This is a genomic window from Clostridium gasigenes (genome assembly GCF_900104115.1).
Classification (GTDB): domain Bacteria; phylum Bacillota; class Clostridia; order Clostridiales; family Clostridiaceae; genus Clostridium; species Clostridium gasigenes.
The window spans coordinates 1-57,671 of record NZ_FNJM01000017.1 but is presented as its reverse complement, the minus strand read 5'-3'; the positions used below and the strand labels follow the sequence as shown (position 1 = coordinate 57,671).

At 27.5% G+C, this 57,671-nt stretch carries 61 protein-coding genes and 3 pseudogenes (1 of these 64 running past the window's edge); 3 read left to right on the top strand and 61 right to left on the bottom strand.

What is annotated here, in order from left to right; genetic code table 11:
• From BLS77_RS17440 to BLS77_RS17375, 20 genes and pseudogenes are all read right to left on the bottom strand, one after another.
• A protein-coding gene (locus BLS77_RS17440) for a DEAD/DEAH box helicase family protein (RefSeq protein WP_089972855.1) crosses the window boundary here: on the bottom strand, positions 1-879 show its beginning. It extends 1,668 nt beyond the left edge of the window; 879 of the gene's 2,547 nt are visible here — the first part of the coding sequence; its start codon is at positions 877-879; its stop codon lies beyond the left edge, outside the window.
• A 423-nt stretch (positions 880-1,302) separates the two neighbouring features.
• A complete protein-coding gene (locus BLS77_RS17435) occupies positions 1,303-1,494 on the bottom strand; it encodes a hypothetical protein (RefSeq protein ID WP_089972852.1) in 192 nt (63 codons plus the stop codon).
• Positions 1,495-1,718: 224 nt separating this feature from the next.
• A pseudogene (locus BLS77_RS20820) lies at positions 1,719-1,922 on the bottom strand (phospholipase D-like domain-containing protein); the annotation flags it as partial.
• Between the two features lie 320 nt (positions 1,923-2,242).
• Positions 2,243-2,614 (bottom strand): ATPase, encoded by a 372-nt coding sequence (locus tag BLS77_RS17430; RefSeq protein WP_242874015.1) that lies wholly within the window; start codon positions 2,612-2,614, stop codon positions 2,243-2,245.
• Positions 2,615-2,629: 15 nt separating this feature from the next.
• Positions 2,630-2,761 (bottom strand): hypothetical protein, encoded by a 132-nt coding sequence (locus tag BLS77_RS20615; protein ID WP_278336678.1) that lies wholly within the window; start codon positions 2,759-2,761, stop codon positions 2,630-2,632.
• Positions 2,762-2,763: 2 nt separating this feature from the next.
• Positions 2,764-2,928 carry a hypothetical protein gene (locus tag BLS77_RS20080; protein WP_089972849.1) on the bottom strand — a complete coding sequence of 55 codons (165 nt, stop codon included), beginning with the start codon at positions 2,926-2,928 and terminating at the stop codon, positions 2,764-2,766.
• A gap of 799 nt (positions 2,929-3,727) precedes the next feature.
• Positions 3,728-3,901 carry a hypothetical protein gene (locus tag BLS77_RS20075; protein ID WP_175490905.1) on the bottom strand — a complete coding sequence of 58 codons (174 nt, stop codon included), beginning with the start codon at positions 3,899-3,901 and terminating at the stop codon, positions 3,728-3,730.
• 458 nt (positions 3,902-4,359) lie between these two features.
• The gene (locus tag BLS77_RS17420; protein ID WP_089972846.1) at positions 4,360-5,916 is read right to left on the bottom strand and encodes an AAA family ATPase; all 1,557 of its coding nucleotides are present in this window, start codon (positions 5,914-5,916) and stop codon (positions 4,360-4,362) included.
• A 42-nt stretch (positions 5,917-5,958) separates the two neighbouring features.
• Positions 5,959-7,601 (bottom strand): annotated as a pseudogene (locus BLS77_RS17415) (AAA family ATPase).
• A gap of 181 nt (positions 7,602-7,782) precedes the next feature.
• Positions 7,783-7,953, bottom strand: a complete 171-nt coding sequence (locus BLS77_RS20070) for a hypothetical protein (RefSeq protein WP_175490904.1) — start codon at positions 7,951-7,953, stop codon at positions 7,783-7,785.
• Between the two features lie 22 nt (positions 7,954-7,975).
• The gene (locus BLS77_RS17410; RefSeq protein WP_089972843.1) at positions 7,976-8,239 is read right to left on the bottom strand and encodes a hypothetical protein; all 264 of its coding nucleotides are present in this window, start codon (positions 8,237-8,239) and stop codon (positions 7,976-7,978) included.
• A gap of 456 nt (positions 8,240-8,695) precedes the next feature.
• Positions 8,696-9,868, bottom strand: a complete 1,173-nt coding sequence (locus tag BLS77_RS17405) for a radical SAM protein (RefSeq protein WP_089972840.1) — start codon at positions 9,866-9,868, stop codon at positions 8,696-8,698.
• 20 nt (positions 9,869-9,888) lie between these two features.
• The gene (locus tag BLS77_RS17400; RefSeq protein WP_089972837.1) at positions 9,889-10,971 is read right to left on the bottom strand and encodes a hypothetical protein; all 1,083 of its coding nucleotides are present in this window, start codon (positions 10,969-10,971) and stop codon (positions 9,889-9,891) included.
• A 66-nt stretch (positions 10,972-11,037) separates the two neighbouring features.
• Positions 11,038-12,378, bottom strand: a complete 1,341-nt coding sequence (locus BLS77_RS17395) for a hypothetical protein (protein WP_089972834.1) — start codon at positions 12,376-12,378, stop codon at positions 11,038-11,040.
• Positions 12,379-12,394: 16 nt separating this feature from the next.
• The gene (locus tag BLS77_RS17390) at positions 12,395-12,628 is read right to left on the bottom strand and encodes an acyl carrier protein (protein WP_089972830.1); all 234 of its coding nucleotides are present in this window, start codon (positions 12,626-12,628) and stop codon (positions 12,395-12,397) included.
• Between the two features lie 88 nt (positions 12,629-12,716).
• Complete coding sequence (locus BLS77_RS17385) at positions 12,717-13,637, bottom strand: 3-oxoacyl-[acyl-carrier-protein] synthase III C-terminal domain-containing protein (RefSeq protein WP_089972826.1); 921 nt, start codon at positions 13,635-13,637, stop codon at positions 12,717-12,719.
• Positions 13,638-14,017: 380 nt separating this feature from the next.
• Entirely contained in the window at positions 14,018-14,308 is a 291-nt protein-coding gene (locus tag BLS77_RS17380) for a hypothetical protein (protein WP_089972823.1), read from the bottom strand.
• Positions 14,309-14,327: 19 nt separating this feature from the next.
• A complete protein-coding gene (locus BLS77_RS19575; RefSeq protein ID WP_139164871.1) occupies positions 14,328-14,510 on the bottom strand; it encodes a hypothetical protein in 183 nt (60 codons plus the stop codon).
• A gap of 14 nt (positions 14,511-14,524) precedes the next feature.
• Complete coding sequence (locus BLS77_RS20065) at positions 14,525-14,692, bottom strand: hypothetical protein (RefSeq protein WP_175490903.1); 168 nt, start codon at positions 14,690-14,692, stop codon at positions 14,525-14,527.
• Between the two features lie 325 nt (positions 14,693-15,017).
• Entirely contained in the window at positions 15,018-15,326 is a 309-nt protein-coding gene (locus BLS77_RS17375) for a hypothetical protein (RefSeq protein ID WP_089972820.1), read from the bottom strand.
• Between the two features lie 143 nt (positions 15,327-15,469).
• On the opposite strand from BLS77_RS17375, the gene BLS77_RS17370 reads away from it, so the two are divergent.
• Positions 15,470-15,709: a hypothetical protein gene (locus BLS77_RS17370; RefSeq protein ID WP_089972816.1), complete on the top strand. Its 240-nt coding sequence runs from the start codon at positions 15,470-15,472 to the stop codon at positions 15,707-15,709.
• Positions 15,710-15,725: 16 nt separating this feature from the next.
• On the opposite strand, the gene BLS77_RS17365 is transcribed toward BLS77_RS17370, so the two are convergent.
• The 36 genes and pseudogenes from BLS77_RS17365 to BLS77_RS20055 all read right to left on the bottom strand — a co-directional run bounded on the left by BLS77_RS17365 (position 15,726) and on the right by BLS77_RS20055 (position 52,241).
• Positions 15,726-17,522, bottom strand: coding sequence for a YcaO-like family protein (locus BLS77_RS17365; protein WP_175490902.1), 1,797 nt, complete (start codon positions 17,520-17,522; stop codon positions 15,726-15,728).
• A 101-nt stretch (positions 17,523-17,623) separates the two neighbouring features.
• Positions 17,624-18,271 (bottom strand): hypothetical protein, encoded by a 648-nt coding sequence (locus BLS77_RS17360; RefSeq protein ID WP_089972808.1) that lies wholly within the window; start codon positions 18,269-18,271, stop codon positions 17,624-17,626.
• Positions 18,272-18,355: 84 nt separating this feature from the next.
• On the bottom strand, positions 18,356-18,553 hold the full coding sequence (locus BLS77_RS17355) for a hypothetical protein (protein WP_089972805.1): 198 nt from the start codon (positions 18,551-18,553) through the stop codon (positions 18,356-18,358).
• Between the two features lie 720 nt (positions 18,554-19,273).
• A pseudogene (locus tag BLS77_RS17350) lies at positions 19,274-19,535 on the bottom strand (hypothetical protein).
• A gap of 18 nt (positions 19,536-19,553) precedes the next feature.
• A complete protein-coding gene (locus BLS77_RS20060) occupies positions 19,554-19,718 on the bottom strand; it encodes a hypothetical protein (protein WP_089972802.1) in 165 nt (54 codons plus the stop codon).
• Positions 19,719-20,109: 391 nt separating this feature from the next.
• Entirely contained in the window at positions 20,110-21,042 is a 933-nt protein-coding gene (locus BLS77_RS17340) for a glycyl-radical enzyme activating protein (RefSeq protein WP_089972800.1), read from the bottom strand.
• 62 nt (positions 21,043-21,104) lie between these two features.
• Entirely contained in the window at positions 21,105-23,534 is a 2,430-nt protein-coding gene (locus tag BLS77_RS17335) for a glycyl radical protein (protein WP_089972797.1), read from the bottom strand.
• Between the two features lie 207 nt (positions 23,535-23,741).
• Complete coding sequence (locus tag BLS77_RS17330) at positions 23,742-23,990, bottom strand: hypothetical protein (protein WP_089972794.1); 249 nt, start codon at positions 23,988-23,990, stop codon at positions 23,742-23,744.
• A 153-nt stretch (positions 23,991-24,143) separates the two neighbouring features.
• The gene (locus tag BLS77_RS17325; protein ID WP_089972792.1) at positions 24,144-26,237 is read right to left on the bottom strand and encodes a BglG family transcription antiterminator; all 2,094 of its coding nucleotides are present in this window, start codon (positions 26,235-26,237) and stop codon (positions 24,144-24,146) included.
• Positions 26,238-26,446: 209 nt separating this feature from the next.
• The gene (locus BLS77_RS17320) at positions 26,447-27,811 is read right to left on the bottom strand and encodes a PTS ascorbate transporter subunit IIC (protein ID WP_089972789.1); all 1,365 of its coding nucleotides are present in this window, start codon (positions 27,809-27,811) and stop codon (positions 26,447-26,449) included.
• Positions 27,812-27,846: 35 nt separating this feature from the next.
• Positions 27,847-28,131: a PTS sugar transporter subunit IIB gene (locus BLS77_RS17315; RefSeq protein ID WP_089972788.1), complete on the bottom strand. Its 285-nt coding sequence runs from the start codon at positions 28,129-28,131 to the stop codon at positions 27,847-27,849.
• Positions 28,132-28,145: 14 nt separating this feature from the next.
• Complete coding sequence (locus BLS77_RS17310; RefSeq protein ID WP_089972786.1) at positions 28,146-28,604, bottom strand: PTS sugar transporter subunit IIA; 459 nt, start codon at positions 28,602-28,604, stop codon at positions 28,146-28,148.
• Between the two features lie 18 nt (positions 28,605-28,622).
• The gene (locus BLS77_RS17305) at positions 28,623-29,336 is read right to left on the bottom strand and encodes a transaldolase (RefSeq protein WP_089972784.1); all 714 of its coding nucleotides are present in this window, start codon (positions 29,334-29,336) and stop codon (positions 28,623-28,625) included.
• Positions 29,337-29,440: 104 nt separating this feature from the next.
• Positions 29,441-30,166 (bottom strand): ATP-binding protein, encoded by a 726-nt coding sequence (locus BLS77_RS17300; protein ID WP_175490901.1) that lies wholly within the window; start codon positions 30,164-30,166, stop codon positions 29,441-29,443.
• Positions 30,138-31,202 (bottom strand): conserved phage C-terminal domain-containing protein, encoded by a 1,065-nt coding sequence (locus tag BLS77_RS17295; protein WP_207648706.1) that lies wholly within the window; start codon positions 31,200-31,202, stop codon positions 30,138-30,140. The genes BLS77_RS17300 and BLS77_RS17295 overlap by 29 nt, the downstream gene beginning before the upstream one ends.
• 422 nt (positions 31,203-31,624) lie before the next feature.
• On the bottom strand, positions 31,625-35,098 hold the full coding sequence (locus tag BLS77_RS17285; RefSeq protein ID WP_089972779.1) for an ATP-binding protein: 3,474 nt from the start codon (positions 35,096-35,098) through the stop codon (positions 31,625-31,627).
• Between the two features lie 342 nt (positions 35,099-35,440).
• Entirely contained in the window at positions 35,441-35,569 is a 129-nt protein-coding gene (locus BLS77_RS20610; RefSeq protein ID WP_278336677.1) for a hypothetical protein, read from the bottom strand.
• Positions 35,570-35,660: 91 nt separating this feature from the next.
• Positions 35,661-37,286: an N-acyl-D-amino-acid deacylase family protein gene (locus tag BLS77_RS17280; RefSeq protein WP_089972776.1), complete on the bottom strand. Its 1,626-nt coding sequence runs from the start codon at positions 37,284-37,286 to the stop codon at positions 35,661-35,663.
• Between the two features lie 102 nt (positions 37,287-37,388).
• Positions 37,389-38,402 carry a phosphotransferase gene (locus BLS77_RS17275; RefSeq protein ID WP_089972775.1) on the bottom strand — a complete coding sequence of 338 codons (1,014 nt, stop codon included), beginning with the start codon at positions 38,400-38,402 and terminating at the stop codon, positions 37,389-37,391.
• Between the two features lie 337 nt (positions 38,403-38,739).
• On the bottom strand, positions 38,740-39,420 hold the full coding sequence (locus tag BLS77_RS17270) for a hypothetical protein (protein WP_089972772.1): 681 nt from the start codon (positions 39,418-39,420) through the stop codon (positions 38,740-38,742).
• 144 nt (positions 39,421-39,564) lie between these two features.
• Positions 39,565-39,747: a hypothetical protein gene (locus tag BLS77_RS19570; RefSeq protein ID WP_139164870.1), complete on the bottom strand. Its 183-nt coding sequence runs from the start codon at positions 39,745-39,747 to the stop codon at positions 39,565-39,567.
• Between the two features lie 8 nt (positions 39,748-39,755).
• Positions 39,756-40,046, bottom strand: a complete 291-nt coding sequence (locus BLS77_RS17265) for a hypothetical protein (protein WP_089972769.1) — start codon at positions 40,044-40,046, stop codon at positions 39,756-39,758.
• A gap of 212 nt (positions 40,047-40,258) precedes the next feature.
• Complete coding sequence (locus BLS77_RS17260) at positions 40,259-41,314, bottom strand: sugar ABC transporter substrate-binding protein (protein ID WP_089972767.1); 1,056 nt, start codon at positions 41,312-41,314, stop codon at positions 40,259-40,261.
• A gap of 71 nt (positions 41,315-41,385) precedes the next feature.
• Positions 41,386-42,354, bottom strand: coding sequence for a hypothetical protein (locus BLS77_RS17255; protein WP_089972764.1), 969 nt, complete (start codon positions 42,352-42,354; stop codon positions 41,386-41,388).
• A 255-nt stretch (positions 42,355-42,609) separates the two neighbouring features.
• Positions 42,610-43,203: an FtsX-like permease family protein gene (locus BLS77_RS17250; protein WP_089972762.1), complete on the bottom strand. Its 594-nt coding sequence runs from the start codon at positions 43,201-43,203 to the stop codon at positions 42,610-42,612.
• Positions 43,204-43,546: 343 nt separating this feature from the next.
• Complete coding sequence (locus BLS77_RS17245; protein ID WP_089972759.1) at positions 43,547-43,798, bottom strand: kinase to dihydroxyacetone kinase; 252 nt, start codon at positions 43,796-43,798, stop codon at positions 43,547-43,549.
• A 736-nt stretch (positions 43,799-44,534) separates the two neighbouring features.
• Complete coding sequence (locus BLS77_RS17240; protein WP_242874014.1) at positions 44,535-44,978, bottom strand: hypothetical protein; 444 nt, start codon at positions 44,976-44,978, stop codon at positions 44,535-44,537.
• Between the two features lie 581 nt (positions 44,979-45,559).
• Positions 45,560-46,132: a GNAT family N-acetyltransferase gene (locus BLS77_RS17235; protein WP_089972753.1), complete on the bottom strand. Its 573-nt coding sequence runs from the start codon at positions 46,130-46,132 to the stop codon at positions 45,560-45,562.
• A 380-nt stretch (positions 46,133-46,512) separates the two neighbouring features.
• A complete protein-coding gene (locus tag BLS77_RS17230) occupies positions 46,513-47,046 on the bottom strand; it encodes a hypothetical protein (protein WP_139164868.1) in 534 nt (177 codons plus the stop codon).
• A gap of 186 nt (positions 47,047-47,232) precedes the next feature.
• The gene (locus tag BLS77_RS17225; protein WP_207648705.1) at positions 47,233-47,463 is read right to left on the bottom strand and encodes a hypothetical protein; all 231 of its coding nucleotides are present in this window, start codon (positions 47,461-47,463) and stop codon (positions 47,233-47,235) included.
• A 246-nt stretch (positions 47,464-47,709) separates the two neighbouring features.
• Positions 47,710-48,324 carry an L-2-amino-thiazoline-4-carboxylic acid hydrolase gene (locus BLS77_RS17220; RefSeq protein ID WP_089972743.1) on the bottom strand — a complete coding sequence of 205 codons (615 nt, stop codon included), beginning with the start codon at positions 48,322-48,324 and terminating at the stop codon, positions 47,710-47,712.
• Between the two features lie 977 nt (positions 48,325-49,301).
• Entirely contained in the window at positions 49,302-49,745 is a 444-nt protein-coding gene (locus BLS77_RS17210) for a ribosomal L7Ae/L30e/S12e/Gadd45 family protein (RefSeq protein WP_242874013.1), read from the bottom strand.
• A gap of 387 nt (positions 49,746-50,132) precedes the next feature.
• Positions 50,133-50,936 carry a lipid II flippase Amj family protein gene (locus BLS77_RS17205; protein WP_089972733.1) on the bottom strand — a complete coding sequence of 268 codons (804 nt, stop codon included), beginning with the start codon at positions 50,934-50,936 and terminating at the stop codon, positions 50,133-50,135.
• A 192-nt stretch (positions 50,937-51,128) separates the two neighbouring features.
• Positions 51,129-51,584 (bottom strand): hypothetical protein, encoded by a 456-nt coding sequence (locus tag BLS77_RS17200; RefSeq protein WP_089972730.1) that lies wholly within the window; start codon positions 51,582-51,584, stop codon positions 51,129-51,131.
• A 105-nt stretch (positions 51,585-51,689) separates the two neighbouring features.
• Entirely contained in the window at positions 51,690-52,016 is a 327-nt protein-coding gene (locus BLS77_RS17195; RefSeq protein ID WP_089972727.1) for a DUF6897 domain-containing protein, read from the bottom strand.
• 69 nt (positions 52,017-52,085) lie between these two features.
• The gene (locus tag BLS77_RS20055) at positions 52,086-52,241 is read right to left on the bottom strand and encodes a hypothetical protein (RefSeq protein WP_175490899.1); all 156 of its coding nucleotides are present in this window, start codon (positions 52,239-52,241) and stop codon (positions 52,086-52,088) included.
• Positions 52,242-52,387: 146 nt separating this feature from the next.
• Between BLS77_RS20055 and BLS77_RS17185 the strand changes: the two genes are divergently transcribed.
• Positions 52,388-53,752 carry an MATE family efflux transporter gene (locus BLS77_RS17185; RefSeq protein WP_089972721.1) on the top strand — a complete coding sequence of 455 codons (1,365 nt, stop codon included), beginning with the start codon at positions 52,388-52,390 and terminating at the stop codon, positions 53,750-53,752.
• A 121-nt stretch (positions 53,753-53,873) separates the two neighbouring features.
• Positions 53,874-54,317, top strand: a complete 444-nt coding sequence (locus BLS77_RS17180; RefSeq protein WP_089972716.1) for a magnetosome magnetite crystal formation protein family — start codon at positions 53,874-53,876, stop codon at positions 54,315-54,317.
• A gap of 62 nt (positions 54,318-54,379) precedes the next feature.
• Here BLS77_RS17180 and BLS77_RS17175 read toward each other — a convergent pair whose 3' ends face one another.
• From BLS77_RS17175 to BLS77_RS17155, 5 genes are all read right to left on the bottom strand, one after another.
• Complete coding sequence (locus BLS77_RS17175; protein WP_175490898.1) at positions 54,380-54,880, bottom strand: zf-HC2 domain-containing protein; 501 nt, start codon at positions 54,878-54,880, stop codon at positions 54,380-54,382.
• A gap of 80 nt (positions 54,881-54,960) precedes the next feature.
• On the bottom strand, positions 54,961-55,488 hold the full coding sequence (locus BLS77_RS17170; RefSeq protein ID WP_089972710.1) for a zf-HC2 domain-containing protein: 528 nt from the start codon (positions 55,486-55,488) through the stop codon (positions 54,961-54,963).
• Positions 55,478-55,966: an RNA polymerase sigma factor gene (locus BLS77_RS17165; RefSeq protein ID WP_242874012.1), complete on the bottom strand. Its 489-nt coding sequence runs from the start codon at positions 55,964-55,966 to the stop codon at positions 55,478-55,480. Before BLS77_RS17165 ends, BLS77_RS17170 begins: the two co-directional genes overlap by 11 nt.
• A 114-nt stretch (positions 55,967-56,080) precedes the next feature.
• Positions 56,081-56,692, bottom strand: a complete 612-nt coding sequence (locus BLS77_RS17160; protein ID WP_089972707.1) for a DUF4004 family protein — start codon at positions 56,690-56,692, stop codon at positions 56,081-56,083.
• Complete coding sequence (locus BLS77_RS17155; RefSeq protein WP_089972703.1) at positions 56,677-57,396, bottom strand: hypothetical protein; 720 nt, start codon at positions 57,394-57,396, stop codon at positions 56,677-56,679. Before BLS77_RS17155 ends, BLS77_RS17160 begins: the two co-directional genes overlap by 16 nt.
• Between the last annotated feature and the right edge of the window lie 275 nt (positions 57,397-57,671).

Below are 57,671 nucleotides of genomic sequence, written 5' to 3'. Positions count from 1 at the left end.
TATTTCTTCTCTATGAGCAATAAACAAAACTCTTTCATATTTAATAGAATCAAAAGCTGCTAAATAAGTTTTCCCTATACCTGTTGCTGCAACTACAAGCCCTTTATCATAACCTTCTTCTCTACATTGTTTAAGTGCATATAAGGCTTCTATTTGAGCACCTCTTGGCTCAAATAAATTGGATACATTACTTTCTTCAATTTCTTCTACATCACTTTTTTCAAAATCTTTATATACATTAGGTTTAGTCCAAGATTTTGAATAATCCTTTAAAACTTCATCTGTAATTTCTAAGGAATGATTATTAAACAAATCTTCAAAGTTATTATAAAATACATTAAAATCATTATTATGCTGAGATTTAGTAAACCTATAATTCCATTCTATTGAAGATGTTAAAGCTCCCCTTGATATGTTTGAAGATCCTATATATATTTCACTATCTACATCACCATGAAACATATAAGACTTAGGATGAAAAGATTTATTCTTAATATTATAAAACCTAAGATCAACCCTATCCTTTAGTTTATCTTTTAATAAATATAAAGCCTGAGGCTGAGTAATATTTAAATAGTTCCCAGTTAAAATTCTTATACTAACTCCCCTATCTAAAGCTTCCTCCAAATCATTTAAAATCATCTTAACTCCAGATTCCATTAAAAATGATACTATAATATCAATTCTTTTAGCATTTTTAAAACTTTCCTTTAATCTATAATATAAAAAATCAATTCCCCCAGTTATAGCATTAGAAGTATACATGCTATCTAATGCAATTTCCTTTTCAACTATATTATCTTCTTTAATACATATACCCTCTAATAACTCTGTCCCTTTTATTGAATATACACTTTCATTTTTAAACCCAATATCCATAATTAGCTCCAATCGTTTCCACAAGAATTCATTTTTCTTTATTTATACATGCATCAAATATTATTACACACATTTACCTATATTTTAACATAATAATTAAATTAAAACTTATATCTTGTCTAAGTAAAATAAAAATATCCAGTGTAATTTAATTAGGTTCTTACTCAACTATGGGTATTTCAAAGTTAGATAACTCAATTAATAAAGACGAATGCATTATATTAATACATTCGCCTTTATTAAAGTAGAGTTACTTACCCAAAGTTGAGTAAGAACCTTTAATTACTACACTGGATATCCTTTTTATGGAAGCGTTTTTCACGCACCCCTTTCAGTTTTTAGATATTTTATTATTTGTTTTTTAAAGTAGTTTTACCAATTCTCTAAAAAATGTTGAATGCTATATTGTTTTCTTATATATATTTAATGTAATAATTTACTTATTAACATACTACCTCTTTTCAACAAACCAATTTTTCTGCTTTTTAAATCTTCATTAGCTTTTCTTCTAATCTCAATTAAATTTAGTTTTTCATATTTACAATAACTTTCAAGATCTTTCCCATTATCCATATTTTGAATTATAGTGTTAAAAAAACCTCCGTTAATAACCATATAAAACCCCTCCATATTTGTTATTGTTTATACTTATATAGTATTCTTTTATCAATTGATTGTAAACGTTATATAGTTTCCCTGTTTTTTCATAATGATTATAAAATTTACTTTTTATAGTAAATTTTATAATTAAACTGCCCTTCTATTCATTGTTTACATTATACATTTATCCTTTTATATAATACTACTAAATTTAATATATAAAAATCATCCTTTTGCAATTTATTCGGAGCGTTATAAAACCTAAGATCAATCCGATCCTTTAGTTTATCTTTTAATAAATACAAAGCCTGAGGCTAGGTAATATTTAAGTAGTTCCCAGTTAAAATTCTTATATGAGCTCCCCTATCTAAAGCTTCTTCTAAATCATTTAAAATCATAGGTCCTCCAGATTCCATTAAAAATGATACTATAATATATATTCTTTTATAACTATTTCTTCTATTAAACCTATATATTCTTTGCTCTTTATACTCATACTAAACCCCTATATCTTAAAATAAATTCTTTTTTGGCCCTGCCAACCTTTGGCGTACAATCTTCTCTTATTTCACCATAAAAATTAATGTAAAGCTTACATATTAATTTATTAAACGCAAAAAAAGTTCAGTGTAACTTTGTAATTACACTGAACCTTTATTATTAGCAATTGATTATAACTTATTATATAAAGTTGCTTTAACCAATACTTTTAGCTTAGGCCTTATATGATATTATTAGCCCAGCTTGGTATATTTTTATCCTTCTAAATAATGTTACCATTTTTAAAATCAATTATTTCTCTAAACATATCTGTATTATCATATATATTTATCTCATCACATATTCCTATAACTTGATTTAAATTCTTCAATGACTCATAATACCGTCTTTCAATAGTATCATCAGGTATTCCATGACCACCTTTTTTCACCCTTACTCTAACTCTAGTCTTTGCAATTTCTGGATTTTCTACGCCTATATAATTCATTACAATATAAAATCCATTTTCCTTTGCTAGTTTTATATTTCTTATTATACTTCTACCTGATAATGTAGTCTCTTGATTAAAGGATATTCCATTTTTAATATAATATTTCATAAATTTTACGGCTTCTCTTGCACACTTTATTTGAATATTATTATCTTGCCATTACCCAATTATAGCTACCATTTCATCAGTATTTATTCTTTTTTCATATTTATTTTCATTATAATAAATAGACTTATATATCGATGTTTTTCCAGCTCCATTAACACCTGCAAAAATTGTGTAGGTTCTCATAATTATTTACCTATAACCTTTTGTTGTTCTTTTTGCAAAACAATATTAGATAGAATCATGTAAAAATTTTTTTCATCTTCTGTTTTTGCATTCTTAAACAAATTCTTTAATTGACTATATGAATAATTCACGAATATATCATATAATGTCTCATTATTATTCTCCATATCCAATACCTCCTATTTAAATCTATATACTATATATTATATATCAATAAACTAAATTAATAAACATTTTCAGATATACCAGCTTATTTTATTGTTATATCTTCTATTACACTTATGTATTCTTTATTTTCAATACTCCTATTAAACTCTTATTAAACTTCTTATTTTCTAAAATAAAATTAATTTTGTCCCTGCCCACCTTTGGGCTACATTCTTCTATTATTTCACCATATATACTCATGTAAAGCTTACACATTTACTTATTAAGACAAAAAAGTTCAGTGTAACTTTGTAATTACACTGAACTTTCACATATTATTACTCTTTGGTGCTTACATGACCTTAGGAGCCTTTGATACTATAATTAGTATCTGAAACCGTTCCTAGTTCCTTTAAGTTTTCTATTATTGCATCTCTTTTTGAAATAATTATACCTTCTTTCCTAGCCCCGTTAATTCTTTATATTTCATCTCTTAATGATTTTTTCCTAAGTTCTGTAAGTTCTTTTATTTCTTTATCGACACTCATCACTGATAATATATCTCTTGCGCTTTGTATATCTCTATCTCCCATTACCATACTATCTATCTCCTCCCCGTGAGCCTACAAATTTTATATTTGGTTAGGCAAACTTACTCCATAACCGAATGTGAGTGGAGTTTCCTTTATTATTAATAAATGTTATCCAATTATGTAACTTATCATTAATATTTTTTCTATTTTTTTGGCACTACCCGCCTTTGGTGTAATTTCTTCATTTCAATATCTAAATTTAATTTCTATAGCTGAATAGTTACTATTACTCTTTATTATTTTTAGCCCAGTCATATTCAAGAAGACTTGATTTAACTGATTCTTTCATACTATTTTCTAAATCTACACTGCTTTCCTTAATAGCATCTTTAACTGCTAATTTGATAATAAAATATAACACTAAAATCCCTATTCCTATAACTATCATAGCTAATCCCATATTAATCTCTCCCTATGTATTAAAATTCCTATATACACTATACATTATATACTATATATTATTTTACCATAATATTTATGTAAATATCATACATTAATTTATTTTATAAGATTAGGATTATCTATAAAGTCATTTATTTCATTTGATACTGTTTTTAAGCATACTTCCTCCTGATTTAAATAAATTAGATATATTACTATTTTCACTTTTATCTACATCACTTTTTTTCAAAATCTTTATACACATTATGTTTTGTCCAAGATTTTGAATAATCCTTTAAAACTTCATCTACAATTTCTTTAGATAGTTCCAACTATAGAAACTATAACTTCTACCCCCACAGCATAATAAAAAGTTCAGTGTAACTTATTAATTACACTGAACTTTTGCATGTATTTTTCTCTTATTATAAAGTTTTTTGGCACTGCCCGCCTTTGGTGTAATCTCTTTTATTTTTTCTAAATTTCTTCGATGATGCAGCTATGTTCTTTAGTCTCAGAATTGTAACAAATCCCTACGGCCAGCACTTTTTTATCTTTATATTCATCTCTAAATTTTTGCGCATATTCTTTTTCTTTTATTTGTTTTATTGCCACTTCTGGACTATTATCCTTCTTTAGCTCAACTATAAATGGAATATCATTTTTTCGTCTTGGATGAAATGAAAAATCAACATACCCTTTTCCACTCTTTTCTTCTCTCTCAACTCTATAAGTGTCACGAGCTGAAAGGTAGGCAAGTGTTAGAACACAAGACAAACTATTCTCATCACTATACTTAAGTATTGGGATTTCAGAATTATGAATATCATGAAGTATTTCTACAACTGTTTTTGTATCACCATTAACTGTAGCCTTTAACATCTTTCTTGAGTTTTCAATTATTTCTGACACATACCCAAATTCTTCATCTTCTAAAGCTTTTTCAAATTGCAACATAATTTCTTGATTAGGTATCTTTAAATATCCATCATAATATGATAAGAACCCAAGAACTATCATCGCAGAGTAAATTTCTTTTTTAGTTTTTGGGGGTTCTTGCCCTGCCCTAAACTCTTCCTTTATGGTTATATCAATTTCACCACCTGCAACCATTTCTATAACATCATCACGAATTTCTAAAGTATTATATTTAAGATACTCTGCTACTTCATCCATAGCACCAGTATTTGTCCAATAACTTTCACAGTTATCATTTTCAAGAGCCTTTACAACTGACCTTGGATTATATACTTTAATTCCCTTTGAAGTAGTATATCCGTTATACCAATATTCTAGTTCCTTAAAGTCCATTTCTCCATTTTCACATAAATTCGAAACCTCATCCTCTGTAAATCCAAAATACTGTCCAAATGTTCTATCTCTTAAAAAAGTGAATTCATCAAACATATTAAGCGCACTACCACTAGAATATTTTTTTATTGGAAGAACCCCTGTCATATAGCAAAGTGCTACATATGGCGCATCCTTTAACATATTTCTTAAGAATTCTAAAAATTCATTTTGATTTTCAATAAAAAGGTTGTTATTGAAAATATAATCCCATTCATCAAAAATAAATATAAATTTTTCATTTGTGGCAGATAACATATGACTTATGTTAAAATGTTTTTTAATTTCTAAATTAGGATACATGGTCTTTATATCATCTACTAATCCACTTTGGATTAAACCTATATAATCGTCATAGGTTTTATTTTTATCTGGAATTGTATTAAAACTTATATTTATAACATTGTATTTATTTAAATGTTTCTCATAGCTATTAGCTTTACTTATTTTTAATGTATCAAACATCACCTTTGAATCTACACCCTTTGAATAGTATGCTCCAAGCATATCTGCAACTGATGATTTACCAAACCTTCTTGGTCTTGTTATACAAACATATTTGCCCTTAGTAGATATTCTATCATTAAGTAAAGTTATTATTTTTGACTTATCAACAAAATACTTTTCATCAAATAACTCTCTATAATTTTCTAAAGGTTTATTTGTATTTAAATATATAGCCATGCTTTTCACCCCTCACACAATGATCTTGATTCTATCATTTCTTTAAATTTCTTCGATAATACAACTATGTTCTTTAGTCTCTGAATTGTAGCAAATGCCTACTGCCAGCACCTTTTTATCTTTATATTCATCTTTAAACTTTTGCGCATATTCTTTTTCTTTTATTTGTTTTATTGCCACTTCTGGGCTATGATCCTTCTTTAGCTCAACTATAAACGGAATATCATTTTTTCGTCTTGGATGAAATGAAAAATCAACATACCCTTTTCCACTCTTCTCTTCACGTTCTACTCTATAAGTGTCACGAGCTGAAAGATAGGCAAGTGTTAGACCACATGATAAACTATTCTCAAGTGAAGATCCAAATCTATGATTTGGTCCTCTGAACTTATCCAGCGAATGTAATGAGTCGGGCTTCCCGTACTTAAGTATTGGAATTTCAGAATTGTGAATATCATGAAGTATTTCTACAACTGTTTTTGTATCCCCATTAACTGTAGCCTTTAACATCTTCCTTGAGTTTTCAATTATTTCTGACACATACCCAAAGGATTCATCTCTTAAAGCTTTTTGAAACTCTTTCATAAGTTCTTTATTAGGTATCTTTAAATACCCATCATAATATGATAACAACCCAAGAACTATCATCGCAGAATATATTTCCTCTTTAGTTTTTGGGGTTCCTTGCCCGGCTCTAAACTCTTCGTCTATAGTTATATCAATTTCGCCACCTGCAACCATTTCTATAACATCATCACGAATTTCTAAAGTATTATATTTAAGATATTCTAATACTTCATCCATAGCACCAGTGTTAGTCCAGTAACTTTTACACTTTTTATTTTGCAATGCTTTAACAACTGAACGCGGATTATACATTCTTACTCCTTGCTCATTAACATAGCCATTATACCACTCACTTATTTCACTAAATGAAAGAACATTTTCTCTATTACAAAGATCAATCACTTCCTCTTCTGTAAATCCAAAATAATCTCCATATATCATATCATTAAGCATTGTATGTTCATCAAACATATTAAGCGCACTACCACTAGAATATTTTTTTATTGGTAGAACTCCTGTCATATAGCAAAGTGCTACGTAAGGTTGATCCTTCAACATATTTCTTCGCCAAAGGTGCGCAGAGCGAAGAACTCTAAAAAATCATTTTGATTTTCTACATAAAGGTTATTATTGAAAATGTAATCCCACTCATCAAAAATAAATATAAATTTTTCATTTGTGGCAGATAACATATTACTTATGTTAAAATAATTTTTAATTTCTAAAGTAGGATACATGTTCTTTATATCATCTACTAATCCACTTTGGATAAAACCTATATAATCGTCATAGGTTTTATTTTTATCTGGAATTGTATTAAAGCTTATGTTTATAACATTGTATTTATTTAAATGCTCTTCATACCCGTCAGCTTTACTTATTTTCAAACTTTCAAAAACTTCTTTTGAATCCACAGCTTTAGAATAATAACTACCTAACATATCAGCAACACTAGATTTACCAAATCTTCTAGGTCTAGTTACACATAAATAATTGTTTGTAGTATTTATTAATTCATTAGTTTTTTCTATTATCATATATTTATCCACAAAATATTTAGTATTTATTAGTCTTTTATAATTTTCTATTGGTTTTATTGTATTTAAATATATAGCCATACTATTCCTCCTATTTATAATACCCCGTCTTCAACTGTCCACTCTATCGGGTACATTATAATGTGTCATAGATCTTTTCATATACATATTATTATATCCAATTTAAATTTATTAAACAACCTTACTACATTTATAAGATTAGGATTATCTATAAAGTCATTTATTTCATTTGATACTGTTTTTAAGCACCTCTTGGTTCAAATAAATTAGATACATTACTATTTTCAATTTTATCTACATCACTTTTTCCAAAATCTTTATACACATTAGGCTTTACCCAAGAATTTGAATAATCATTTACAATCATAGGTATTAAATTAATAAAAAAGGTGGTATTTCGTGTATGCGACACGAAATACCACCTTTTTGTTATGTTATTTTACTGCTTTTAATTTAGTTATTTCACTCCAATTATTAGATGTAACCAGTTCAACTTGTAATAAATCTTTTTTAATAGATTCAACATCACCTTTAATATGAGCTATATCATTACCCCTTTTATCCTGCTCTGCTTTATTTACTTCTGCTGAATGTTCTAATGCTTTTAAAATTTGTGTGTTTTCATTAAGTTGATTTTTAATTGGTTCTAACTTCTCATCAAGTAAACTACTTAATGCTTTTAACATCTCTTTATCCATTTTTCACTCCTTATACTAACTATAGTATATATAAAATTAATTATTATTAATAATCTTAATATTTTCTAATTTAATTTTTATAGTATTATATTTTTCTTGTGTCAACTTCTTTCTTGGCGAATAAATTTATATTTATATTATATCATTTTTTTAAATGCTTTAATAGTTGATTTTAATATTTCCTCATTTTTTATAATTCTAAAGCTTGTTTTATAAGAACTTCCTTACCTTTAATGCAGCTGATAAGAAATTTCTCATAAATCCTATCATTTCAGAATAATATTCTTCGAAATGACCTTGGTGTATTGGAGTATCGTATTCATCTATAAATTCTTTAAAATCATTAGTGCCTCAACTTATCTTTTTCGAATTTAAACCTCACATTCTTCATTTGATTAAACAAAAAAACCTCCATCACCATATAAATGGGATGGAAGGAATCCGTGTTGCCATTATTTATACTCCGTGTAGATATAGAAGAATACATTTAGAGCATACAGGCGTTAGCTTTGAACCTAGTATTTCCCTACATTTTCTAATACTATCATTATGCCATAGATCTTCCACTGTCTCATTATTTAAATCTCCCACAGTAAATTCTGGGAAGTTTTTGCAAACAGTCACTTCACCAGATGGAAGTACATTCATACGATTGGACATTGAAAGGCAACAATTCCTATCTTGTGCTGCACTTTCTTCTCCAGCTATAAACTTTTCAATTTGTGGTATTTCTAAGGCTGGTTGAAATCTAATGCGTATATTCCAAACTCTACTATTTAACCTTTGTATTTCGGGAATTAAAATGTCTAAAACTTCTTTATTAAGATGATATTTATATGAATGCCAACTTGGAATATAGTTATCCTCTAAAGTTTTTAACCAATTAAATTTTTCTTTAAAGTATATATCCATATTACTTGCTGTCTCTTCAGGTAAATACCATGGATACCCAAAGTATACAGTATTAATACCTAGCTTTTCGAAAAACTCCATAAAACTATATAATTTTCCAGCCATAGCTTCACTTATAACACAGTTTATGGAAATTTCGCCCTTAAATATTCCTTTTTTCTTTAAATCTACAAATAGTTTTATATTATCAATTACTTTTTTAAATGTTCCTTTTCCACGCATATCATCATTTTCCACTTCAAATCCATCAACACTAATAAGAAGTACTATATTTTCTGATATTTTCAATAAGGAATCTAATTTTTTATCTAAAAGGATTCCATTTGTACATATTACAGTCCAACGTTTATCTTTCTCAAGTATTGAAACTACTTCATCCCAATGGGTATAACAAAGAGGCTCTCCTCCCCATAGATACATATTAGATTTAGCTTCTTTAGTTTGAAGAAATATTTGGTTTAATACAGATTTATCTAATTCACCTGATTTAGTCGAATCATCTCTGTTATTAAGATATCCATCCTCATTCCATTCAAAACAGTGTTTACAACGTAAATTGCATTTATTAGTTAGTTGAATTCCTATTTCAACTGGAAGGCTAGTAGCAAATAATTTATCATTATCTCTATTATGTTTTGTATGGGATATATTTTTAAGTGTATTTTTAAGTGTATTAAAACTATTTTTATCAAACTTTACATTAGTACTTGGTTGCATAAAAAAAACCTCCCTTTACTTTAATTTATTTTACTTATTAAATAAGAAATATAACTTTCTCTTTTTCCTACTTGATTTAAAATATTATTATGAAGTTTTTCTAAAAAGTCCATTTTATAATGTATATTTATGAAATCATCATAATATATACCAAATCCTAAGCTATGCCATAACTCTGCATTTTTCTTTTCATGTTCTCCAAAGGGCTCAAGCATTATTAAAGGAGTTGCAGCTGATAAAGAATCTATAAGTGTTGCACCACCTGGCTTACTAACAATTCCTTTAACTGTGCGAATTAAATTAAACACCTCTGGATAGTCATTATTACTTTTAAACTCAGTTACATTACTTTTAACTTCTGAAAATGGAGGAAATATATAATCTCCATCTTTATTTCTTATCCAAGGAGACCAACTTGGATCAATCATAAAATATTTATTAAGTTCATCATGAAATTTAACTTCAGAATAATCATAAGCTATAATATTAAGCTTAATTGAATTTCTATTTAGTTCCTCTATTTTACTGGTATAAGTTCCTAAACCCCATCCACCTCCATGGACCAAAAGCCTGTCCTCTCTATCTTTAAATGAAATAGGGTGTTCATCAGAAATAAGTAAATCCTTAAGGAGCTTGCGCTCATTGTAACTATATAAAAGTTCACTATGACAATAATCCGGTGTTATCTTTGCTTTTTTCCAAGAAGCTGATACATCAGCATCTATATGAACACACTCGCAATGTATATCTAACTGAGAATATCTTTTTTTATAAATATCTATTATTGGTAACCAAAATCCAGAAACAACAATAAAATAGCTTATCTTCTCCTTAACCCAGTAATCAATAATACTTTCCAGTTTTTCTTGGCATATTGAATCCATCATATTTTTAGATATTTTAAGTCCAATTAATGCTACTGAAAATTTTTTATGATAAGCATCCTTATTCATAGGTATCTTATTTTTTTTCTCTTCCTTAATGAGATTCTCAAGAATAAACACTTCGGAAGAAATATTATTTTTCTTTAAGTCTCTATTTATTATTAGACCTGGAACATAAACTCCAAGACCTACTCCAGAACATAAAACGGCAACTTTCATATTTCTTACCTCTTTTTTATAATTAGTATTTAAGTAACACATTAATTTATTATTTATTTAAATCCTTTAATTGTACACCTCAACAAATAAATCAGCTAATATTTTTCTTACTTCATTTAATACTTCTTCCCGCCCCTGGGTACTACTTGATATAATGCACATATAAAATCTTCCTTTATAGATTTTTTCTTCTTTTGGTAAAATATCCAAATCTCTATTTATGAATAGAGTATTTGAGGATACTGGGATTAAACCTGTAGGGGAACTTGGATAAAAAATAAGGTCTTCATTATCTAAGGCTTCAAATAACTTTTCAAATGTTAAATCTTTTTTATATCCTAGATTTAAGGAACATAAAGAACCCTTAAGGTCATATTTTTTTAAGTATTCATCTAAATAGTAGTTTATAAATCCCATAGATTTCCTACAATTTATTTCTATAATAGGAACAATGTCGCCATTAACTAAAATCATAGAATCAATACATACATCTCCAAAATATCCATCATCATATAACTTGTTTGCAATATTTTCTATAGTTGAAAAATAATTTTCCTTATATAAATAATCTATAAAGTCTTTATCTGCCGTAATTGATCCTAAATAAGAAAAATTAAAATTAACCATTTTCTGCACACTAATAATTGTGAATTTACCACCTTTTGAAATGTTAAAGCCACAAGAAAAATCAATTTCCTTTTGAAGAAATGGTTCAACTACAAAAAGTGTTTTTAATCCTTTATCTTCTTGGGATTTAAGATATTTTGAAATTCTGTTTACCAGTGCATTTGAGTTTAAAAGCATGTTTCCTTTTCCAGATACACCATATGGATCTTTAATTAATAATCCACTATTAAATCTAGGGTTACTAGCTAATAATTTAAGTTCTTCATGACTAGTTATAACCTCACCAAAATATTTAAGATTTAATGCCTCAGATAATTTTTGAGAATATACCTTTGAATTAACTTCCTTTACTGTTTTATAATCGCACCCATTAAACTGAAGATTTAAAGAATGAGCAAGCTCCTTGCAGTATCCAATTATAGAATAAGGTGATAGTTCCATATTTGTAACATCACATGGCAAACTAGCACTAAATAAATTTAAGTTGTCATAAATAGTTTTAAAAATACTATTATCCTTTGAAGTTTCAACGGTTTCTATATTTTTGTTAGTACATAAAAAGTCAAAGCCTATTTTCTCCAAATAATCTTTTAAAAACGAATTAAACTTATATCTCGTTATTAATAAATCCTTTGATTTAGCTAATGGGAATAAAAGCTCGTCCATAGAACGTATAATATTATAACTATTCTTATCTGGAATTTCTGGTAGCTTTGCATAGCCTTCCTCTTGCCAATACTTTTCTGAGTTAAACTCACCAATTAAAATAGTTTTATTCATTAATAATCTCCTTTAATTATATTGCTTTGAGAAAATTGCAAAATGAATTTATAGATTCTAAATAATCAAAGTCAAATTCTTCATAGTCAATCTCTATATTAAAAGCTTCTTCTACCATCAAAATAAAATTAATCATCTGAAGTGAATCAAGCCCCACTTTATCAATTATTTTTGAATCTGAAGACAATGAATTCTTTAAGGTTTCATCCTCCTTTATTTCTGATAGAATATTAATTATTTTTTGTTCCATAAATAAGTCCTCCTTTAATATTTTTAATAATTTTACTTATATAAAAGTCGACTTTGCCAACTTCTAGCCTTAAACAATAAAATATATCTTAAAGTTTTTCAATTAATATAGATGCATAATTTTCATTATTTGCAGTCAGCCCCATGGCTAATAAAACTACCTTATCGTTTTTTAACAATAATTTTTCATCAGTAATGTCTTTTAGATTTCTAATAACATCTACATCTCCAATATGACCTCCAAAAGGTATATTGCTTAGAAAAAATTTTTCAATAGATACTTTCAAAAGCTTAGCATGTAATTTATATAGAACTTTATTTACATTTTGTGGCACTATCATTTTGATATCATCACTTGTTAAATTATTGTTTTCAAGAAGCGTTAGTATTGTATTTTTAATATTTATAGAAATTTCTTTTTGAGAACGTTCAAAAGGAATATTCATATAAGTGTTATAACTACATTTACCATCTGATTTAGAAAAAGAATCTAAAATTTTTATATCTCCTTGATTTTCAATGACAACTAAGCTGGCTCCATCCCCTATTATGCAAGGAGGTTCATATCGCTCTTGTGAATTTTTAGCCATACAAACACTAGCTACCAATATTTTATTAGCTTTCTTGCTATTAATTAGACCGTTAGCAATCTCAATACCTTGAATTGTTGCTGAACATTCTTGATTCAAAGCAAAAACAGTTGCTTTATTCATATTATATTTTTCAATAATTACATACGGTATGCTCATTTCATTACAAATATTCTTATCAGCACCTTGAAAAATAATTGCATCAAAATCATTTGTTGAATTATTGCTGCTATACTTGTCCAATAATTTAAATAACATTTCATGTTCATTTAAATTATTTTCTACGGAAATATTTTTAATCTTCCCTTGATTTAGCAAATAGTTTACATTAATAGATTCAGCATTTACTTCTTTTAAAATTTCTTCTGCTTGTACATATGTTTCTGGGATGTAATAATCTAAATAACTTATATAACTCATACTTATAAACTCCTATTTTTTATTTTATAAATATTAAAATTTTTCTTTATTATTTAATTAAATGTATTAACATATAAACTTAAAGACACTAATTATTGTGAATATTTAACATTATTGTGTAAAATATTGTATTTTTATAACTATAACATATTTTTATATTTTTCTCAATATATGTTATATGTTTGCAACAATTTTATAATATATTTTATTTTTTATAATTAGATACACTTTAATAATTTCATAAAAGAAAGCCAAGGATAATTTAATATCGTTGGCTTTCCTTTTATAATATTTCTTACTACTACAAACTACGGCTGAATTGTATCCTAAGTCTTTTGCTATCTTTTATCATAATAATAAAATTTAATCAATAAATGCTTTTAAATTATTTGCTCTAAGCTAACAAAGTCATCATTTAATTCTGAAATAATCTTTAAATAATTATCTGCTGCAATTGCTACCTGTTGCAATTGATTATATTTCTTTAATTTATTGCTATGTTCCTTTAAATGAAAACCACCTGATATAATATTAATGTCCTTTTCCAATATGACTAGATTAGCAGTTAACGCTTGTAAATGTTTATTAAAATCGCTATACGTTTCTCCAAATATCCCCCTATATTTTATTAATGATTCCATATTTAATAATATATCTGTTGATATCTTCATCAACGACTTCTCTGCTACATCACCAGGATTTATAGGATACTGCTGGATATGAAACTAAAAGCAAAAAAACTGTAATAGTCATGGTAGATGCCCTGGAGTACCATAATACATTGCTGATATATACAGCTATTAAACCAGCTATGCAAACCTTACTTGCCTTTATTAATTCTTCATTTAATCTTTTGTTAGATTTAATTTGCAAATTTTCATCCGCTTTCAAATATTATACATATATTTTTTATAATATAACGAAAATCTTATCTCTTCTCTATTCTTAGCCTTAACATGAATTCTTTCAATGCAATAAGTATATTCATCATCAACTACACTTGCTTGACTTAAAATTTTACAGTACTTAGTTTCTTTAATTATCTTTTTAGACATTTTAACATATCCTCAATCACTCTAGTAGGCTCTTAGAAAGTTCTTGTGTCGTTACTACTACAATTGAAAAATCACTTGAAAGTAAAAACAAGGAAAAAGTATAATTAACTTCTTCCTCGCATTATATTAAATCAGTATATTCTGCTATTATATCTTTTAATCTATTTTGTTTAATCACTTCTATATCTACAATATTTTCAGCTATAAGTACATATCCTTCTAAGTCATAATCTACATTTCTAAATTCTCCATAGTTTTCATTATTAAATTCTCCCTTCTAACTTAAAAACTCTTACTTGCATATTTAATACAAGTAAGAGTTTCTCTAAATTAAACTTTTATAAAATTCTATTGTTGTATTTTCATTATTTATTAATGTAATTAATTTTTCATATGTTGCATTATAAAAATTATTATCTTTAGCATATTTGATTACTTCATCATAGGATGGTTCAAATATATTATCTGTAATGTTATAGTAAAAATCATCATTCATTACACCAAATAAATATTTTACGGAATCTTTATATGTCATTCTCGGAACTTCTTCTAAATCACAATTTTCATCTGTATAACACGCATTTCTATCGTTCCACTGAGGAAATTCTATTATTGCAATTCTTTCTCTTTCCATATCTCACATAACCTCCACTATATTAAAATATATATTCCTTATTATAATATATATTTATAATACTTTTGACTATATTTTGTAATAAATTGCTTAATCCTATTATGGCTTGTATAATTATATTATAAATATTTGGAAGATTACCTATGGATTACGAAAATAAAAAAGTTAATAATAATATATCTTTGCTTAAACAATTTAAAGTTCCTGCTATGGAAGATTATTTTTTAGAAGTACGTTTTAAATACCCTACTGGAACTTGGTCTGGTTGCATTCCTATAAGTTCAAGATATCAAGGTATACACATTCCACAAAATAAAGTTGATGTATTTCACTATGCTGAAATATGCTATTCTCATCTCTTGAAAAACCTATTGTGTTTTTAAATTCTGTACCTAATATCTACCCCATCTTATTTAAATCATATCTATCTTTTAAAATCATAAATATTCTATCATGTTCCTGGCTGAAGCACTTATTAGAATAAAGACATTTATTACAATTCCAACAGGAAATAGATTCAAAATTATCTATCACCTTATTATTGTCATGAAAATTATCAACAACATCATTTATTATTTCTGTTGAATAAAAATTCTCTAATAATTCTATATTTTCATCTAAATTAAAATTAGATGCCTTATTACCAATAAAGTCTCTAACACATCTATAATATGTGTAATTATAAATATCTAGAGTGGGATTTTTTAATTTTTTTATAAATTCATCTATATAGCTAAAGCTATTTTCAAATTCTCCATTTTTATAACATAAAACACACTTCAATAACTCTATATCAGAGTAATACCAATTGAAGTTATTTATCATATTTAAATTTAATATTTTTGGAACTGATAATTTATTTTTTATATTTAAACTATTTAAGGTATCTACTAAATATCTACATTCATTAGAATTTAAACTATTAATATTTCTTAAGTATTTTTTTATGCTAACAAATTTAATATAACTATCTAAAGCTTCAATATCGTCTATTGATTCAACTTCACTAAAACCTGGAACAATTACATGATAACTAGGAAATCCTAAGAATGAAACATCTCTTACAAAAACACTATATTCCTCTTTTTCTAAAATATCTAAAAGATATTTTAACATATCTGAATTTTTATCACTATATCCACTTAAAAATTCATTAAATTCATAACTATAATTACTTGAAAATAACTCCTTATGATAAACTCCTGAACCATTTACTAATATCCCAATCATATTATTATGAAGATTCTCAACTTTAGGAATAGAAGAAAACTCTGTAACTCCTTTAAGCATTTTTGCATGTTGCCCTTGTAATAATTCTGTAAGAGTTCTTTGCAAAGCTATTTCAAACTTAGGATGAGCTCCAAATTTTACAAAATATGTCTGATTTAATCTATTAATAACTATTACCCCTATTACTGGGTACCCTTTTCCTAATGAACAATCTTTAACTATAACTTTATAATCTCCCGACTCTTCTAGTTCATTTATCATCTTGTTAAGTAATGGATACTTAGCTATATAATTTTTAGGAATATCAGGTGGTATAATATTTTCCATTAATATTTTTTTATTTACATATCTTTCAAAAATTTCTGATAACCCTTGAACTAAAGCCTCTTCCCTTGTATTACCCGCACACATTCCATTAGACATATACATTTTAGAAACCATCTTTATTGGTATGTATGATTTCCTTTTACTATATAGATTATTATATGGAATACATATAATATCATCTTCAAAATCTTCATAGGCTATTTGCATCCACTTTTTCATTAATTTTTTTATATCAATCTCTTTTTTTATTAATTTGTCTTGAATTTTAAACCATTCATTATCAAATTTTAGTATCTGGTCTAATGACATATTCTTTTCATCTGGACAATAATAAAAACCCTTATATTTAAGAGCTCTTGGACTTACATCAACAGATAATTTGAAAAATGCTTGGTTTTGAAGTCGTTCCATTAACTCTCCATAAGCACTTGCTAGAGCATATGATGGACTTATTCCTTTACCATTAGTACTTAGATTAGTATTGTTAATCCTTATAGTCACTGAGTGGTAATTTTCGAGGGAATTATACCAATTGCTTTCAGATGTATTTATTCCAATTTCATTTAATATATTTTTTATATTAGATATAGTTGTATCTGGATTATTATCTTTTAAATTTATATCTTTGTATCTAATCATCATTTCACCTCCATATTTAATTTTCAAAATATTATCTATCCCTATAAATTAAGTTTATCTATTACAAGGGACTTATAGAATCCCTCGTAATGTGTATTACCTTAATATAATCTTTCTGTATCTTTTTTCTTTTTTTTGATCTCCTCTATCTCTGACATTCCTTTCATGCCTTGCATTCCTTGCATACCCTGCATGCCTTTCATTCCTTGCATTCCTTGCATACCATCCATTCCTTGCATGCCTTTCATACCCTGCATTCCTTGCATTCCTTGCATTCCTTGCATTCCTTGCATTCCTTGCATTCCTTGCATTCCATCCATGCCTTGCATTCCGCACATACCTTTCATTCCATCCATTCCTTGCATGCCTTGCATGCCTTGCATACCTTGCATACCTTGCATACCTTGCATTCCTTGCATTCCTTGCATTCCTTGCATTCCGCACATACCTTTCATTCCCTGCATTCCCTGCATTCCCTGCATTCCCTGCATACCATCCATTCCATCCATTCCTTGCATTCCTTGCATTCCTTGCATTCCTTGCATTCCTTGCATTCCTTGCATTCCTTGCATTCCTTGCATTCCTTGCATGCCTTGCATTCCTTGCATACTATCCATTCCGTGCATGCCTTTCATCCCCTGCATACCTTGCATTGCTTGCACCATAGAGTTGATACACATCATCTGCATCATTTCTTTCATTTCATCCTTATCTATGCTATTTTCCAGCATTTTTTTTTCATTTTCCACAATAAACCTCACATGTAATTATTCATATTATATACATATGCTAATTATTAGATTTTATTTACTACTAATATTAAAATTATATATCTATTTACATACGCAACAATCATTATAAATATTGCTTTTAATAACTTTTATAAATTCATCTTTTACTATATCTAATTGCTTCTTAAACCCATAATTAGAAGTATTATTTGGTAATATTTTTATTTCTTCGATATCAAGAATCTCCTTATCTATATAATTAACTGGAATAAAAAATATTTTTGGTCTTGATAAATACATACTTATCCTCGCTTTTAATTAATTCATAATAATATATTCAATTTTTATATAATATAGTACTTATCATTTTTCTTTTTAAGTTACTCTAAAACAATTAATATTCTTTAAATGTTAGCAAGCACTAAAAGATTATTAACTTTTTATATAATAAAGGTTATACTTAGCGTAAACACTAAATACAACCTTTCTTCAAAATCCATTATCCAATTTTAGTAAAAGCCTCATTTATTTATGGTACGGTTCACTCTTAATTATTCTAAACTCTCATATTAGATATCCATTCTTCATAGTTCTATCTTTATTATAATTTAACAATCTACTTATTTTACCCCTTTAAGTACTACCCCCGCTTTAAACCCACCACGTTCTTCCAACTTCGCCTCCCTCCTTTCAACTATTCGAGATTCTTTTATAACTATTTCATCTATTAAACCTATATATTCTTTACTTTCAATACTTATATTAAACGTCTATATTTAAAAATAAATTCTTTTTTACAATTTTTTTTTTTACAATAGAAATTAATGTAAAGCTTACACTTTAGGTACTTGAAAGAAAATAATAGATCAAGGTGCGACGTATATTTTGAAAGTGCCTTAATTTATTAACGGAAAAAAGTTCAGTGTAACTTTGTAATTACACTAAATTTTTATTGTTTACAATTAGTTATGGCTTCTTTTAACAATACTTGTAGCTTAGCCTTTATATCATATTATTAGCTCAACTTGGTATATTTTTATCCTTCCAAATAATGTTACCATTTTTAAAATCAATTATTTCTCTAAACATATCTGTATTATCATACATATTTATCTCATCACATATTTCTATAACTTTATTTAAATTCTTCAATGATTCATAATACCGTCTTTCAATAGTATCATCAGGTACTCCATGGCCACCTTTTTTCATATTTATTTTCATTATAATAAATAGACTTATATATTGATGTTTTTCCAGCTCCATTAACACCTGCGAAAATTGTATAGGCTTTGCATAATTATTTACCTATAACCTTTTCTTCTTCTTTTTGTAAAACCATATTAGATAGAGTCATGCAAAATTTTTTTTCATCTTCTGTTTTTGCATTTTTAAATAAATTCTTTAATTGACTATATGAATAATTCACGAATATATCATATAATGTTTCATTATTATTCTCCATATCCAATACCTCCTGTTTAAAACTATATATTATATATCAATAAAAGAAATTAATAAAATCTAACAGCTATTCTTTAATTCCAAGTATTTTTTTTATTAGCGACATAATTTCCAAACTATTCTATCAAATTCATTATTATCTTTTCATATTTCATCATCTGAAGGAGTTTCAATTTTTTCCTCTACAAAGGCCAAGTCTCTTTTGCCAAAGCATTACTCCTAATTCTTGATTTCTATCTTCTTATGCTAAAAATTTATTTCATTGTTCTATCCTAATATATTTAATCTCATATAGCCTTTTTTTAAATGTCCTTGACTTAGCATCCGTTTTACTTGGAACTCCTAGCTATTTTAAAGGGTTTGCGGCTTAAAATCCCATTATAAAAATACTCTTAATTACCTCCAATACTACATTTAACTTCATAATTCTCAACTATATTTTTAAATTTTTCCATTACGTCATCTGTTGGTGTCATAACACTCTTTGGCATTCTATAACTTTTGCCTAAACAAGTATATTTATTTAAGCCGAATACATGATATGGCAATAAATGTATTTCTTCTATATATTTTAAACTTTTTACAAATTCAACTATCTCTTGTATACTATTTTCATCACAATTAAAATCAGGAATAACAGGTATTCTTGCAATAACTTTTTCTGCCAGTTTTACAATAGTCTTTGCATTGTTTAATATAGTTTCATTACTAACTCCTGTAAATTTAATATGCTTAGAGTTATCAATATGCTTGAAATCCAAAAGAACAAGATCAGCTAATGGGATTACTTCCTCAAGTATATTATTATTTGCAAATCCTGTAGTCTCTATAGCTGTATTCCACCCCATACTTTTACAAGCTTTTAATAATTGAGATGCAAATTTCCATTGCATAAGAGGTTCTCCACCTGATAGTGTAACTCCACCTCCAGATTTTCTAAAATGTATAGAATCCTTTTTTATGAGTTTAATGACCTCTTCTACTGTCATATCATCCCCTGACATAAGGAGCGCTTCTGAATAGCATTTATCAACACACTCTCCACAATTTATACATTTATTTTTATCTATCTTATACTCATTATTAAAATTAATAGCATCTCTTTTACACACTTTTATGCAATTACCACACTCATTACAATTTTCACTATTAAACATAACTTGTTTGTATGTAGATTGTGATTCTGGATTGCAACACCAAGTACATGATAGTGGACATCCTTTTAAAAAAACTATTGTTCTAATTCCAGGTCCATCATTTACAGAAAATCTTTGTATATTAAAAACTACTCCTTTTTCTTTATAATTAATATCATTTTCAAACATTTTTATCGCCTCTTTAAAAATATTTTTAAATTAAGGCTTGATAACCTCAAGCCTTAACTTTTTTAGAAAGCTTGTTCTGTTCTTGCTATAATATCATCTTGTATACTTTTATCAAGACATATAAATTGAGCACTATATCCTGCAACACGAATAACTAAATCTCTATATTGTTCAGGATGTTTTTGTGCCTCTATCAGAACAGCTTTATCTATTACATTAAATTGTACATGCATACCTTTTTCATCAAAATACCCTCTTATAAGTGATGCTAAATTTTTAAGTCCATTGTCATTTTTTAATGAAGATGGATTAAACTTTTGATTAAACAAAGTTCCACTTGCTGCAATAAAATGATCAAGTTTTGCTACTGAATTTGCTGCAGCAGTTGGACCATTTGTATCCATCCCTCTGTTAGGAGATACTCCATCTGCTAGAGGTTGATTAGCGCTTCTGCCATCTGGAGTAGCACCTACTTGACTTCCAAGGTGAACATTATTTGATACTGGATACAATCCTGGTAAAAATTTACCACCTCTTACGTTTGTATGTTTTTCAACTTCTTTACAATAAATAAGTGCACCTTCACGAGTTAATTCATCAACTTCATCTAAGTCATTTCCAAACTTAGGAGCTTTATGAATAAGAATGTTCTTAATTTCATTAAACTTATTTCTTTTAAACTCATCACATTTTTCATCTTGTCCAAAATTTGTAAGCAGAGCATCTTTTAAGTCATTTAAAGTAATCTTTTTATCCTCAAATACAAGTTTTTTTATTGCCATGAAAGAATCGCCTATATTTGCAATTCCAACTCCTAATGGTCCAGAATAACGATAATGTGCACCACCATCTTGAATTGATTTACCTCTTTCTATACAATCATCCATCATGCAAGATACAAATGGAAGCGGTGCTCTTTCTCTATGTGCCATATCCACACAGTTATCTGCGCACACCATTTGTGATACAAAGTACTGAGTTTGTTCCTTATAAGCTTTTATAAATTCATCTAAATTCTTAAAAGAAGTAAATTCACCAGTTTTAGGTCCTATTTGTTTTTCATTAAATTTCCCATTATTTACGGTCATTTCTAGCACTTTTGCTAAGTTGAAGAATGCAGCATCGTACCATCCATCTGTCTTTCCGCCACATTGAGGTTCTACACATCCTACAATAGAATAATTTCTAGAATCCTCTAAGGTTACACCCCTATTTAAAAGAGAAGGTATAATTACTTCATCATTATACAAAGCGGGGAAACCAAGTCCAAGTCTTACTAACTCACAGCATCTGAGTAAAAACTCTTCTGGAGTCTTACTCCATATTCTGGCTGAAAGTGAAGGCTGTGGCAATTTCAAACTTCCGGTAGCTTCAATACACATATATGAAAGTTCATTTGTAGCATCATTTCCATCTACTGTCTGACCTCCAACTATAAGATTTTGAAACATTCCATAACCGCTAAATGCCTTAGTTACAACTTCATCACGTATTTTTGTTATATCATTAAATTTAACCCATAGGCAATCTATAAGTTCTTGAGCTTCTAGCATATCTATATTTCCTGAGTCAATATCTTTTCTAAAATATTCATAGGTATATTGATCAAAGCGTCCTGGAGATATAGCATGTCCATTGGATTCTAAACTTATTATCACTTGTATAAACCAAAATGATTGAACAGCTTCATAAAATGTATCGGAACCGTTCCCAAGGGCTCTATCACAAATTTCTGATATATTTATCAATTCCCTTTTTCTAGTTGAATTATTTTCATCTTCTGCCATATTCAATGCCAATTTTGAATATCTTTTAGCAAAATTTATTGCTGCGTTACAAGATATGATTATCGATTCCCAAAACTCCCTGTTTTTTATAAATTCGGGATCAGCTTTATTACTATTATTTATCTTATTCTGAACTTCTTCTACAATCCCTTTTAGTCCATTTTTTATTACTTTTTCATAATCTACCACATAATGTCCAAGGCCATTAAAATAATAATTTCCACAAGTAAATACATTAGTACTCATTGCATCCTGTGTTTCTTGTGGCATATATGCTTTAGCTAATTCACTTACTGTTTTTCCATCCCAATACTTAAATAATTCTACTAGTTCTGATTTAACATCTTCGGATATCTCATATTTATCAGATGTTCTTTTCCCTATTCTATCAAACTCTGATACCAGCCATTTATTAGAAAATTCCGGGAACACTTGAGCTGATCTTGGATTTTTAGATAATGTACCAACTATAAGTTCACCATCTCTAATTACTACAGGAATTTCATTTAATATTTTTTCTAAAGCCTTAGCTTTGCGTATAATTATAGGCTGATCTTCTGTTTCTTTAAATGATTCAGTGATAAGTCTAGCTCTCTCCACTTCAACACATGGTTGTGCAGAAAGTATTTCTTCTTTTAATTTGTATACTCTTTCAGTACTATTTTTAAAACCCTTTGATAAAAAATTTCTTTTTAAAGTTTCCATTTATACCACCCTATCCTTTTTAGTTTTTTATACAATCAATAAAAAAATTGACTGCATATATTTCTTAATACTATATTATTTTAACACATTTTATAATTATTTACATATAGCCTTTTGTTGTTCTTTTGGTAAAACCATATTAGATAGAGGCATAACAAAAAGGTGGTATTTCGTGTATACGACACGAAATACCACCTTTTTGTTATGTTATTTTACGGCTTTTAACTTTGCTATATCATAGCAATTTACCTTAGTTACTTCTTTAACTTCTTTTAATTCTTGAAGATTACTTAATACTGATGTTTTAAATTCACTTAGGTTTACAGTTTGATTGTAAACCACTTCTAATGTTTTATCTAACTTATCTACTTTATTTTCTATAGTATCTAATCTTTCATTAGTTTTAATTTGCCCTTGCTCTAATCTCTTTAAAATTTCTAACATCTCTTTTTCCACTCTTCAATCACTCCTTGTAATATCTATAGTATATCTAAAATTAGTTATTATTAATAGGCTTAATATTTTCTAATTTTATTTTTATAATATTACATTTTTCTTGTGCCAACTTCTTTCTTGGCAAATAAATTTATATTTATATTATATCATTTTTTAAAATGCTTTAATAGGTGCTATGAACTCTAATATCTCTTTAACGGTATCTGATCCTTTTAATAACTCCATAAATTCATAATTTTCTATTAGTTTCATTATCTCTGTTATTATATTTATTTCAATTTTTTCATCAGGAGTTGCTACTGTTATAAATACTTTTATATTATTATAAGCCCCTATTGTTATTTCTTGTTTAAATGTAGTAATAGTTATTCCAAACTTATCTACATATCCATCACCCTTAGCATGTGGTATTGCTATTCCATTATCTACTACAATATATGCTCCTAGTTTATTGATACTATTAATCATAGCATCTATATATCCTTGTTTTATTGTTCCATTTATTATCAAAGGCATAGCTGCTAATTGTATAGCTTCTTCCCAATTTTCAGCTTCTATATTAAGTTGTATTTCTGAAGATGTAATATAATCCTTTATAGATTTTTTTAGGTTACTTTCTACTTTAAAATATTTTTCTAAATCTTTTAATAGATTTTCTTCATTATTTATATTACAACTCCTACTAATTATATTTACTATTTCATTAATTCCTTCACACTGCTTAGAAGAAGGTTTATAATCTAAATATTGCCTTAGTAAATTTAAATCTTTTTCATTTAAAATAGGTGATATAATAATTGTTGGTATATCTAATTCTTCTTCTATATTAATGGTAGATACAATTAAATCTACCTTTTCATTTTTTATATAATCTTTAATACCATGAACTGATATTATATTAATTTTATCTATATTGAATTTACTCTTTATTTTATTTTCTAATAATCTGCCTGTAGCAAACCCTGCTGAACATACCACTAATATATTCTTATGCACTCTTACTACTGAACTTTTATTTTTTTCTATAGCTGCACATACATAAAGAGTTATATATCCCAGCTCATCATCACTTAATTTATATTTATACTTTTCTTCTATAAACATGCACGCACTTTTAACTAATGAAATCTCTTTTTTATAAATTTCATTTATGCTATCTAAACTTGGATTTCTAACCTCAACCTTAAACCTTAACCTAAAAATCAAACCTTTTATGTGATTTAAAAACGACTTATATAAATGAGTATCCATATAAATTCCACCTACATAGGCTTGTTCTACATTTTCCAATATAGTTCCAGTTATTGAACATGCTTCAAAATAATCCTTTGAATCATCAATATTATCATTATTACTATTTGAAGATAGTATCATATAAGTTAAATATCCAATTTCAGCTTTACTAATATCTATTTTAAATTTACTTATTAATTTATTTATTATATTTGTAGCTGCACTATATTCTTTTTTATATTCCTCTTCTAATACCCTATACCTATTTGATTCTTTTTCGTCTTCTTTATATGATCTATTTATAATAATAAATGCAGTCATAACAAGGTTCATAAAATCTATATCTGTGAAAACTCCAAATTCCATTTCTAATTCTTTAATAAAGCCTCTAATGCAATCTAAATTTTCATTTGATAAATCTATTTTACTAATTTTATTTAACACATTACTATTTTCATTTTTATATACATTTTCTAAATTATCTAATATGTTATATTCACCATTTCCTATTAACAATTCCTTAAGGGCAATTCTAATGCTTTTCTCTTCTCCCTCAATTGATATTCCTTTATTACTATATTTAATGATTTTTATATTATAAGTACTAAGCCATAGCTTTACTTTTCTTAAATCAGAAACAATAGTACCCTTACTTACAAAGAACTTCTCTTGTAATCTACTATAGGTACACACCTTATAACAACTTAATAAATCGTATAAAATTATTCCTATTCTTTCGTTGCTTGATAAAATATACTCTGCTGCATTCATGTTATTTAATAAATTAATTAGTAGAGCTCTTTCTTTATTATCCAATACTACTTTTAATGGAGAATTTGGCTTTTTTTCTATTTCAGTAATATTGCTACTTCTTAGAAATTCATTTATAGAATCTATATCATATCTTATCATTCTATTAGATACATTAAATTTATTTGATAGCTCATCTACACCTACATTGTTATTAAGTATTACTATTTTTCTTAATATTTCTCTACATCTTGCATTTAACATTAATTTCTCCTAGACAATTACTTTAACTAATTTAAGGCATCATAAAATAAATAATACTGGTCTATTATTTATTTTATGATGCCTTACTATTATTTATATTTTAATATTAACTATAGTATGATTAAGTTTTTCTAACCTCTTTTTTAACTCACAATAATTAATAAGGGATACTTTCTACTTAAAGAAAGAATCCCTTATATATTCTCTAATTATTCATTATTATTATTTATTACTTTATTCTTAGTTTTCATAAAGCTCGGTACAATTACTACTGCTACTAATAATGCTAATAACCCTAAAACTCCACCACTTCCTAAGAATTCATATAATTTCCCTATTGCAATACCTACAACTCCAAAGTCAAAATCTCCAAAAGTAGTATTTGAGAATCCTAAATTACCTAGTACAGGTAATAATAATGCTGGTATAAATGTTATTAATAATCCATTTATAAATGCTCCTATTGCGGCACCTCTTTTTCCACCTGTTGAATTACCATAAATACCTGCTGTTGCTCCACAGAAAAAATGTGGAACTAGTCCTGGTATAATTAACACACTGCCTGCAAACCCTAACAGAACCATTCCTATTATCCCACCTATAAAACTAGCTACAAACCCTATAACTACGGCTGTTGGTGCATAAGTAAAGAATACTGCACAATCTACAGCTGGTATTGCATCTGGAATAATCTTTGTTGCAATTCCTTGGAAAGCTGGTAATAAATCTCCAAGTATCATTCTAACACCTGCATAAACTATAGTAACACCTACTGCAAATTTCATAGCGCTCATTAATGCGAATAACACCATATTTGTTCCACCTGATAAGGTTTCAACAAATTCTGATCCTGATGCAAATGCAGCTATTAAATAAAATACCATCATAGTTAATGCTGTTGATATTGTAGTATCTCTTAAAAAACTCCATTTTTCTGGTATTTCTATTTTTTCAGTACTATCTTCAGGCTTACCAACTTTTCCACCTATCCAAGCAGATATATAATAAGCTAAGCTACCAAAATGACCCATTGCTACCTCATCACCATCAGTAACTTTTAAAGTATATTTTTGACCAATTGCTGGTAAAATAGCACTTATTAATCCTAAGAAAGCACCACCTATAGCTATTAAACCCCAGCCTCCAAAGCCTGCTGTTTGAAGAACAGCTGATAATAAGCAAGCCATGAAGAAACTATGATGACCTGTTAAGAATATATATTTAAACTTAGTGAACCTAGCAATTAAAAGATTCACTATTAACCCCAAAAGAAGTATTGACATTGTTTCAACACCAAGTACTGTTTGTGCAACAGATACTATAGCTTCATTATTTGGAATAACTCCTTCTATGTTGAATCCTTTTTGAATCATTTTTCCTAAAGGGTCTAAATTACGAACAATGAAATCTGCACCTGCACCTAGCATTAAGTAACCTAAAATTGGTTTTAGTGTTCCAGTCATTATTTTATGAGAAGGTTTTCTTAGAGCAACTAACCCTATAAAAGCCATTAATCCCATTAATAATGCCGGTTCTTTTAATACATCTTTAAAAAATTCTAAAATAATACCCATTGATAAGTTCCCCCTGTATATATTAATTAAATTATCTACCTAGCTAATTCTTGATATTTAAGTTTAATAGATTCTAAAGCATCTTCTGTAATTTTCTTTTTATTAATATAACTTCTAACAACTATAGTCTTTTCTTTTGGGAAATTTATAGCTAATTCTTTTACAGTAATAAATAAATCACATTTTTTCCCTGATGCTGCTCCTAAATCACAAGATTCAACATCTACACTTATTCCTGCTCCATTACATATTTCTTCTATTTTCATAGCTAACATTAAACTACTTCCTATTCCATTTCCACATACAGTAATAATCTTCATAATTGTTTCCACCCCTATTTGTTATTTTTATATGACTCTAATAATATTTCTATTAGTTCATCCTTTGTTTTAATATTACTACATTTTTCTATTACTTTATCGTCGTCTAAAATAACACTTAAATCCTTAAGCAACTCAATATGCGATTCACTTTCTTTTGCACATAATGCAAATATAAGTTTCACTGGATCAAATTCTTTATTTCCAAAATTCACTGGTTCTTTTAATGTAATTATAGAAATTCCACCATCTATAACTCCACACTCTGGTCTTGCATGAGGCATGGCTATTCCTGGTGCCATAACTATATAAGGTCCAATTGCCTTTACTGTATCAATCATTGCTTCTATATATGTTTCTTTAACTTTATTGTTTTTCACTAATATATCTCCTGCGGCTTTTACAGCTCCTTCCCAATTTTCTACTTCAACATTTACTTCAACTACATCTTTATTAATTATTTTTTCTATCATTTTATTTGACCTTTCCCTTTACAAGATTGAAAAACCTAAACTTTTTGCATCTTTATAAAAATCTCTTACAGTTTCTACTGAATAGTCATTTAAACTTTTTCCTATTAAATTGTTTTTTCTAAGCATACTATTTTGAACTGTTATAATATGACAACCTAATTTATCTGCTTCAAAAATATTATATAATTCTCTACAACTTGCCCATAATATTTCTATATTTTTATATTCTTTAACTAAACCTACAGCTTCCTTAATTATTTCGGCTGGGTTAACTCCTGTGTCTGCAATTCTACCTGCAAATATTGATATAATAGCTGGGGTATCCTTGTTTAATACTTTCAGAGTATTTTTAACTTGCTCTATAGTAAATATAGCTGTAACATTTACTTTTATGTTTTTATCCGTAATTTCTTTAATAATATCTCCTGTAAAATTCCCTTTAGTGTCTACTATTGGAATTTTCACATAAACATTTTCTCCCCATGTGGCTATTTCTTCTGCTTCTTTAATTATTTGTACCTTTTCATCAGCAAACACCTCAAAAGAAACTGGCATATCTCTAATTAATCCTAATACTTCCTTACCAAATGCTCTATAATCTTTTACACCTGCAATTTTCATAAGTGATGGGTTTGTTGTAAACCCATTTACAATTCCTTTTTTATATTCCTCTAACATAGATTTTAAATCTGCCCCATCTGCATATATTTTTACATTTAAATTTTCTAACATATTTTCTCCCCCTTTTTCCTCTTCTAGTTTATTATATGCAATAAACTATTAGTATAAAAGTTCATTCTATTTCCCTTTTAAAAGGAAATAGTTAAATAAGTAATCTATTTTTTCTCCTCTCGTCCCTTTAACCTATAGTTACTTTCACTACCTAAAACTTCTGCTTTATAATCACCTACCATCTCATAAATTCTACTTCCTAAGGCTTCATCTATTTCAATTATCGCATCTATAGTTTTCTCTGTTGAAATTAGTATTGGTAAATTACTCATATATCTATAATTAATTATTTCAAACATAATATTAACATCTGATGGTGTAATTTGCCCTTTAAACAAATCATCTATTAAAAGCACTTCTGCTTTTTTATATTTTGCCATGTTTTCATTGTATATCTCACCATTCATAACATTTTGTTTTAACTCCATTATTATTTCTCTATAAGGCATATACACAACATTTGTTTTTCTCCTAATTAGATTATTTGCAATTGCTACTATTAAATGTGTTTTTCCGCAGCCTGAGTTTCCAGATAAAATTAAAGAATTTTTTTTATCCTCTTTTATAGAATCAAAGTTTAAAAAATATTTTGTAGCTAAATCTTTCATTGTTGTTGCACCTGCACTCCATTTTTCAAAGGCTATAAAATTAAGCTTACTTGTTTCTAAGGTTAACCCTGCTTTTTTCCATCCATTATTATTGTTTAGCATTTCTTTTTCATAACATTCACATCTATATGCACAAGTTCTCTTGTCTACTCTAACCTCAATCCAGGTTGTATCATCACAAAGGGGACACCTTTTAGAAAAGCTCTCTCTCTGCTCTTTCAATTTCTTCTGCTGTAAGTGGCTTAAAGTTTCCAAATCTTGTTCTTTCTTTAGTTTCCTTATTCTCTCCACTATCTCTAACATTTTTAAATTGTTTTCCATAAGCTTGTCCCCCTGTCCAATTTGATTTTTTAAAGTGATTTTCTATATCTTTTACATCTTCAGTCAAATATCTTTCAAACTTGGTTCCAAATAAGGTTTCTGGTCTTAAATAAACTTTCATTGAGTTTTTTGACCATTCATCATATTTTTTATCTATTACTTTCTTGAAATCATCTAAAGTGTGGCCTTCTCTAATTCTTGCATTTATACATCTTTGTGTTTTTCCTGTTGTGTATTTATAATTTTTATTACACCTTATATTTAAATAACCAATTATCTCTTCATACATTTCTTTTTTAAGATTTTTCTTATCTTTATTTTTCTTATTTTCATCTTCATTATTTTTCTTATCTTTATTCTTCTTAACTTGATTTCTATTATTTTCACTTTTATTAGCTTTTGATTTGTTATTACTACTGCTAGATTCTATGTTTTCAAAATTTGTTTTCTCGCCAAAAATATCTAATTGGATAACATCTTCTTCTAGGTTATCTATATCTACTGGATTTTCTACTATAGATCTTTTTCTCCTTGTTCCACTTAATTCTAAACATTCTATTTCATTTTCTATTTCTTCACTTTCATCATTTTGAAACTCTTTAGTCTTCACTACCTTTTTAGTAATTTCCTTAGCTATTTTCACCATGTTATCTACTGATTTCTTTATTTTTATAACCCTACGCTCTATTGCATATTTGCCTTCTTCATAAACATAATTTATTGATATGTAACCTTTGTTTTTCAAATTTTTAATTATTGCTGAACATCTAGATTTACTTAATTTGAAAAACTCGCCAAAATATCTATTGCTTGCATAGCAACCTTTTTCACCATCTAAAGCATTTATTTTAACTATAAATAACTTTTCAATAAGTGTTAAATCTTCATTTTGCCATATTTCTGTTGAAATCCAAATACCTCTGCATGTTGTTTCCATAAAATCCACTCCTACATATATCTAATTTAAAATATTCTAAATAGATTATTTTTTAGCCTTCACTATAATATATGCAGTAGTTAAACTTTTTGAAAAAATAATTTACTTTTTTTATATTTTTTTATAATAAATTTATATAGACTTAAAACTTAAATGGATCTGTACAGTTTTCCTACTGTACAGATATTATTTAATATACTAATAGTTTAAATTTATTATTAAGTTATATTATTACTTTCTTATTTCCAAACTACCCCCTACCTATTTTCAATCTACGTGCAAACTATTTTATGACTACCTATTCTTATTTTTGCAACACCTATTTTAAGTAAACTTTCTCCAATTCATTTTTATAACAAGCGAAAAAGAGCCTTGCAAAATTAATTGCAAAACTCTTTTTATGGATCTATCCACTAACTGTATTAAAAATAAATATCTGAAAATTCTACTTGAGTTCTTTCTACTAGGTTTGATGAGCTATAATTATTTTCTTTTGACCATGAATTATTTTCAGGTAAAACAGTTACAGGAATTTCTATTGTAAATGTACTTCCTTTTCCATATTCACTTTCTATAGAAATATTTCCTCCCCACATTTCTACTATAGATTTTACAATACATAATCCTATTCCACTTCCTTCATGATTACGAGTTAAGGATCTGTCTACTTGTCCAAAACGTTGAAAAATCATATTCAGCTTATTTTTGGGTATTCCAATTCCAGTATCTTTTATAATAATTAAAATATTTTTTCCTTTATCATAAAAGTTAACTGTTATTTCCCCTCCATATTGTGTGAATTTTATTGAATTAGATAAAAGATTTAAAATAACTCTTTCCATTTGATCAACGTCACAGCCCATAATTTTTTCTTCTACATCTGTATCAAATTGTAAAGATATCCCTTTCAATTTTAAATATGGAACTATGGATAAAGTAATTTCTTCTAATACATTTACAATATTATGGTTTTCTAAATTAGTTTTGTAAAATTCCGAATCAATTTTTGAAATATCAATTAAGTTATTTATCAATCTTAATAATCTATAACAATTTTGTTTAATTATTCTAAAGTACTTTGATTCTTTATTATCTTTTACATTTAGACCCAACACTTGTAAACTACCTAATATTACATTTAAAGGAGTACGAAATTCATGAGACAAATTACATAAAAATTCCGTTTTTAAACGTTCGCTTTCATTTGCCACATATAATTCTTTATCTTTTTGCAAAATCTCATCATCTTTTTTAATTTTTCTAAGCGCATTACTTAATTGTTTAGATGTCATAGATAAAATTTTTGTATCGTCAATGTCAAAAATCATCCCTTCTTTTTGGGTAGCACATAATATATTTCCTACCAACTCATCATTATCAATTAAGGGAATATTTATAATTGAAAAAAAAGTACTGCCTATATCTCTATATTTTAGGTCTTCGCTTACATTTGGAATAATAGTAATTTTTCGTTCCTTTGTTAAGGTTTCAATTAATGTAAGAGTATCTAAATGATCTACTTCTAAAACTTGATTACAATATATGCATTCCCACTGGTTATCTTCTTTTAAATATAAAAAGCTATATTCAACAAAAAAAGTATCATGAATCAAATTCATTACATTTTTAATTAATTCTTCTTTCTTTTTTTCTCTTCCTATAATTTCTTGTAAGATATTTAAAAAGTTAATTTCATTGATTTTTTTATGAAGATTATTTTTTATTAATTCTTCCTGTATATAATCACTAATCCACTGTAAGTCATAAAATTTATTATATAATTGTAAAGGTTCTTTTATCTTTCTTTGATCTCCTAATTCTTTTAAAAGTAAATTTTTATGAAATGAATATTGTAACTCCTCACAATATTGTATTCCTGTTTTAAATAAACTTTCTGCTTCTTCTTTTTTCCCTTGTTCTTTTTTCATTAAACCATATTCATAATAAAACCTTGGAGCCATATACTTTATTTTTTGTATATAAGTCATAGCTACTTCAAAATGAAAAGTGGCTTTTTCATAATCTCCTTCTATTTTATATGATAATGATTTAAACAATTCCACCCAAAATTTATCTTCATCTATATAACAAAAACTTCGTATATTTTTTATTTTTATCATATATTCATATGCCTTAGATATTTCTCTCAGCTTACAATAGTTTATTCCTATTAAGGAGTAAATTCCATACAAAGTGTGATAATATATAGAATCTATTTTTACACTATTAATTAATAGCAACAGTTTTTCTAAATATTGTATAGATAACTTATGCTGTAAAGCAAAAAAATAATTATTCGCTATGTTAAATAAGGTGATTGCAATTTGATTATAATTTTTTAATTTTTTCAAATATTCTAGTGCTTTATTATAATATAAATATGCTTCTTCATAATTTTCTATTATAAAATAGTTAAACCCAAGTCCATTAAAAATACAGGCAATCTCAGAGTTATTCTCTAATTCTAATTTTAATTTTTCACTTTTTTTATGATATTTTAAAGCTTCATGATATTTTCCTTTTAATATATAGGATATCCCCTGTGAGTGATGTGCAACTGATAATCGGTATTTATTATTGTATTTTTTAGCAATGGATATTCCATAATCATAAAATTTAATACAGTCTTCTTCATCCATAATTGCTACTATACAAGGATTGGTATAATAATAAGCTAATGCATTTTGCATATTAAATTTTTCAGCTATTTTAATTGAATCATAATAGAGTTTTTTAAATTGTTTAATGCCTTCCTTATTTTTCGGATCATCTATTAACAATAATAAAAAATTTGAATTTAATATTAACATTTCGTCCTGTAGTTGTAGAGCAATTTGCAAACTTTGTTTCCCTAATCGCTCTGCTCTTTTTCTATTACCTTTTTTCCAATAAATAAGTCCCATTTTTTGATAACAATAGGAAATTTCTTTAACATTATTATTCTTTTTAGAAAAGTTTAGCAAATCATGATAATGCATAAATGCAATATCATTTTCTTCTAAAGAACAATAAATATCTCCTAAAAGATGAAGCATTCTTAAAAAATATATTGGAGTCAAACATGTATTATTAATTACTCTTTGATCATATACTGTTGTAATATATTCCTTGGCTTCTTGTAATGCAAAGAAATGAAAACTCTCCATACTTAAATCTATAATTTTTTCCAATTCTAACACTTGATCTTCTTTCTTTTCCTTACAGTAATCTTTTTTTATATCTTTTAAAATTTCAACATCTATTATTGAATCATAGGTATGTATACATTGAATAAACTCATCCCATTGCTTCTGTTTTTCTTGTATTTCAAATTGATATTCTTTATTAAAAGAAAATATAAAAAATATGTTATTCTTTTCTTTTGTTTTTATAATATGTTGAATCAACTCTAATGTAGATTGCTTTGCATGATGAATATCTTCAATCACCACAATCATTGGCGTATTTTTAGATAAAGAACCGTACAAATTTAAAATAGATTGATGCATTCTATTCTTCTCATAATCTAATTCTCCTAAAATTACCGCTTCTTTTCTTTGTATAGGTTCTCCATAAAAATAAGAAATAAATACAGGTTGTTGAAAATAATATACATCTGATTTTTCAACAAAATCCTGAATTTCTTTTCTATTTTTCAGTTTTACAGTCTCTTTTATAAAATCAAAAAAAGGATAATAGGGTTTAGAAAAATTTGTATTATAAATCCTTTGACGAAATATTTTTGTTTTTTCGGAAATACTTTGTAAATAGGAATCCATATAGAGAGAAAACTTGTCCGAATTCTTTGTATTTAAAAAAATTGTTTTTGTATTTCCCATTAAGGTTTCATTCCAATGATTATTCATTAACTTGTCTATATAAGAACTAATCTCTATTTCAAAATATTGATGTTTCATCTTATGCGCTCCTTAAATGTCATAAAAACTTATTTTTTGTAAATTTTATCACAATATACAAAAAATTTCAACTCGTAGTTAACTTCGGTCTTATCTTAAGGATCAAAGATTCTACGTATAGAATTGCTAAATAGCAAATGATATAATAACCCCAGTAGTAGTAGTAAATAATAGGCTATGAGATTTTCACATAGCCCTTTAATATATATTAGTATAATCTTATTATTTTTATATAAACTTCTTTTCCATTGGTAACTACGATTACCTGTTTAGTCTCTCTATCCAATCAAAAAAAGGTGGTATTTCGTGTATGTAGACACGAAATATCACCTTTTTATTATATTATTTTACTGCTCTTAAATTTGCAATATCTCTCCAATTTCTTGCAGTAGCTTCTTCAACAAAGTATAAATCTTTCTTTATTACTTCAACATAGTCTTTTATTTCTAAAGTATTATTTTTTTGTATCAATTATTATATAGCCTTGTCTAATTCTAATTGGTACTTTGATCTTTCTATATCTATTTAACAGCCTCGCTAATTAAATAAGGAATTATCCATCTTAATAAGCTTCCATTTCCAAGAATGACCTTCTATAAGCCTTTCCATAACAATCGTTGCATACTACACTATCTCTTACTGCAATCTTACCATTTAATATAACATATTTAACTCCAACAGGAGCTTTCGTTGGCTCAAAATAATTTTCAAACCCTTTAACCTTATTTAAATCAAATAAAACTATATCAGCAGTTTTGCCTAGTTCTATCTCTCCTACATCTCTAAGCCCTAAAGTTTTGGCAGGTAAATATGATATTTTATATACTGCTTCTTCAAGAGAAAGAACCTTTTTATCTCTTACAAATTTGCCTATAAAAAGAGGATAATTTCCGTAAAGCCTTGGATGTGGATTTCCTGCTGGTATGCTGTCTGACCCTACCATTTGCAAAGGATGTTGTATAAGTTTAATTGTATCCTCTTCAGAAAACACATTAAGTGTTACTATTGCTACCCCAAACTTTTCTTTAATAAGAAGCTTTAATGCAAAATCTAACTCATCCATACCTAATTCTTTAGCAATATTTCCTATAGTTTTTCCAAGGTATTTTAAGTTTTCATCTCTTTTTACTGAAGTTATAAGTATGTTATCCCATCCTGTAATTAGGCTATAATTGTCCCAACCTGCATAATGAGTTTTATAACTTGCAAGTTCTTCTTTAAGCTTTAGAAGTGTTTCTTTATTTTCAAGCCTTTTAGTCATTTCATAACTTCCTCCAGCCGTAATCCAAGGTGGTAAAAGTTGTGTCATAAGAGTGCTTCCAGATAAATATAAATGCTCGTCAAAGGTTATTTTTATTCCCTTATTTACAGCCTTATCTATATATCCCATAAGGCTTTTGGCATCACAACCTAGTTCCTTTGAATTATAGGATCTTAGGTGTGATATGTGAAGCCTTACTTTAGAGTGCTGAGCTATATAAATCATTTCATCTAGGGCATTTGTTATAGTATCATCATGATTTCTAAGATGAACCATAACAATTCCATCATACTTTGCTATTACTTTACATATTTCTATTAACTCTTCTTTTCCACTAAAAATCCCTGGAATATATTGAAGACCTATAGACATACCAAAAGCACCCGATTTCATAGCATTATCTGCTATAATGCACATGGCGTTAACTTCTTCTTTAGTTGCTATTCTATTCTCAAACTCCATAACACTTGTCCGTATTGCACCATGAGAAATTAGAATACTAACATTATTTTTTAATCCTTTTGAAGTTATTTGATCAATATATTTATCAACATTAGGGAAATTCCACTTAAGCCCTGGATCTCCAACAACTCCTCTTATATAGTTTTTCCATATATCATTTTCTTCTTCAATACAAGGAATAACCCCTAACCCACATTGTCCCACAAGTTCTGTTGTTACACCTTGCATTAATTTTAATTTTTTAATATTATCATCCATAAAAGGTACTAAATCATTATGGCTGTGCACATCAATAAATCCTGGTGAAACTACAAGGCCCTTAGCATCAATAATTTCTAAGGCTTCTTCCTCTATATTATTTTCAATTTTTAATATTTTTCCATCTTTTATTCCTAAATCCTTTTTATAACTAGGATTGCCTGTCCCATCTACTATACACCCATTTTTAATTATAATATCTAACATCTAAATCTCCCCCTCTTCTTATGCCACTCAAATTACAATTTATACATGCATCATAATTGCTTTACCAATAAAACTTAGGCTCATAATTCATTGACATTGTTATCAAATTTCATTATTTAGCCACTTTTCTAATTCAGAAATCATATCTGCATAATGTCTAATAGTGCTTATTGTTCCTATTACTTGATCAGTCCCAACTTGCTGCTCCTCTTCATCTGTACATTCAATCCCTAAAGACCGTTTTAAATTATACTCCAGCCAGCCTAACTTGCCTAAGAAACCACTTACTAATACTGTTTCCCAATTTGCTTTTACTGTTCCGTATCTCTTTTTATATCCACCTATAAAAGCAAAAAATCTTTCTTTATTGATGTTTCCTTTTTCATTTTCAGACCAGTAAATAGCTGTTTCAGTCAATTCTTGAATAGGATTTGTATATCCCGCTGACTCCCAATCAATAATAATTGGTTTATCTTTACTCCACATAACATTTTTAGAATCTAAATCCCTATGACTAATAACCATATTTGATGAAAGTTGTTTTGCCGATTTATTTGCCTGAGCATTCCAATCGTAAAGATTGTCAACTATTTCAAGTAATAGGCTAACCCACACTATATTATTTTCTTCTCCTTTTTTTAAATAGTAATTCCAATCTGTTAGTTGTGCATTATCAGACCAATCATTAATTATGCCTAACTCTGAAAAATTAGTCATATGTATATCTGCAAGAATATTACCTATTTTTTCACAATGGTCAATATTGATTTCATTAGGTTTCAGATTTTCACCATCTACCCAATCAAAAATAAGGTAGAATTGATTTTCTATTTCTTGAACGAAAGTACCATTAAATTTTTTAGCTGGAAGAGCCGGTATATTATTTAATGCAATATTGCAAATTAATTCTGAATTTATATAGTTCTGCATTGCCATAGGTCTAAGCATTATTTGAGGGTTTAATGCTTTAATTGCATATTTTCCTTGTGTTGTTTCCATAGAATACATTCTGTGTAAAAGACCCCCAGATATTGGTTTAGGATCACCTACTATATCTCCAAGTTTCAAAACATTACACAATTTTTCAAATTGTAAATTATACTGTATATCACTCATTTTTTCTACGCCTCTTTACGTTTTATATTCATTATATAAATAAACTTTATTTTACTATTGTAAGTCAATTATAACATATTTTGTAATTATTATTATCCAATTTAAAAATGGTCATCTAATTTATAAGGCAGTTTTATAAGACTGTGTTGATTTTTAATTAAAAATTAGTAAAATCCGTCAAAACTAAATTAACAAAAAAAAAGCAACCGAGTTGCTCTTTTGATTTGTTCGTAATATCCTAAGATGGTTCAAGTCTATCAGTAAAAAATACATCTTCCATAGTTAATTGTGTAAAACCTTCTTTTTCTAGTATTCTACCAATTTCTATATATTCTTTCTAAGGCATCATACCTTCAAAATTAAACTTATTACTAAAATCTTTTCCATTGATAGTTAAGGTAAGAGTTATTTCACCAGTGGCTTCTGTTTTAGGAACTTCAGCTACGTAATGAATTTCTCTCGTTTCAAGTGGTTTTATTGAAGTATCTTTTTCTAAATTATGACCATTAGCACTTTCTGCAATAGAAAAACACTTATAATCATTACTGTTGGTTTTTATCTTTGCAGTGATTGTGTCCTCTGCCATTTTAGTTTTATCATTCAAATTGTGCACTTTTAGAATAAAATCTATATAAATATTATTTTCAGTTTTTACCTTATAAGAGGAAGAGCTTTTAGTAATAATTGAAGGCTCGATTTTTGGTGTACGATTAACGTCCTGTAAATAATATTCACAAACCCCAGGTACTGTATTATAGCCTGCAACAATGAGTAACTCATTTTTAGTTGCATTTTGTTGAGTATTCTGATCCTTTTGTTTACTTTCTACTGGGTTTTCAGCAGATGGAAGGGGAGTTTTTACACTTTCTTTTTCCGAACTCTCAGTGCTGCTAACTGATTTGTTTATACTTGATTTAGAAGAATCATCTTTTCCTACTGAATTATTTTTTTGCCCACATGCGACAAGTGACAGAGATAATAACAATAATCCTAATTTCAAAAATAGATTTTTATTCATTTCACATCGCCTCTATATCTTCTTATTTACTGCTCACAATTTCGTACAATTGTGATTTGCTAATTTAATATTATAATAGCACTAATAACCTTAATTTACCATAAAAATCCTACATTCCTTTTTTAAAATGCAACTTTATTCGTATTAAAATCCGATAGTTCTCAATGGAAATTCACTAGTTATAATCATTGTATGAGCTGTATGAGCGTGCACTAATAGATTTCTAACCTTAATAATATCTTTATCAGTCTTGAAGTATTCCAACCAACGAAACCATGCTAGGTAATCAGATAGATATTTTGTTACAACGCCATTAAACCTATTCATTCAATTCTTTAATCTACTATGAAAAGAGTTGACATGTTGTAGGTGATATATACCTTGCTTTTTCTTGTCTTTAGGTAGTTGAACCAATTCCAAATCAGATTCTCTTGCAATTTTTTAAAGCTTTTATATGAGTCTGGACAAGCAATAGCGTTATTATCTATCTTATTTCCAAATAATCTGCCGATAGCAGCAGCACTTATTTCCCCTCTACCAATAGGTTCTGAAATTACATTTTCAGAGCGGTCTAAGGCTACCATTACAGAGATTCGGTCTTTACTAAGACCTCTCTTTTTTTTCATTAGCCGGAACATTTGGGTCAGGTTTTAACCCCTCTTTTATATGCTTTTCTAGGGATTTTGAATACGGAATTTTCAGAGTGCCCGCCCTTAAATGACTCACGGAAAAATGTATCATCACATTCAACTCTAGTAGTTCTACGCTCTTCAAGGATATGATATATTAAGCTTTCTGCGGATACTCCAATTGTATCTATTTGATTAATTTTCAAATATTATATTTTATAAACTTCATTTTGGTTTAAATATCCACTGTCTATAAGAACACTATTTATATTATTCTTATCTATAGCTATTGGTGTAATAAGAATTGAAGGTACATCTATTTTACCATTATTCACCTTACTAGTTACTTCTACCGCCTCGCCATTAGCTAATTTTATTGCAGCATCTATAGCAGCCTTTCCTAATTCCCTGGTATCTTTGAATACTGTCATTAATTGAGTTCTTTGAATTATTCTTCGAACCGCTGCTAATTCTGCATCTTGACCTGTTACTGCTACCTTGCCAGCCAAACCTTGTGCTTGCAATGCTTCAATTGCAGCACCTGCTATAGCATCATTTGGTGCTAATATAGCATCAATTTTATTTTCATTAGCAATTAAAGCATCTTCTACTATCTTAAAAGCAATATTTGGATCCCATTTCTTGACGGCTTCATCTGCAACTATGTTTATATCTTTTTTAGCAGCTAATGGTTTTATATATTTCATTGCACCTTCCTTAAACATACCATCAGGATCTCCTGCCATAATAATATAATTTCCCTTTGGAACTTTCTCGATAAGAAACTTTCCTTGAAGTTCTCCAACCTTTATTTTATCAAAAGCCATATATAGATCTAAATCACTATTTTGTACAAGTCCATCATAAGATATTACCTTGATTCCTGCTTTGTGAGCCTTTTCAACCATATCTGCTGCAGCTAATGGATCTATAGGCACCAAAATTAATACATCTATACCTTGTGCTATTAGATTTTCTACTTGTGAAGCCTGCTTGGTTGCATCATACTCAGCATTTTCTACCTTTACGGTAACCCCTTTATTTTTAGCATATTCTTCAATAACTTCCTTATCTCTAACCCATCTCTCTTCTCTTTGAGTAGGTAAAGATAGACCTATTACTACTTCCTTTCTCTTTACAGTTTTATTTGTAAAATCACTATCAAAATTGCAATTTTGTAATATTACTATTTTTTTCATATTCAAAATATCTTCTTCAGCATAATAAACTGGTACTAAAAAAACATTTGGTATCGATAGATACATATTTACCACCTATTTGATTATTAATCTCATAATTAACATATTCAGCTTATGAGCGTTTATTTCCATTTATTTTAATTATTTATAGCAGTAATCATTAATTCCGAATTGATTTCATTAATCCAAATGTTATATGCACCTTCACCAAACATTATTCCTTGCCAATTTACAAATAGATATTTTGTATAAGCATTACCAATTGATTCCTTATAACTAGAATGGAAAATTTGATTATAATTCTTAATAAAGTCATCTTTATTTTGTATTTCAGTAACTTTGTCATCAATTTTAACATTGATAGGATATTTTACACGTTCGGCTAATTGTTCTTTATTATCGTTTATTATATAACTTTGAATTTCACTAACAAAATTCTCTACATCTTGGTCACTTTTTGTACTTATGGCTAAAGCATATCTTCTGCCATACTCCGAACCTGGAATATTACTTTTAAGTGACAATGTAAATGGATAACTTTGCTTACCATCTGCACTTAACCATGTTCCTTCAATTTTATCAATTGTATTAATAGTTCCCTTAAAAGTGCCTGTATTTTCGCCTGCCTCATTATATTCATATAACACAATATCTTTTGCTCCCGCTTTTCCTTTTAGTTTAATTTCTATTCTCTTACTGTCATAAAAGTATGAGCCAACAATATCTTTTTCTAATGGATAAATACTCATTTGAATTGCCATGTTATTACTTATAGTACCCTGATAATCATAATACCCTTTTTCAAAAGGGCTCTTAGTAGTATCTATATTATCAATTAAACTAGAATCTATATTACTATTATCATCTTTAATATTTTTAGATTTGTTTCCTGATTGTGGTTGAGTTAGTTTATCATCTGATGGATCATTTGATGAATCATTTGATGAATCATTTGATGGATCATTTGATGGATCATTTGATGAATCATTTGAATATGTAGTATTATCAACTGACTGTGTATTTGTATTATCGGCACCCTTTTTTGGATTTGAACACCCTGTTAACATGATCATTAATGCAATTATAATTCCTATTATTTTTTTCAATTCTAATTCCCCCTATTTTACAATATATTTTATAATATTTTCTACAATCTTAAATTGTAGAAATATGTTATAACTTACTATTATAAATTAATTATAGCATATTTTGTAAATGTTTATTATGCAATTTGAACAGAATATTGCTCTTTGGCTTGAAATAGGTGCTGCTATTTTATGTGCTTTTGTTGCCATCAATAAAAAAATAAGTTCCATTTCTGAAACTTACCTTATTATATACACTACATTTTTCTTCTTTAACTAAATTTCCAAAACTGCACAATTAAGAACTTTTCTTAACGCTATTATACTTGCTATAGGTACAATAAAAGCACCAGCTATTACAAATGGCAAAATCATTGTTTTTATTATAAAGGTAGGTTGTACAAGACTTATTTCTGTTAAAAACTCCTTTGCTATAGTGCAAATAAAACTATATGCACAAAATAGAGCTAAATTTGCTACAAAAGCTCCTATAATTCCTATAACTAACCCTTCAATAATAAATGGCCATCGAATAAACCAGTCAGTAGCGCCAATAGACTTCATTATACTTATTTCACACCTTCTTGAAAACACAATCATCTTAATTTCGTTTACAATTAAGAGTAATGAAAGAGGTGGTAGTATAATAAAAACTGCAACTCCAACATATCTAAAAATTGTAACCGCTTGTTTATTAATTATAAAAATAGTTGCCGAATTTTTATTAAGTAATATCATATATAATAAAAATAATCCAACAATAAAAAAAGTTGCAGATATACTAATTACTGAACCTATTGTTAGTGTAACATTTCGTTTTAAGCTTTTTATTGCATCTAAAAAAAAATATTTAAATGTATTAATCTTCATAACCATGTTTCTCCTTATTTTTGTCCAAACTCATTAATTAAAAAATTCTTCTTATTTTTCATCTTCTAAAATTATTTAGATCGACATTTCTAATATTTGTAATCACTAATTAATTATATCATATTTTATAAATTTTTCATTATTCAATTTCAAAGAACTTTATTTTTATTGATTACTACTCGCTCTCCTCATATTGTAAATAGGTCTTGTTAACTATCCATTTGGGAATTTATAATTAGCATTATTCTCTTTACGAATTATTTGCTTGAATTGCTAACGAAAAAATACCGCATACTCAGCAATGAATAATGCGATATTTAAGTCTATTATTTATTTTTATTGTTTAACCTTGAAGACCATTTGCCTGTCGTTCCATATTTTCTACAAGAACATCATGAATATCACCTAATAAATTACAATACTCAAGTAATTTCCATGGAGTATTTGTGTGAAAATGAATTTTAATCAGTTCATCATCACCAACTGCAAGTAAGCAATCGCCTTCAATGTTTTTTGTAATATACTCGTTTATTTTATCTTCTGAAAGATTTTTTCCTTCAATTAATAACTGCGTATCAAATTTGTATTCAAGCATACTTCTTCTCCTTTTCCGTTTTACAAATTACTATTTATCTGTAAGTTCAATAAAGAACTAACTCTCAATTTAATATTATTATTAATTATAACACATTTTTATCTAGTTCACACTATCAACATACTGTTCATTTTCATTGAATTACGAACTAAAAAAATACCGCATATTCATTTTTGAATAATACGGTATTTTAATTTAATTATGCGCAGTTAATTTTTCATTTATTAAAATATGAATCTTCTACATCTTCTACATCTTCTACATCTTCTACAACATCTACATCTTCTACAACATCTATTACATCCAAAGTTGAATACGTCAAATCCAAAACACATATTAATCACCTTCTTCTTTTGTGTACTATAATATATTCATGAAATTACATAATTGTGCCTTAATATGCATTTATTTTTTATTACATTCCTATTTTAACTCCATGTAATTGTAATTACTTTTCGTACCGTACTATTCAATTTTCAAAAAACCTAATTTACTCTCTAATTCGCAATATCTACATACTGTTCATTTCCCTTTAATTGCGAACAAAAAATACCGCATACTCAACAATGAATAATGCGATATTTAAGTCTTTTATTTTTTTTATTAATTCATAGTATCCTAAAATTGTTTCTTTAAAGTTAATTTAACTCACCCTATAAATTGGAATTTAATTGTAGCATTATGATTATTTGGTGAGGTTATGCACGAAAGCCCTCCGCTCTTTTTGTTGTCATTATTATTGCTTTTTGAGTTTAACCGTTGTAGTCGTGCCCATAGCGGAAGCTTCATAGCTTAATATGCCGTTTTGGTATGTCATAGTTTTAGTATCATCACTCGAAGCAAGCAAAGCACTTTTAGTTTTACTATGGTCATTTTCCGAAGTCCATGAATAAGGTTCGTCAGCAGTTGTTGGAGCGACGAAAGAACCAGCCCAATAAAGTGATTTTGTGTCGCCACCATCACTTACCCAGTAAATTGCAATCGTATCACCAATTATTGTTGCAGCTTGATAAGAGTTATCAGATTTGCTATTTTCTTGTTTCCATTCACCCGTCAAGTCAGGTATTTGCTTTTCATGGGCATTACCGCTATTGTCCGAGCTTGTCAGCTTGGAGCTACACCCAGTAAATATTGCTATTAGTAGAACCACGCAAAGGCTAATTGCCGCCAGTTTTTTCATTTTCATTATCCTCCTATTTTTTTTAGTATAGTCTTAACTTAATCTATCAATCACAATACCATTAATCATCACCTTAGCCAAAAACATATAGAATATTCTTATATATGTAATGTGGACATATAACATAAGAATATTTATTACATCCATCTTCCCAAGGAAGGTCCAAATACCCTCCAGACAACGATTGTTGGTAGTTAATACATTCATCCTCCTTATAATTTTTTTAAAAAACTCGATACATCCTTCTATTTACAACTTTTCTTACTAACTTGCATATCGTTTTCATCTATAGCAATCACTATCTCTCTAGATGTTATAATATTTTTCAAAAGAAAATACTCGCTAATATTACAAATTTATTTTAACATATTATAACACATTTTGTAAATATCACATTATTCAATTTTCAAATATCCTATTTATTATCTAATTCACAATTTCCACATACTATTCATTTTCCTTAAATTGCGCACAAAAAAATATCACATATTCCACTATGAATAATGTGATATTTCAGTATGTTAGTTATTATTATTAATTAATAGTAACCTAAGGTTCGGTATTAAATTCTCTTATAATATTTATAAATCTAAATACCATATAAGTTGAACTTCATCTTCTATATCAGTATCATTGTAATAAGCATATTCATCTATTTTCCCTAATACAACACCATGTTTATGATAAAATCTACATGCTTGAACATTATTATTTTGGCATTCAATTTTCATCTGTTTGAATTGCTTTAGTTTCGACCATTCAACAGCCATACTAAATAATTTTGTACCTATTCCTTGTTGCTTATATCTATCATCAACTCTTATATCCCATAACACACTCATATCCTCTCTACCATCAAGCATATTAACATTTTTCGTTTTTGAAGCAACTGTAACTGCTCCAACAGGAACTTCGTTATCAAAAGCCATAAAGAATGCCCAATTACTTATGTCAAATTCTTTGGCATATTTTGTTGCTTCCTCATATTCACCTAAATCTCTTATATATTCTTTAACTGATGTTTCTTTTAACAAAATTCCTCCTAAACCATTCTCAACTTTTTCTAATTTAAGTATGCTTTTTACATGCACTATCATAGGAATACTGTCATATTTTTTAAAGTATGATTTATCAATCTCTCTATATATAATCACTATATTTACCTCCCCTAATAAAGTTGAATCTGACTTCGTACTTAATTACTATTACAAATTAATTATAACATATTTTGTAAGCATCGCATTATTCAGGTTTCAGAGAACTCTTTTATTCGCACTCTCCACATACTGTTCATTTTCTTTGAATTGCGTATTAAAAATACCGTATATTCTATTTAAGGTCCTTACTCAACTATGGGTATTTCAAATTTAGATAACTCAATTAATAAAGACGAATGCATTATATTAATACATTCGCCTTTATTAAAGTAGAGTTACTTACCCTAAGTTGAGTAAGAATCCTATTTAAATAATACGGCATTATCACTTTTTATATTTAATTTTATCTCCATAATAATTTCAATATAATTAATTTACTATCTTCCAATATGATTTCCAAACAATTCTTTGTACAACTCAACATTCTGTTTAATATTTTCTGCCAATTCTTCATATTTGTTCATATTATAATCGGAACTATATTTGTCAAGCATCAAAATAATAACTAAATAATACATAAATAAAAAAGAATAATAGTTATTAGCATACGTGCTCATATTCGTTTTGCTACTTTTTGTAATAGAAATATTGTTCCCATGCATCGTATCATTTCTTAACGTATATATATATCCTGAAACTATAAAATGCAATTTATCACACATAGAAACAGAATATTTACTGCCATCTACATCAATCTCTTCATTCTGTAACATAAATTTGTATAACGCACTCGCTGGCCTAATTGATGTGCTATATATATTGTAATCATACCCATATTTATTTTCGATAGAATCAATTATATTTTTACGATTAGCATTGTCTATTCCGCCTCCAATTAGCTTGGTAACTCTTGTATAAGCTTTAGAATTTCTTTCATATAGTCTTGTATAGAGATATTGGCACGTCTTCATCGGAATTAATTTCAATAATAACTTAATTGCATCATTCAATTTAGAGCTCGATTCTATTAACAATGCCCATTTATTATCACACAACCATCTATTTCTATCCGTAATATTACCAGAGTATACTATCTTAGAAAAAGCATCATACGCTTTAAACATAAATTCAAAAGCGTGGTTGGGATATTTTTCCAATCATTCTATTGCATCTATAATAAAAGAAATAGCTGTATTATACTCAGCGTCCTCTTCATTTTTAAGTAAAAATGGAATGAAAATTGTTTTTCTTAACAATTTAACTGTTTTCACATTCTCATAATACTTCTTTTCAATTTCAAAAGGTTCAACGTTTGGCCAATTGTTTAAATATTCAATTCTCTTTCTCTTAAAATCATTATCATTCATTTTCTCTAACCTTTCATCCACAAATTCTAATTTATATATATCATATTACATATAATTATAACATATTTTGCAAATACCGTATTATTCAATTTTCAAAGATTAATTTCCTTAGTTACTTCGCAATATCTACATACTGTTCATTTTCATTGAATTGCTAATTAAAAAATATCGCATATTCACCCCTGAATAATGTGATATTTCAATCTGTTATTTATTTATAGTAATTCGTAGTATACGAAGCGAGTAAATTATACACATAAACCTTACTCAAATATATTTACTGTTTTTAAAATGAAAATCACACATTCTCTTTCCCTCACCAATAGTACCACTTCGTTCAAATGTAATATTAGGCAAATAACCACTAAATGACGTTGTATCATTGGCACAAAAGACTGTACACAACTCAGGATGTCCATACTGACTTGTAACTTCAAAATACACACACCTTTTAAGATTAAAATGAACCTCTTTATTATCGTATCTGACCCACTCTGTTTCCCATCCCTCATCAGGAAAATTCTTTCCCATAACCTTCTTACTACACAATTTAAACAGATAATAACTAAACGGCATTTTCCCAAGTTTTTCGTTCTTTTTCTTTGAAAGCGTAGCATGTTTCTGTGTTTCTTCAAGCGTGTTTGCATATGCATCATTAGTTGAAAAACTATATTCAAGCAAAGCCATATAATATGCAAGGACAGGAAAAATATTTTTTGTCATATGCTCTTTTATTACATCGCTATTTCTGTAATCCGCTTCATCTTTCATTTTACCGAAAATTTCTTCTGCTTTATTGTATATATATAAACCTTTTTCATTTCCATATTTTTCGATACATATTGATTTCAAATCTTTGTATTTTGTATCACAGTAATTCATTACTTCAATTCCCTTCTCTCAAAATTACTTATATCCGATAAAATATAAATAATCTTTACTTCGCTATTATCTACTATTATAAATTAATTATAACATATTTTGTAAATATAGTATTTTTTATCTAGTTACAAGTATCTACATACTGTTCATTTTCTTTGAATTACGCATTAAAAAATACCGTATATTCTTTTTGAATAATACGGTATTTTCCTAATTTAATATTTAATTTCATCTTCGCAATAGTTTAATACTACGAATTTAATTTTTCTTTAAATCCTACAAAAAGCAAGCATATCCAACCTAAAATCAAGCAAAAAATCGTTATGATTAGAAATGTAAAAACAGTAATAATTAAATTAGGGTCCTCAAAAAAATAATATCTTATTAATAAATTTATGATAACAGAAGCAATACATGCTATAGCAATCGGTATTTTATTCTTACTGACAATCCTCTTTCCACAATGTTTACAAACAAAATGTCGTTCAAATAGATTTTTAGGTTTGTGTTTACAATAATTTTCCACTATAATCACCTCATACAATTTTTAAAATTTAGTATAAAATATAAATAATCTGTTATTCGCCATATAATACTATTCCGAATTTATTATAGCATATCTTACCAAATACCGTATTATTCAATTTTAAATAATACTGTGTTTTAAATAATTATTCAGTTTTTATTGTTGTGACGTTAAGTTATAACTTTATGAATTAATTCAGCTTCAAATTATGTTCATTTCTAAATTTCGTCTAAAAAAATCTAAAAGCGATAAATGTGCTCCTATGCAACAAATTACCACAAAATTTATATAGAGATTTTTCATCCCGTAAAGAGACGCATCATCCTTACCAATCACATAATCTGAAACATGCTACCCTAGATTTTGACTCATAAAACTATATAAGCTTATAATACTTCGTCGCATCTTTGACTTGTTATTTCTTTTCACAACCCTTACTAACTTCTTATGTTTAAAAACCCATTATTTCAAATGTACCTTCATCAATATGCAATTTAATGTCAATATCTGCTTTTTTATAACCTATTATTTTTATACGATTATCACCTTTTTTTATAGGTAAAGTTATTGATGTTTCTCCCTCCATAATAGCTTTTTCTGTATTTTCTACAAGAGTAACAACTGTACCATCAGGCGATATTAAAACAATTTTTGCTTTTCCACTATTTACTGATAAATTATATGTCATTTCTAAATCAAAATCCTCATTGCTTTTATATCTCCAAACAGTTCCACTTCCACTTAATTCCACATCACCTTTATAGCTTTCAGTTTCTATAGTTTCATTACTTTTATCTAATCCAAAGCGATCAGATTCATTAGCTATTTTACTATTATCATCATAAATGCTGTCCATACTATTATTACCACATCCAATAAACAAACTAATTATCATACTAACCATAGATATTAATATTATTTTTTTTTAAAATTCATTTTAACACTCCTCATATCAATATACGCCTTATCTATACGCTTAACCATTATTATAAGCAATATTTACATTTATTTTTTCTATAATAAACCAATTATAATATATTTTAAATTATATGTATTAACTTTCAAAACAATGTTATTTATATATATTAACCATCTTAAAATATTATGAACTAAAAAACACCACATATTCATTTAAATAATACGGCTTTTTAAGAAATTACTTAATTATATAGTTGTTGTACCTTATATGAAAATTGTGAACTAACTTTATTTGACCAATTCTAAATACTTACTAATAACTGATTCTTCTAAACATTTTGATGAGTGGATATCAAATTATATTCTAAATTGTTTTAGCTATAAAGGATATTATTTGAGCTGCTGGAACTAATAAAATCTGTGCTAAAATCGTACCTACTATTAGTCCGCCAACAATAAAAATTATACATCTATCAAATTGCAATTGAGTACATTCTCCTTTGATTACATCATCTGTTAGAATTGATATATATGGATCGATGAATATAACCATAAGTATTGTTGACAGCCCATTTATCACAGCTGACAATGTACTGCATGTTGTTCTTAATTCTGGATTTAAGCATCCTGCATACAGTGATGCCAAAACACCAACAGTTGATATTGAAAATGCTAAAGTGTTAAGTAAAATAATTTTTTTCGGCATAATTTTCAAAAATTTCAAATGTGACAAATTTTCTTTTTTAGGTCTTGTAACACTATTTTTAAATTGCAATATTCCTGATTTCGAGAAACCATGTAATAATAATTTAGGTATAGAACGATTAATACTAAATGATTCGACAGCCTTCACAAAAATTTTTATAAAGGTTGGCATTAATGCCGAGCCAATAATCGTCGCAAGTGTTGTCGATAATAATATCCATCTGAATGTAGATAATAAACTTTGGGGATTTCCTGTTTTTATAGTATTTTCAATTGTTTTAGCCAATAACGGCGCTTGAACACTATTTGCAGTTCTAGAAATTAATGCAAAAATATTAAATACTGCAAAAGATACTGCTATTCTTCCTGTTCTTACAGCAACAATTCTTACAGAATAAGCTAGCGTTGAAATTATAGAAATTATAACTGTAAGAATTAAAACTATTATTACTTGTGTAGACATTTACTTTCCACCATCCATTCTTCTACCTTAATTCATCCTATTCTACGAGTGCTCTTTAAGCTCACTCATTCTACCCATATTGTAACATATTTTTACAATACCCTACTATTCAATTTTCATTAACAATTTCTACAGATTGCTCTCCACCTTTATTTTAACCTAATCGCTATGTCTGTCTGCTCATAAATAAATTCATGACCTACCATAATAGAATTTGCCAGGTATTTTTTCTTTTAGAATAATCATAACTTTATCATAATCACTCTTTTTAAAATGAAATGTTTGCTCCATAAATCCACCTGATAACTCAATCTTTATATCCTTTGAACTAATTACCATAACTTTTTCAATTTCATTCCATACTATAAGCTCTTTATATCTATACATTGATATAAAACCTTTCGAGCTAATTCCTTGTTTAACACACATACTTACAAACATAAAAATGCCTAATATTCCTGTTATGTAATGCATCCAAGTATTCGCATAAAAATATATAATTCCAATGAAAATAATCACAGCAAACAATACAGTAATAATTTCCACATAACTCTTTCTTGTTGCTATTATTAATTCTTTTATATATCTTAACTGTTTTAAAATAATAGCAATAAAAAACAATGGGATGACAATGTCAATAACACCCATTAAAAACATCTCCTTCTAATCTCTAGTTATTATATATCGTATTGTAATATTCCATCCGCACTTCTACACAAATATATTAGAATACATAAAATCGAAATTAAAGCATTAATCAATTATAAATGATTTTTTCTTTCCTTTTTTATTTTTAGGATATTCCCGAATACGGCTTATATAGTCAATATTTATTATTTCAGAAGAATTTCCTGTTTTTATAGAAATCCAGTTGTTTTCCAAGGATTCAATTACTCCTGAAATTTGCGCTCGAAAAGTATAAATCAAACATTCTTTCCCAATAAAATTTTTAATTATCTCATTCATTTCTATTACTCCTTCTTTCTTCTTCTTTATTTTTTTAATTATATATTTTTGCCATTCTTTTTCCTTTCTTACTGCCATTACATAACATATACAAATATAAATTGCTGTATTCAATTACTGTGACCTCCAATTATACAATTATTTAAATTTTAAATATTTTATTTCATAATATCCTACAATATTTTATTTAGCCCCTCTATTTTCCTTTATAGTACTATTATAACATATTTTTATATATGCTTTTTCATATCCAATTTTTAGCCTTGTAAGCGCCTTTACTGTATAGAAACTAGTCTGATGTGTAGACCTTCTAAATTTATAAAATTCTACAAAAGCCATTTTACAATATTCGCTAGTTTGACTGAATATTTTTACTACCGTATAATTAATACCATACATCTTTAAATAAATAACATTCTAAATATTATTTAACTTGTTATTTGGAGATGTCTTATATATTTACCTAACTTTAAGGGGGCTGCATAATGAACTTAAAAATATTAAATAAAAGTACCGAAGAAAGAAGAGATTTAATTTTAAATGGATCTATTACTAAAACTATATTACTCCTATCTATTCCGGCATTAATGTTTGGAGTGGTCCAATCACTAATGCCTGTTATTGATGGCTTGTTTATAAATAATGTTATTGGAACTACTACCGCTGGAGCTATTTCTTATAGTTCTCCAATTATAAATATGATAACAGCTTTAGCTCAAGGGTTAAGTGTTGCTGCTTCTGCAATTATTGGGCAAAGTAATGGACGAGGTAATTTTCAAAATTCCAAAAAAATTTCAACTCAAATAATTGTTTTTGCATTTTTACTTGGCTGCGTTTTAGCACCTATTCTAGCTATTTTAGCTTATCCTGTTTCAAAAGGCGTAAGCACTGAAATGTCTAAAACTGTTTTTACATATCTTTCTTTATCATCTTTAGTTTTACCATTTTCATTTTTAGAATCTATTTATAATTCTATAAAAAATGCAAATGGTAAGCCTGAAGCAACTTTTATACGAATGATTATTATGCTAATATTAAAGGTTATCTTTAATAGCATATTTATTCTTGTTTTTAATTTAGGTATAGTAGGTGCTGTTCTTGCATCTCTTGCTTCAAACATTATTATATCTATATGGATGTTTTATGAACTTTTTGTTTTTGAAGGTGATGATAAGCTTTCATTAAAGGATTTTTCCTTTAAAATTAATATTATAAAAAGCTTACTTAGAATTGGTATTCCATCTATGATTTCTAGTTTAATGGTTAACTTAGGTTTTTTTCTTATAAATAGAGAGGTTGTTAAGTTTGGTGATACAGTTTTGTCTGCACAAGCAATTGCCTCTAATGTAAGTAGCCTTTGCTTTAATATTCCTGCGGCTTTTAGTTTAGCTATTACAACAATGGTTAGCATGAACATAGGCTCTGGAAATGAAAATAAGGCAAAGAAATCTTGCCTTGTAGGTTGTATTGTTAGTTCTATTGCATCTGTTATTATAATTATTATAATGATTCCACTTGTTCCATATTTAACTGTTCTTTTCACAAGAGACCCAGAAGTGCTTGCAATAACTAATAGTTCTTTAAATATTTACATATTTTCTATATTAGGATTTGGTATTTGCATGATTCAGCAAGGTGCATTTATAGGACTTGGTAGAACTCGCATTCCTTTAATAACAAACCTACTTAGATTTTGGCTACTAAGGTACTTGTTTATATTATTAACTGAAAAATACTTAGGCTATTATTCAGTGTTTTATGGCAATTTATTTTCTAACTATTTAACTGCTATAATATCTACAGTTATTATATTTAAAATCCAGTGGAAATCTGGAATAAAATCATCATAAAAAAGTATATAACCAAACTAAGGAGGTAAATTCAATTTGCCTCCTTAGTTTTTTATATAAATTGTAACACTTATTATATTTTAAGCATATTAATTAAGGAGATTATTTTTAAGGAGTATATATGGAAAATAAATTTGAACCACATAAATCATCATTAGGACTAGATGCAAACATAGTTGTATTAATTGCATATCTTGGAGGTATAATTGTAAGTTTTATACCTGGTATAAGTTTTCTTGCCTTTGCAGTTCCTGTTATAATCTACTTTGTAGAAAAGGATAGTAAATTTGTAAAGTTTCATGCAATGCAAGGTGTACTTTTAACTGTAGTAGGTGTAATTTTTTCAATTATAATTAGTATTTTAGTTGGTATCTTTGTAGGACTAGTACTTTTTTCTTCAGCTGTTGGTGCAGTTTCTGTACTAAGCATAACTAGTATCTTCGCTTTAATTGTACCTGTTATTATGTTTATTTTTATGATTATAGCAACAGTTAAAGGTTGGAATTATGAATGTTACGAAATGCCTGTAATAGGTAAGTTGGCTTCTAAAATTGTATTTAAATAATTAAATTTCATTCAAAAAGGAGGTAATTTAAAATTATCTCCTTAGTTTTTTCTAATTTAAAATCAACGATTAACTATAATATTTACTAGTGAATAAAGAAATAAGCAACTACATATAACAGAAATAACCACACAAATAACCTTTATAAATTTTTTCTTTGTTTTTTTAAATAAAAAAATACTTAGTATGGCTCCACCTAAAGGCAATGCAAATTTTATAATTATTGCTATTATAACAATCAAACATAATGTCAATGTAAAGCCAGCATCTCCATAATTTACTTCACTCTGAAATACTAAAATTAGAAACGTAATAACACCGAGAATAATACAGGCCAGTAAAATAGTTGTACATTTCTTGCTTATTCCTTTTAAATAATCAATTTTTCTTTCTTCAACAGGATCTACATCAATTAATGTATTCATATTCTCCCACTCTTTTTTGCAACAAACACATTCTTTTAGATGATCCCTTACTAATTCTTTAGTCTCATTACTAAGAATACCATCTATATAATTTGGCAGTAAATCCTGAACAATTTGACATGATATATTCTTTTTCATCATTAATACCTCCTCTTATAATAAGTTTTATAGTTAGCTTTTAATTAATTTACAGTATATAATCTAAAAGATAACTTTCACTAGTAGCCCCTTATTATTAATAAGAAAAAATGCCCTAATAATAAACCTATTCCAACTAGAGCCCATATTCCTAAAAATGAAATAATCACGTTAGGCCAAAATGCTTTTTCTTTTTTACTAATTGTCTTCTTCCATATCACCGCAATAAATACTCCAAATAAAGGTACTAAATATATTCCTGCAAAGAAAATTATCATTTGTATTAATCCAGAAGTTATAAAGCTTTTCCCCCTTGATTCAACATAAAAGCAAAAAGTTAATATACTTGTTAAAATAATTCCAAGTATAATAACTATAATAAAGGAAGTATTTACTCTTTTTCGTAATTTTTTTATAGACTCAGCCTCATTAATAACTACTTCTCCGTTTTTTTCTCTAATTTCACAATTTTTTTTATATTCATTTGCGCATATCTGACATTCACTTAAATGTTCTTTAACACATATATTAGTTTCTTCACTTGCAATTTCATCTAAATATATAGGTAATAAATCTTGCACCGTATTACATGATAAATCACTCTTCATCTCGCATCCTCCTAATAACTTTTGATTTGCTCCTAAAAAAAGTAACTCTAGCCCAGTTTTCTGTTTTATTAAGTATTTCTCCAATCTCTCTAAAGCTCAAATCACCGGTAAGTCTAAGGTACATAACTTCTTTACTAATATGGTCTAGAGATTGTATCATTTTATATATTTCTTTCTTATTTTCTGAACAAACAACTAGTTCTTCTGTAGAATATATACTATATTCCATATTATAATCAAGGGTAGTTATCTTATTCTTGTTTTTCTTGTTCCATTCTTGATACAAAACATGTTTCGCAATCTGACAAAGCCAAACCGAAATTTTACATTTCCCATTATACTTATTAAGAGACTTCATGGCCCTTACAAAAGTTTCTTGTGTTAACTCTTCTGATAAATCTGCATCACGTGTATAGCTATACAAGAAACGATATACAGTTTGTGCCTGTTCCCTATAAATCCCTTCAATATTATTCACTATTTCACCCCCTATAATATATATCTGGTTTTTAACAATTCCGTTACAAGGCAAATTTAAGAAATTAAAATTTTTTATTTTTTTGCCACTAATATTTCGATAAATTTCCCTTGTTTATTCTAATACTTCCATTATTTTAGATAGCTCAATTATATAAATTACTTTTGCTTCATTATCATTTATTAATTCTTCTTTTTCTTTAGTTACATAATGAAAACAAACTCCTAGTTTTCTTTTAATTATTAGGTTGTAGTCACTTTTTATGATTTTTGAATAATCCTTACTTGCTTGCATTGAAATATTTTTTATCTCTTCATTACTCATTAATCCACTTTTTATTAATTCATTATATATAAGCAATGAAAATAAAATGTTATCATCATATTCTTCTGAAGTACCCATAAATTCCTCAAACCTGTTTAAAACTAATTCTGATACTATTTCTCTAGTTATTAAGTAGCTTCTTTTAATGTTTTTTACTATTGTTTTATTTGTAAACTTATTAGCTAGTTCATCTAATGACGCATCATCTTTAAGTTCTAGTATTATATTAATTCTCTCTAATATTTTATCTCTTGGGAAAAATGTTTCTTGACCTGTACTAACACTTTTCTTTATAAACCATTCTTCTGGAATTATATTTTTTCTTTTCCATCTATATAATTGTCCGTATGATATATTAGTTTTACTTAATAGCTCTTTTTTAGATATTAATTCTTCATGCATTCTCTTTCACCTACTTCACTTCTTTTATCTACTGTTAATGTGCCTGAATATTCAATTTTATTAATATTGCAACCTTCACCAATAACAATATTCTTTCCTCTAACGACTTTACAAATAGTATTTTCAAGATATATAGTATCTCCTTCAATAGAATCACAACTTAATTCTTTCTTTAAAATTGGAAAAATAGAAAATCCAAGTAAACTTAATCCTTTTCTAATTGTTATTTTTTCTCCACCTATTTCACTTATACTTGATTTACCTTCTATATTTATTTCAACTATATCAGCAGATAAAAGTTTTCCAATAACTAATCGTGCACTTGCCTTAAAATCTCTTCCTTCACAAGAACCATCAATATTTAAGTTACCTGAAATTCTTACCTTATCAAAGGTACAATCATTATTCACCTTAGTTGTACCACTAATATTTAATGTAGTTGCTTTAATAAAGTTCACCTTTGTAGAACCACTTATTTGAATTAAATCTGAAGATATTAATCCCCCTTCTGATTTCATTGCTCCAGAAATATTTATATAACCACCTTCTAAATTAGCAAAAGACGTGCAGCTACCCGATGCTATAATCTTATTCCCTTTAGCATCACCCATTATTTTAGTAGCACCTGATAAAATAATTTTGTCATACGCTCCCCCATCTAATCTACCTACGCCACTAATATTAATATTCTTTAATTCACTCATATTACACACTCCTTACTTTTTAAACCTATCTACTCAACGTAACATTGTTACACCTATACCTAAAACAACTAATGATTAATTACTATGAAATAAGAGTATAGCGCAACATTGTTTCATTGTAAATACATTTTTTACATAAAATGTCTATAGTTCAAAAGGTATTCTATATAGCTTATTTTCACAAAACAAATTAACTATATGTACTTTTTTCTATTATTGAAAAAACTGCAATAAAGTTTTAAACTGGTACCTATAGAATGGACAGTTAGAAAAAA

Excerpts from the sequence above, each read along its gene's own strand:
- BLS77_RS17385 (WP_089972826.1), bottom strand. The coding sequence starts at position 13,637 with ATGAGTTATATAAGTTATTTAGATTATTACATCCCAGAAACATATGTA.
- BLS77_RS17295 (WP_207648706.1), bottom strand. The coding sequence starts at position 31,202 with ATGGAAACAACATGCAGAGGTATTTGGATTTCAACAGAAATATGGCAA.
- BLS77_RS17435 (WP_089972852.1), bottom strand. The coding sequence starts at position 1,494 with ATGGTTATTAACGGAGGTTTTTTTAACACTATAATTCAAAATATGGAT.
- BLS77_RS17325 (WP_089972792.1), bottom strand. The coding sequence starts at position 26,237 with ATGTTAAATGCAAGATGTAGAGAAATATTAAGAAAAATAGTAATACTT.
- BLS77_RS17420 (WP_089972846.1), bottom strand. The coding sequence starts at position 5,916 with ATGGCTATATATTTAAATACAAATAAACCTTTAGAAAATTATAGAGAG.
- BLS77_RS17370 (WP_089972816.1), top strand. The coding sequence starts at position 15,470 with ATGGATTACGAAAATAAAAAAGTTAATAATAATATATCTTTGCTTAAA.
- BLS77_RS17250 (WP_089972762.1), bottom strand. The coding sequence starts at position 43,203 with ATGAAGATTAATACATTTAAATATTTTTTTTTAGATGCAATAAAAAGC.
- BLS77_RS17170 (WP_089972710.1), bottom strand. The coding sequence starts at position 55,488 with ATGAAGAGTGATTTATCATGTAATACGGTGCAAGATTTATTACCTATA.
- BLS77_RS17230 (WP_139164868.1), bottom strand. The coding sequence starts at position 47,046 with ATGAAGACGTGCCAATATCTCTATACAAGACTATATGAAAGAAATTCT.
- BLS77_RS17155 (WP_089972703.1), bottom strand. The coding sequence starts at position 57,396 with ATGAGTGAATTAAAGAATATTAATATTAGTGGCGTAGGTAGATTAGAT.
- BLS77_RS17365 (WP_175490902.1), bottom strand. The coding sequence starts at position 17,522 with ATGATTAGATACAAAGATATAAATTTAAAAGATAATAATCCAGATACA.
- BLS77_RS20055 (WP_175490899.1), bottom strand. The coding sequence starts at position 52,241 with ATGGCTTTTGTAGAATTTTATAAATTTAGAAGGTCTACACATCAGACT.
- BLS77_RS17270 (WP_089972772.1), bottom strand. The coding sequence starts at position 39,420 with ATGAATAAAAATCTATTTTTGAAATTAGGATTATTGTTATTATCTCTG.
- BLS77_RS17240 (WP_242874014.1), bottom strand. The coding sequence starts at position 44,978 with ATGAAAAAACTGGCGGCAATTAGCCTTTGCGTGGTTCTACTAATAGCA.
- BLS77_RS17220 (WP_089972743.1), bottom strand. The coding sequence starts at position 48,324 with ATGAATTACTGTGATACAAAATACAAAGATTTGAAATCAATATGTATC.
- BLS77_RS19570 (WP_139164870.1), bottom strand. The coding sequence starts at position 39,747 with ATGAATAGGTTTAATGGCGTTGTAACAAAATATCTATCTGATTACCTA.
- BLS77_RS17340 (WP_089972800.1), bottom strand. The coding sequence starts at position 21,042 with ATGTTTGAAAATGATATTAATTATAAAGAAAAAGGAGTAGTTTTTAAT.
- BLS77_RS17185 (WP_089972721.1), top strand. The coding sequence starts at position 52,388 with ATGAACTTAAAAATATTAAATAAAAGTACCGAAGAAAGAAGAGATTTA.
- BLS77_RS17285 (WP_089972779.1), bottom strand. The coding sequence starts at position 35,098 with ATGAAACATCAATATTTTGAAATAGAGATTAGTTCTTATATAGACAAG.
- BLS77_RS17180 (WP_089972716.1), top strand. The coding sequence starts at position 53,874 with ATGGAAAATAAATTTGAACCACATAAATCATCATTAGGACTAGATGCA.
- BLS77_RS17410 (WP_089972843.1), bottom strand. The coding sequence starts at position 8,239 with ATGGATAAAGAGATGTTAAAAGCATTAAGTAGTTTACTTGATGAGAAG.
- BLS77_RS17275 (WP_089972775.1), bottom strand. The coding sequence starts at position 38,402 with ATGAGTGATATACAGTATAATTTACAATTTGAAAAATTGTGTAATGTT.
- BLS77_RS17405 (WP_089972840.1), bottom strand. The coding sequence starts at position 9,868 with ATGCAACCAAGTACTAATGTAAAGTTTGATAAAAATAGTTTTAATACA.
- BLS77_RS17375 (WP_089972820.1), bottom strand. The coding sequence starts at position 15,326 with ATGGAAAGAGAAAGAATTGCAATAATAGAATTTCCTCAGTGGAACGAT.
- BLS77_RS20065 (WP_175490903.1), bottom strand. The coding sequence starts at position 14,692 with ATGTCTAAAAAGATAATTAAAGAAACTAAGTACTGTAAAATTTTAAGT.
- BLS77_RS17265 (WP_089972769.1), bottom strand. The coding sequence starts at position 40,046 with ATGAAAAAAAAGAGAGGTCTTAGTAAAGACCGAATCTCTGTAATGGTA.
- BLS77_RS17280 (WP_089972776.1), bottom strand. The coding sequence starts at position 37,286 with ATGTTAGATATTATAATTAAAAATGGGTGTATAGTAGATGGGACAGGC.
- BLS77_RS17160 (WP_089972707.1), bottom strand. The coding sequence starts at position 56,692 with ATGCATGAAGAATTAATATCTAAAAAAGAGCTATTAAGTAAAACTAAT.
- BLS77_RS17210 (WP_242874013.1), bottom strand. The coding sequence starts at position 49,745 with ATGATAATTAGTTTGTTTATTGGATGTGGTAATAATAGTATGGACAGC.
- BLS77_RS17395 (WP_089972834.1), bottom strand. The coding sequence starts at position 12,378 with ATGAATAAAACTATTTTAATTGGTGAGTTTAACTCAGAAAAGTATTGG.
- BLS77_RS20080 (WP_089972849.1), bottom strand. The coding sequence starts at position 2,928 with ATGGAGAATAATAATGAGACATTATATGATATATTCGTGAATTATTCA.
- BLS77_RS17310 (WP_089972786.1), bottom strand. The coding sequence starts at position 28,604 with ATGATAGAAAAAATAATTAATAAAGATGTAGTTGAAGTAAATGTTGAA.
- BLS77_RS17380 (WP_089972823.1), bottom strand. The coding sequence starts at position 14,308 with ATGAAGATATCAACAGATATATTATTAAATATGGAATCATTAATAAAA.
- BLS77_RS17175 (WP_175490898.1), bottom strand. The coding sequence starts at position 54,880 with ATGAAAAAGAATATATCATGTCAAATTGTTCAGGATTTACTGCCAAAT.
- BLS77_RS17260 (WP_089972767.1), bottom strand. The coding sequence starts at position 41,314 with ATGTATCTATCGATACCAAATGTTTTTTTAGTACCAGTTTATTATGCT.
- BLS77_RS20615 (WP_278336678.1), bottom strand. The coding sequence starts at position 2,761 with ATGAGAACCTACACAATTTTTGCAGGTGTTAATGGAGCTGGAAAAACA.
- BLS77_RS20075 (WP_175490905.1), bottom strand. The coding sequence starts at position 3,901 with ATGGGATTAGCTATGATAGTTATAGGAATAGGGATTTTAGTGTTATAT.
- BLS77_RS17305 (WP_089972784.1), bottom strand. The coding sequence starts at position 29,336 with ATGTTAGAAAATTTAAATGTAAAAATATATGCAGATGGGGCAGATTTA.
- BLS77_RS17315 (WP_089972788.1), bottom strand. The coding sequence starts at position 28,131 with ATGAAGATTATTACTGTATGTGGAAATGGAATAGGAAGTAGTTTAATG.
- BLS77_RS17320 (WP_089972789.1), bottom strand. The coding sequence starts at position 27,811 with ATGGGTATTATTTTAGAATTTTTTAAAGATGTATTAAAAGAACCGGCA.
- BLS77_RS17205 (WP_089972733.1), bottom strand. The coding sequence starts at position 50,936 with ATGTCTACACAAGTAATAATAGTTTTAATTCTTACAGTTATAATTTCT.
- BLS77_RS17335 (WP_089972797.1), bottom strand. The coding sequence starts at position 23,534 with ATGGAAACTTTAAAAAGAAATTTTTTATCAAAGGGTTTTAAAAATAGT.
- BLS77_RS17200 (WP_089972730.1), bottom strand. The coding sequence starts at position 51,584 with ATGGGTGTTATTGACATTGTCATCCCATTGTTTTTTATTGCTATTATT.
- BLS77_RS17245 (WP_089972759.1), bottom strand. The coding sequence starts at position 43,798 with ATGCTTGAATACAAATTTGATACGCAGTTATTAATTGAAGGAAAAAAT.
- BLS77_RS17355 (WP_089972805.1), bottom strand. The coding sequence starts at position 18,553 with ATGTATTTATCAAGACCAAAAATATTTTTTATTCCAGTTAATTATATA.
- BLS77_RS17400 (WP_089972837.1), bottom strand. The coding sequence starts at position 10,971 with ATGAAAGTTGCCGTTTTATGTTCTGGAGTAGGTCTTGGAGTTTATGTT.
- BLS77_RS20060 (WP_089972802.1), bottom strand. The coding sequence starts at position 19,718 with ATGGAGAATAATAATGAAACATTATATGATATATTCGTGAATTATTCA.
- BLS77_RS17390 (WP_089972830.1), bottom strand. The coding sequence starts at position 12,628 with ATGGAACAAAAAATAATTAATATTCTATCAGAAATAAAGGAGGATGAA.